Consider the following 57100-nt stretch of genomic DNA (forward strand, 5'->3'; position numbering starts at 1 on the left):
GCTCGGTCGCGGCCGTCCCGGGAAGGGCGACCACCACGGCGTCGACGCGGCCGGCGACGTCGGCCAGCGCGGCGGGTCGCACCACCTCGTCGACGTCGGGGACGGCGCGTTCGTGCCGGGAGGTCCCGATCACGTGGGCGCCGAACGCCTTCAGCAGCCGGGCGACCTCCGCCCCGATCCCGCCCAGGCCGAGCACGAGCACGGTCTGCTCGGCCAGCTGACCCATCCCCCACCGTCCGGGCCAGTCGCGATCCCGCTGGTCGGCCTGCAGGCGCGGCAGGCCCTTCGCCCCGGCGAGCAGGCCGAAAAGGGCGAACTCGGCGAGGGGGCCGCCATGCACCCCGGCGGAGGTCGTGAAGGCGACGCGCTCCAACTCCTCCGCGGTGAGCTTCGCGGCCTTGACCGTGCCTCCTCCTCCGGCCGCCATCGTGTGCATCCAACGGAGGCCGGGATTCGCACGGACCGCGCGGGCGATCTGAGCCGGATCGAGATCGGGCACGCCGTAGACGGCGTCCGCCGCGTCGATCATGGCGTCGAAGCGTTCCTGTTGAACGGGCGTGCGCCGGAAGCCGGGGTCGCCGCCGAAATCGGCCGGGTGGCGCATCGGCGGCAGCAGGTCCGGCTCGAAGTCCAGGCGGATGCGCGGCTCGCGCTCCACCAGGAGGTCGGCATGCTCGGGCTTCAGGGGCGTCGCCACGGCGACGCGGAGCTCGGTGGTGGTCACCTTCGTCCTCACTGTCTGCGGGTAGAGTCCGGTAGACGGAGACAGTCTACCAAGGATTCACTCTACTGAACCGCGTTCACTATACTGACCATATGACGAGCCAACGACAGCCTCGCTCCACCGTCGGCGTCCTCGGGCTGGGCAACATGGGCCGCCCGATGACGCTCAACCTGCTCCGCAGCGGCATCGCATCCGTGGTGGTGCACGGACGCACGCGCGCCGCCCTCGACGATGCCGGGGCCGCGGGCGCGGTCGTCGCTCCGACCGCCCGTGACCTCGCCGCACAGAGCGACATCGTGCTCTCGATGCTCCCCGACCTCCCGCAGCTGCGCTCGGTGCTGGACGGTCCGGACGGCCTCCTGGCCGGCGTCGACCACCCGCTGCTGCTGATCGTGGGCTCCACCTCCGCGCCCGACGGGATCCGTGACCTCGCCGCCGAGCTGGACGCCCGGACCGACGGCCTCGTCCGCGTGCTCGACGCCCCGGTCAGCGGAGGGACGGACGGCGCAGAGGCCGGCTCGCTCGCCATCATGGTCGGCGGCGACCCGGACGATTTCGCCCGCGCCGAGCCCATCCTGTCCACGATGGGCACGCCCGTTCTGCTCGGCCCGCTCGGCTCTGGCGAGGTCGCCAAGGCCTGCAACCAGATGATCGTCGCCTCCACCATCGTCGCCCTCAGCGAGGCGACGGTCATCGCCGAGCGCGCGGGCCTGGACGTAACGCGACTGCTCGACCTGCTCGGCGGCGGCTACGCTGGAAGCCGTCTGCTCGAGTCGCGCAAACAGCGTCTGGCCGAGAAGGACTACTCGGTCTCCGGGCCGGCGAAGTTCATGGTGAAAGACCTCGGCTTCGCCCGCGCGGAGGCGGAGCGCACCGCGACGGCCACTCCCCAGCTCACGACGCTGCAGGACTTCTTCCGCCGACTGGTGGAGGCCGGTCTCGGCGACGACGACATCACGGTCGCCCAGGGCTTCATCGCCGCCTCCTCCCCCGCCACCGACCACACCCTCCCCTGACCCCTCGACGCGGCACCCGCCGCAGCAGATCACCGAGCACGAAGGAGCACCACGTGTCACAGGAAGCAACCGCCAACATCGGAGTCGTCGGACTGGCGGTGATGGGGTCGAACCTTGCCCGCAACCTCGCCTCCCGCGAGGGCAACACGGTCGCCGTCTACAACCGCACCTACGCGCGCACCGAAGAGCTGATCGGCGCCCACCCGGAGGCCGGGTTCGTCGCCTCCGAGTCCATCGACGACTTCGTGGCGTCGCTGGCGAAGCCGCGCACCGCCATCATCATGGTCCAGGCCGGGAAGGGCACCGACGCGGTCATCGATCAGCTCGCCGAGCGGTTCGAGCCGGGTGACATCATCGTCGACGGCGGCAACGCGAACTTCCAGGACACGATCGCCCGCGAGAAGCGCATCTCCGAGACCGGCATCCACTTCGTCGGGGCGGGCATCTCCGGCGGTGAGGAGGGCGCGCTCAAGGGCCCGTCGATCATGCCGGGAGGCTCGGCCGAGTCGTACGAGACCCTCGGCCCGATCCTGTCGTCGATCGCCGCGGTCGCCGAGGGCGAGCCCTGTGTGACCCACGTCGGCACCGACGGCGCCGGCCACTTCGTGAAGATGATCCACAACGGCATCGAGTATGCGGACATGCAGCTCATCGCCGAGGCGTACGACCTGCTCCGCACCGTCGGCGGCCTCGAGCCCGCCGCGATCGCCGACGTGTTCTCGGAGTGGAACCAGGGCTATCTGGAGTCGTATCTGATCGAGATCACGGCGGAGGTGCTGCGCCAGGTCGACGCGGAGACCGGCAAGCCGTTCGTCGACATCGTCCTCGACCAGGCCGGGTCGAAGGGCACGGGCGTGTGGACCGTGCAGAACGCGCTCGACCTCGGTGTGCCGGTCGGCGGCATCGCGGAGGCCGTCTTCGCCCGCGCCGTCTCCTCCAAGCCGGACCAGCGCGCCGCCGTGCAGGCGACCATCCGGTCCCGCCCCGAGGTGCAGAAGGCGTCCGACGTGGCCGCATTCGCGGACGACGTCTCCAAAGCGCTCTACGCGTCCAAGGTCGTCGCCTACGCCCAGGGCTTCGACGCCATCATCGCCGGCGCCGAGAAGTACGGCTGGACCATCAACAAGGACAAGATCGCCAAGATCTGGCGTGGCGGCTGCATCATCCGCGCCCAGTTCCTCAACCGCATCGCCGACGCGTACGACGAGAACCCCGACATCGCCACCCTGCTCGAGGCGCCGTACTTCGCGGACGCGGTCCGCGAGGGCGAGGCCGCGTGGCGCCGCATCGTCGCCACGGCCGCGCTCTCGGGCGTGCCGGTCCCCGGGTTCGGCTCCGCGCTGTCCTACTACGACTCGCTCGCCTCCACGCGCCTCCCGGCCGCGCTGGTGCAGGGACAGCGGGACTTCTTCGGCGCCCACACCTACAAGCGCGTCGACAAGGACGGCACCTTCCACACGCTGTGGTCGGGCGACCGCACCGAGATCGAGACCGAGGGCTCCTCGCACTAGGCTCACAGCCCCCGCGTACACAGAAAGTGCTCCGAATCCGCCCGATTCGGAGCACTTTCTGTGTACTCGGGGGCCGCGACGGGTGAGACTCGGAGGGTGACGTACGAGGAGCATCCTGAGCTGGCGGCGTACGAGCCCATCGACCGGTCGCCGCGCGCCCGGCGCGTGATCGTGATCCGCGTCGTCGTGGTGCTCGCGCTCGGCGGGCTGCTGCTGCCCGGCATCCTGCTGACCATCGGGATGCAGACGTCCACGGCCGAGTACACCTGCGGCGTCTACGTGCGCCACTACCAGCCCGACGCGACGGGATCCTCCGCCCGCTTCGAGCTGGTCGCCCCCGCAGGGCCGGGCTGGCAGTGCTACGCGCTCAACACCGAGGGCGACGCGACGTTCGTCGCGCCGCTCGGCCTCATCCCGTCGGCGCCGCACTCCCTCCCCTGAGCGTCGCCGACCCGGCGACACCCTCGGATCAGGCGACACCCTCGGATCAGGCCGCGCTCGACGGGGTCGAGTGCGCGGTCGATTCTGCGCGTGCGTCCGGGGCTACGCGGCCCCGTCGAACATCGACGTCACCGAGCCATCGGTGAAGACCTGCTCGATCGCGTCCGCGAGAAGCGGGGCGATCGGCAGGACCGTGAGCTTGTCCCAGCGCTTGTGCTCGGGCAGCGGCAGGGTGTCGGTGACGACGACCGAGTCGATGACGTCCGACTGCAGCAGCTCGACCGCGGGGTCGCTGAACACAGCGTGCGTCGCCGCGACGACGACGCCGGTGGCGCCGTTGGCCTTGAGCGCCTCCGCCGCCTTGACGATGGTGCGGCCCGTGTCGATCAGATCGTCCACCAGGAGGCAGACGCGGCCCTCCACGTCACCCACGATCTCGTGCACCGACACCTGGTTCGGGACGAGCGGGTCGCGGCGCTTGTGGATGATGGCGAGCGGGACGCCCAGCTTGTCGCTCCAGTTGTCGGCCACGCGGACGCGGCCCATGTCGGGCGACACGACCGTGAGGGTCGCCGGGTCGAGCTCGCGGCGCATGTGCTCGAGGAGCACCGGCATGGCGAAGAGGTGGTCGACGGGGCCGTCGAAGAAGCCCTGGATCTGAGCGGCGTGGAGGTCGACCGACATGATGCGGTCGGCGCCCGCCGCCTTGAACAGGTCGGCGACCAGGCGGGCCGAGATCGGCTCGCGGCCGCGGCCCTTCTTATCCTGTCGGGCATAGGGGTAGAACGGCGCGACGACGGTGATGCGCTTGGCCGACGCCCGCTTGAGCGCGTCGACCATGATCAGCTGCTCCATCAGCCACTCGTTGATCGGCGAGGTGTGCGACTGGATGACGAAGGCGTCCGACCCGCGGACGCTCTCGTCGAACCGGGCATAGATCTCGCCGTTCGCGAAGGTTCGCGCGTCGGTCGGGACCAGCTCGCTGCCGAGGCAGTCGGCGATCTCCCGGGCCAGCTGGGGGTGCGCCCGCCCCGAGATGAGGACGAGGCGCTTCTGGCCGTTCGCGGTGATCCCAGACACTTATTCTCCGCTCTCTTCCGCAGCTCGGGCGGCGTCCGTGCCCGGTCGCTTCTGCGCGACCCAGCCTTCGATGTTGCGTTGCGGGGCGACGGTGATGGCCAGCGAGCCGGCCGGGACATCCTTGCGGACGACGGTTCCCGCTCCCGTGTACGCTCCGTCACCCATCCTAACCGGCGCGACGAACACGGTGTTGCTGGCTGCGCGCACGTGCGAGCCGATCTCGGTGCGGTGCTTGTGCACGCCGTCGTAGTTCGCCGTGATGACGCCGGCGCCGAGGTTCGACTTCTCGCCGACCTCGGCGTCGCCGACGTAGTTGAAGTGCGCCAGCTTGGTGCCCGCGCCGATGGTGGCGTTCTTCGTCTCGACGAAGGTGCCGATCTTGCCGTCCGCGCCGAGGACGGTTCCCGGTCGCAGGTAGGCGAACGGGCCGACGGTCGCCCCGGCGCCGATCACGGCGAGCGTCGCGTCGGTGCGCGTGACCGTCGCGCCGGCGCCGACCTCGCAGTCCAGGAGGGTCGTGTCCGGTCCGATCGTGGCACCCGTCTCGACGAGGGTCGCGCCGCGCAGCTGCGTGCCGGGCAGGATCGTGACGTCGGGGGCCAGCTTCGTCTTGACGTCGATCCACGTGGTGGCCGGGTCCTGCACGGTGACGCCGGCGAGCTGCCAGGTGCGCACGATGAGGGCGTTGAGCTTCGCCGCCATCTCGCTGAGCTGGGCGCGGTCGTTGATGCCCTCGACGAGCCACGAGTCGGCCACGGGGAGGGCGTCGACGTCGAAACCCGCCTCGCGGAGGAGGCCGATGACATCCGTCAGGTATTTCTCGCCCTGCGCGTTGTCGGTGGTGACCGCCGCGAGCATGTCGCGCAGTGCCGCCGCCCCGAAGAGGTAGATGCCGGCGTTGATCTCGCCGATGGCGCGCTCCTCCGCCGTGGCGTCCTTGTGCTCGACGATGCGGTCGAGCGTGCCGGCGGCGTTGCGCACGATGCGGCCGTACCCGGTGGCATCGGCGGGGAAGCTGGAGAGGATGGTCGCCGCCGAGCCGCTCCCGCGGTGGTCGGCGATGAGCCCGCGCAGGGTCTCGGCGTCGAGCAGCGGGACGTCGCCGTTGACGACCAGCACGTCTCCGGCGAAGTCGGCCGGAAGCGCCGCGACGGCCTGCTCGACGGCGCGGCCCGTGCCCGGGATCTCGTCCTGGTCGACGATCACGGCTTCCGGCAGGTCGGCCTCGATGACCGCGGCCAGACGGTCGCGCTCGTGCCGCACCACCGCGACGACGTGCGCCGCGTCGAGCTCGCGCGTCGTGGCGAGCACATGCCCCACGATCGGGATGCCTCCGAGCTCGTGCAGGAGCTTCGGGGTGGCGGACTTCATCCGCGTCCCCTGCCCCGCCGCGAGAACGACGATGGCGAGATTCTGGTCGGTCATGTCCCTCCAAGGGTCGATGCGGCGGGATGCCGCTCCGCCTCCAGGACTCGAACCTGGACCTCACAGCTCCAAAGGCTGTCGTGCTGCCATTACACCAAGGCGGACCGCGCGGGAGACGCGCAGATGACAGTCTGCCAGACGCGTCCCGTGCATCAGGTGGGCACAGCGCGCGACGAGACAGGCCGAGCGGTGAATACGATGGAGGGATGGGTGACGCACGCGACGATGGACCGCGCGACGAGGTGGACCGCATCGTCGGTGCATGGCTGCGCGAGCGCCCCGACCTCGACTTCTCCCCGCTGCAGGTGCTCTCCCGCGTCGACCGCCTCTCCCGGCACCTCGACCGCGCCCGCCGCGCGGCCTTCGACCGCTCCGACCTCGACTCCTGGGAGTTCGACGTGCTCTCGGCGCTCCGACGCGCCGGAGCCCCCTACCAGCTCAGCCCGAAATCCCTCCTGCAGCAGACCCTCGTCTCCTCCGGCACCATGACCAACCGGATCGACCGCCTCGTGGCCCGCGGCCTGGTCGAGCGTCGCACCGATCCGAACGACGGCCGTGGCATCCTGGTGCAGATGTCCGCCCAGGGCCTCGCGCGCGTCGACGCCGCGATCACCCGGCTCGTGGACGCGGAGGCCGATCTGCTCGAGGCGCTCTCGCCCTCCGACCAGGAGCGGCTGGCGTCCCTCCTGCGCAAGCTGAGCCTCGGCTTCGACGCCTGACCCTCGCCCATGTGGACCGAATGTGGCGTAAGCGCGCCTCCAACTCGACATTCGGTCCACATCCGCGGAGGGGCGCACGCAGCCGGCTCGTGCCCCACTCCCAGGAGACCGTTATCCCGCTCTCATAAACTCGCTGGCGATGAGACTCTCCCGATTGAAGCGCCTGCCGTCGCGGGTGAAACGCGCCGCCCGGTTCGAGATCCACGCGCACTGGCGCCGCCAGCCGCTGGTCGCCGGGAGCGTCTTCTACGAGTCCTTCTCGGGCAACGGGATGCTCGACAACCCGGAGGCCGTCTTCCGGGCGCTGCTCGCCGCTCCCGATCTGCAGCATCTCACCCACGTGTGGGCGCTCTCCGACTTCGACCAGTACCGGTCGGCGATCGACGAGTTCTCGGGAGACCCCCGGGTGACGTTCGTGCGCTACGGCTCGGCCTCGTACTACCGGGCGCTCGCGACCAGCCAGTACCTGGTCAACAATGCGACCTTCCCTCCCGACTTCTCGAAGCGCGACGGCCAGGTGTACCTCAACACCTGGCACGGCACGCCCCTGAAGCGGATGGGATACGACATCGAGGACGGCGCGCTCGGCGCCGCGAACATCCTCCGCAACTTCGTCCAGGCCGACTATCTGCTCTCCGCGAACCCGTTCATGACCGAGCAGATGTACGAGACGGCGTACAAGCTGAGAGGCATCTACCGCGGGACCCTCGTCGAGGAAGGCTACCCGCGCATCGACCGGCAGTTCCTCGACGACGCGGGGCGCGCCGCCGTGCGCACCCGTCTCACGGCGGCGGGCATCCCGCTCGGCGACCGCGCGGTCGTGCTCTACGCGCCCACGTGGAAGGGCACGACCTTCGGGCGGCCGACCGACGACCTCGACGAGATGCTGGAGCACATCCACCGCATCGAGGAGCAGCTCGACACCAGCCGGTACGTCGTGCTCCTCAAGACCCACCAGTCCGTGCACGCGCTCGCGGCCCACCGCCCCGAGCTGAAGCGGCTGCTCGTCCCGAACGAGATCCCCACCAATCTGGTGCTCGGCGCCTCGGACCTGCTGATCTCCGACTACTCGAGCATCTTCTTCGACTTCCTCCGGACCGGCCGCCCGATCGTGTTCTTCACCCCGGACCTCGCCGACTACGCCGGCACCCGCGGACTCTACTTCGAGCCAGACGAGTGGCCCGGTCCGGTGTACGAGTCGGCGCGGGAGGTCGGCGAGGCGATCGCCCGCATCGCCGCCGACGGCGATCGCGTGCCGGAGGCGGACCGCGAGCGCTACGACTCCATGCAGCGCCGATTCACTCCGTATGAGGACGGTCACGCCGCCGACAGGGTCGTCGACATCGTGTTCCGCGGCGCGCGCGACGGCTACCGGCTGCGCGACGACCTCGCGGACGACGGCCGTCGGAAGATCCTGCTCTACCTGGGCGGGATGCGCCCCAACGGCATCACGACCTCGGCCCTCAACCTCCTGAACAACCTCGATCACGACCAGTACGACGTGTCGGCGTTCTTCGCGCAGAGCCGATCGCGGCCGACGATCGCCAAGCAGCAGCAGATCCACCCGGCGGTGCGCCAGTTCCCGCGCGTCGGCGGCATGAACGGGGCGAAGCTGCTGCACCTGGCACGGCACCTGCATTTCCGCCGCGGCCGCATCGCGGAGCACGCGGACGTGCCGGCGCAGAACCGCCTCTGGGACGACGAGTGGTACCGCTGCTTCGGTGAGAGCCGCTTCGACTATGTGGTCGACTTCTCCGGCTACGGACCGTTCTGGGCCGCCCTGCTGCTGCACTCCCCCGACGCCCAGCGCGCCATCTGGCTGCACAACGACCTCGCCTCCGACGCGCACCGCGAGGTCAACGGCGAGAAGAAGATGCTGCACAGCCTCACGCAGATCTTCACCCTCTACGGGCAGTACGACCACCTCGTCTCCGTCTCGCCCACCCTCTCCGACATCAACCGGGAGGCCCTCGCCGAGTACGCCGCCCCCGAGAAGTTCCTCTCGGCGCTCAACACGGTCGATGCCGAGCACATCCTCGAGAACGCACGGGCCGACCTCCACAAGGTGGCCTTCGACGAGGAGACCGGGATCGTTCCCGAGTGGGCGGAGGCGCTCCTCGCGGACGACGACGTGACCACGTTCGTCAACGTGGGACGGCTCTCGCCGGAGAAGAACCAGGCGCGGCTGGTGCGCGCGTTCGCCACCGTGCACGCCGAGAATCCGAAGACGCGTCTCGTGATCGTCGGCTCCGGTCCGCTCGCCGACGACCTCCGGGCCCTGATCGCCGAGCTCGGCCTCGAGCACGCCGCCTTCTTGACCGGCATGCAGCGCAACCCGCACGCCATCATGGCCGCCGCCGACTGCTTCGTGCTCTCCAGCGACTACGAGGGCCAGCCGATGGTCATCCTGGAAGCCCTCGTGCTCGACCTGCCGATCGTGACGGTCGAGTTCGCCTCCGCGAAGAACGCCCTCCCGGCGGGCAGCGGGCTGGTCGTCCCGCAGACCGACGACGGCGTGGCCGACGGGATGCGCGCCTTCCTCGCCGGCACGGTGCCGGCCGGCCGCTTCGACTCCGCCGCCTACAACCGCAAGGCCGTCGGCGAGTTCTACCGCGCCATCGGCGCGACCCGGGCGCTGGCCGAGAAGCCGTAGCCCGGCGGCGCGCTCACGCCCGCGCCGCGACCGCCACCGTGTCGACGCCCCGCGGCAGCTCCCCGTACAGCGACCCGCGCTCGGGGCCGAGTCGGGCGGCGACGAACGCGTCGGCGACGGCCGGCGGCGCGTGACGGATGAGCAGCGACGCCTGCAGTGCGACGGCGAGCGCGGAGACGGTCGAGCGAGCGGACGACTCGTCGGCCGTGTCGAGCGCGATGCGGAGTCGGTCGTGGTGGGCGTCGTACTCCGGGTGCGTCCCGCGCGCGGCGGCCAGCTCGGCGTCGAACGCCTCGCGGCTCGCGGGTTCGCGCGCGAGCGCCCGGAGCACGTCGAGGGCGATCACGTTGCCCGAGCCCTCCCAGATCGCCATCACGGGCTGCTCCCGGTAGCGGCGCGCGAGCGGGAAGGCCTCCGTGTAGCCGTTGCCGCCGAGGCACTCGAGGGCTTCGTAGGCATGGCCGGGGCCGCGCTTGCAGACCCAGTACTTGGTGACAGCGGTCGCCAGGCGCCGGAACGCGACGTCTTCGTCCGGTGCGTCGGCGTCGTGGGCTCGCGCCAACCGGAGGGAGACGGCGGTCGCCGCCTCGGACTCCAGCGCGAGGTCGGCGAGCACGGCGGTCATCGCAGGCTGGTCGACGAGGCGCGCTCCGAAGGCCGAGCGATGGCGCACGTGCCAGGCGGCCTCGGCGACGGCCTGCCGCATGCCGGCCGCGCTGCCCAGGATGCAGTCGAGCCGCGTGCGGTTGACCATCTCCAGGATGGTGCGCACTCCGCGCCCCTCCTCGCCGAGGAGGAAGCCGATGGTCCCGTCGAACTCCACCTCGCTCGACGCGTTGGAGCGATTGCCCAGCTTGTCCTTGAGGCGCTGGATGAGGAAGACGTTGCGCGTCCCGTCGCCCAGCACCCGGGGCACGACGAAGCAGCTCAGCCCGCCGGCGGTCTGCGCCAGCACCAGGAACGCGTCCGACATCGGCGCCGAGCAGAACCACTTGTGGCCGGTGATCAGCCAGCGGCCGTCGCCGGCGGCGAGCGCACGCGTCGTGTTGGCGCGCACGTCGGAGCCGCCCTGCTTCTCGGTCATCGCCATGCCGAACAGCGCCGACGTCTTGCCCGCTGCGAGACGCCCGTCGTAGTCACGGCTCAGGAGGCGCGGCACCCACTCGGCGGCGAGCACGTCGTCCGCGGCCAGCGCGGGGACGGCGGCGTGCGACATCGAGACCGGGCAGGCGTGCCCCGGCTCCACTTGCGCGAAGAGCAGGAAAGTGGCGGCGCGGGCGACGTTCGCGCCCGGCCGCGGCTCGGCCCACGCCGACGTGTGCGCGCCGGCGGCGACCGCAGAGCGGATGATCCGGTGGTAGCTCTCGTCGTACTCCACCTCGTCGAGGCGGTTGCCCCAGCGATCGAAGCCGCGCAACTGCGGCTCGCGCGTGTTCGCCCGCTCGGCGTCGGCCTGGAACGCGGCCGACCCGACCAGACGCCCGGACTCGCCGAGCGCGGGCACGGCCCAGCCGGCGTCGTAGCGGTGCACCGCCTCCTGCAGCGGGAGGTTCGCGGCGAACTCGTCGAGGTCGGTGCGCGGCGGAGGCTGGTTCACGACGGTGTGGGTGCCCATGCGGTGGGAGTCTACCCGGGGCCCCGGGACGGGTGGAGGCTACCGTGGACGGTGTGCGCATCCCGGATCTCCTCACCGACCGTCTGCTGCTGCGGCGCTGGCGGGACGGGGACGCGACGTTCGCTTTCGAGCTGTACTCGCGCTGGGAGGTTCAGCGGTTCCTCGGCCGCACCCCGCGGGTCATGGCCGACCTGCGGGAGGCCGAGGCGCTCGTGCGCCGGCTGCGCCGCCGTGAGGACCGGTTCCGCGCCTACCGTGTCGTCGAGCTCGCCGCGACCGGCGAGCCGCTCGGAACGGTGATGCTCCAGCCGTTGCCCGCCTCCGGCGCGAGCGAACCGCTGCGCCCCAGCGGCGACACCGAGATCGGCTGGCACTTCCATCCTGCGCACTGGGGCCGCGGATACGCGACGGAGGCGGCGGGGTCGCTGCTGGCCGCGGCGCTCGACGACGGGTGCCCGCGCGTCCTCGCGGTGACGTATCCGGACAACCGGGCGTCGCAGCGCGTGTGCGAGCGGATCGGGATGACGAGCCTCGGCGTCAGCGACGCCTACTACAACACGGCGATGGAGCTGTTCGAGCGGACCGCGTGAGCTCCCGTCCTCTGTACCCTTGAAGGGACATGGCACATCTTCTCGGGGCCGAGGCCCTGCACCTCGAATTTCCGACCCGAGTGGTCTTCGACTCCGTCTCTCTCGGCGTGAACGAGGGCGACCGCATCGGCATCGTCGGCCGCAACGGCGACGGCAAGTCCAGCCTGCTCGGGATGCTCGCGGGGCTCCGCGAGCCCGACTCGGGGCGCGTCACCGTCCGCAGCGGCGTCCGCATCGGCGTGCTGGACCAGGCGGACACCCTGGACGACGAGGACACCGTCGGTCACGCCGTCGTCGGCGACGCCGCCGAGCACGAGTGGGCGGGCGACGCCCGGGTGCGCGACGTGATCGCCGGGCTGGTCGCCGACCTCGACTGGGAGGCCCGCCTCGACACGCTCTCGGGCGGCCAGCGCCGCCGTGTCGCCCTGGCCCGCCTCCTCGCCGGGGACTGGGACGTGCTCGCGCTCGATGAGCCGACGAACCACCTCGATGTGGAGGCCATCACCTGGCTCGCCGAGCACCTCAAGCGCCGTTGGTCGGCCACCGCGGGCGGCCTGCTGGTCGTGACGCACGACCGCTGGTTCCTGGACGAGGTCTGCACGCTCACCTGGGAGGTGCACGACCGCGTGGTCGAGCCGTTCGAGGGCGGCTACGCGGCGTACATCCTGCAGCGCGTCGAGCGCGACCGGCAGGCCGCCGCGATCGAGCAGCGCCGCCAGAACCTCGCGCGCAAGGAGCTGGCGTGGCTCCGCCGCGGCGCGCCGGCCCGCACCTCCAAGCCGAAGTTCCGCATCGACGCCGCCAACGCGCTCATCTCCGACGTCCCGGAGATCCGCGATCGTGTCGCGCTCCAGTCGCTCGCCGTCTCGCGCCTCGGCAAAGACGTCGTCGACCTGCTCGACGTCTCCGTCTCCTACGGCGAGCGCCCCGTGCTACGCGACGTGGAGTGGCGCATCGCCCCGGGCGAGCGCACCGGCATCCTCGGCGTCAACGGCGCCGGCAAGTCGACGCTGCTCGATCTCGTCTCGGGGACGCTCGAGCCGACCTCCGGTCGGGTCAAGCGCGGCAAGACCGTGCGCGTGGCGACGCTGACCCAGCGCCTGGACGAGTTGGAGGAGCACCTCGACGACCCGGTCCGCGTCGTCATCGGCCGCCTCCGCACCGAGTACACGATCGGCAGCGGTTCCAAGGCGCAGGCGCTCACGCCCGCCCAGTTGCTGGAGCGGCTCGGCTTCTCGTCGGCCCAGCTCTCCACCCCGGTGAAGGACCTGTCGGGCGGCCAGAAGCGCCGCCTCCAGCTGCTGCTCATCCTGCTCGACCAGCCCAATGTGCTCATCCTCGACGAGCCCACCAACGACCTCGACACGGACATGCTCGCGGCCATGGAGGATCTGCTCGACTCGTGGGCCGGGACCCTGATCGTCGTGTCCCACGACCGGTACTTCATCGAGCGCGTGACCGATCAGCAGTTCGCCATCCTGAGCGGGCACCTGCGGCACCTCCCCGGCGGCGTGGACGAATACCTGCGGCTGCGCACGCTGGAGGAGAAGCGCGGAGCGACGGCCGCCGCGCCGGCGTCGGACTCGACAGCATCGGGCTCGACAGCGTCCACCGCCTCCGCCCCCGCAGCCCCGACGCTCGCCGGGGCGGACCTGCGCGCGGCCCAGAAGGAGGTCGCGGCCCTCGAACGCCGCCTCGGCAAGCTCCAGGAGCAGATCGGCGCCGCCCGCACCGCCCTCGCCGACCACGACCAGTCCGACTACGTCGGCCTCGCCACCGAGATGGAGGCGATCACCGCGAAGGAGCGCGAGGTCGAGGAGCTGGAGACCCGCTGGTTCGAGCTGACGGAGGCGCTGGGCTGAGTCCGACCCGGCTCGCATTCACGCTCCTGCCGTCATGACTGCAGACCGGTGATCATCGCGACGAGGTCGTTGTGCGACACGTCCGCGACGTCGCGGGTGGCGACCTGCGTGCCTCGGCGCAGCACGGTCACCCGATCGGCGACCCGGAAGACCTGTTCCATGTTGTGGCTCACGATCAGGACGGCCGCGCCACGCTCCTTCAGCTTGAGGATGAGCTCCTCCACCTTGGCGGTCTCCGCGACGCCGAGAGCGGCCGTCGGCTCGTCCATCAGCACCAGGCTGCTGGCCCAGTGCGTCGCGCGCGCGATCGCGATGCCCTGGCGCTGGCCTCCGGAGAGGTCGCTCAGGGTGGCGCGCGCCGACGGGATCCGGACGTCGAGCTCGTCGACGAGGGTCTGCGTCTCGGCCGCCATCCTCCGGCGGTCGAGGACGCCGAACGGTGCGCGGCGCAACTCCCGCCCCAGGAACATGTTCATGTAGACCGGCTGGAGGTCGACCAGCGCGAGGTCCTGGTAGACGACCTCCACACCCTTCGCGCGGGCGTCGGACGGGTCGCGGAACGCCGTACGCTCGCCGTTGAGATGGATCTCGCCCGCCGTGGGCTGGTACAGGCCGGAGATGATCTTCACGAGCGTGGACTTCCCCGCGCCGTTGTCGCCGACCAGGGCGACGATCTGACCGGCCTCGATCTCGAGGTCGAACCTCTTGATCGCGACGATTCCGCCGAAGTGCTTGGTGATCCCATCCAGCCGGAGGGGTGTCCGTGCGGTCATGCTGTCCTCCCGGTTGCGGCGAGGGCGTCGCCGATGGTGAGTGGTGCGGATCCGTCGGCCGACCAGATGCCGGCGACGACGGGATGTCCGGTCGAGAGGCCGGCGATACCCGCCGTGAGCCCCCTGGTCACGAAGACCTGCGGACGGAAGCCGAAGAGCGCGGTGTCGCCGGGCTCCACCGCGCGACCGTCGATCGGCACGGTGGCGTAGTAGTCGATCGCGTCCGCCGCCGGCATGTCCACCCGCAGCTCCGGGGCGTCGATCGGATCGACGCCGTCTCCGACGAGGAGGGCGTTCGTGGAGCCGCCGCTCAGCACCGGGTCGACGTAGAGGCCGCCGCCGAACACGTAGGCATCGCCCTGGTGAACGTGCGAGACCTCGGAGACGTAGGCGATCGCCGGATCCTCGATCAGATCCTCCGCCGCGTGCAACGGCGTCGTGCCGGTGAGCCCGTGACCCGGCTCGACCTGGGTGGCGCCGGCGCCCGCGAGCGATGCGAGGATGCTGGCCGACGTGGTTCCGGGCGCGTTGACCTGGACGTCGGTGCGGCCCGCCGCCTGCAACGCTTCGAGCGCGCGCGTGAGCGTCCCGAGGTTGGGGGTGGGGCGCGCGGTGCGGGTCTCAGCGTCGAACAGGGTGGCGGGGAACGTGGTGATGCCCGCGAAGCGCAGCCCGGGCACCGCGTCGAGCCGGTCGGCGACGGCGACGATGTCCTCGGCGGCGAAACCGCCTTCGTGGCCGCGGTAGAAGCGATCGCCGGGCGCGACGATCCGCGCGAGCACGTCCTGCTCACGTCCGGCGGCCACCGCCGCAGCGCCCGCCTCGGCGGCCTTTCGGTCGCTGAAGACGGTCCAGTAGAGCGGCTGGAGGCGCGCGGCCTCTGCGGCACGGTGCCGCGGAATCTGGACCAGGTGGCCCAGATGCCCGGTGCGCAGGCCTCCGGCGGCTGCGGCGACGGCGCATTCGAGGTCCACGCCCACCGCGTGGTCGATGCCGCCCGCCGCGATCGCCCGGGATGCGTCCGGATTGCGCCCGATCTGCTTGGTCATGGCGAATGGAGTGAGGCCGAGCCGGGACGCTTCGGCCGCGAGGGCCGCGCTGTTGCGCGCGACGGCATCGAGGTCGATCACATACGTGTTCGGGGGGATGTCGCCGGAGCGATGGAAGCGGGCCGCGGCCCGCAGGAGGTCCGGGTTGCGGCGTCGGAGGAGGTCGAGGAACATCCGGTCGGTCCTAACTGCTCTTCTTGGCGCGGAGGGAGAGGGACACCGCGATGAGGATGATGACGCCGCGAACGATCATCTGCTGCGCCACCGTGAGGCCGCCGAGGAGGAGGCCGTAGTTGATCATGCTCATGAACAGGCTTCCCACGAGGGCGCCGATCATCGACCCTCTTCCGCCCGTGAGCGCGGTGCCGCCGACGATCACCGCTGCGAGCACGCTCATCAGGTCGGATCCGCCGAGCGTGTACGTGGCGCCGGCGAGACGTCCGGCGTAGAGCAGCCCGGCGAGCCCGGCTGTCGCCCCCGAGATCACGAAGACGATCATCGTGATGCGCGTGGTGCGGATGCCGCTGACCGACGCCGCAGCCGCCTTGTTGCCCACCGCGAGCACGTGGGCGCCGAACCGGCGCTGCCGGAGCACATGCCACCCGAGTGCGACGACCACCGCCGTCCACCACACCAGGATCGGCACACCGAGCAGGGTCCCCGCACCGAAGATCCAGGTGAAGACGGGGTCGGTGACCGGGACGGACTGCAGGTTGGTCGCCTGCTGCGCGAGTCCGGCGACCAGCCCCATCGTGGCCAGCGTCACGAGGAACGACGGCAGCCGGACGAGAGTGACGAAGGCGCCGTTCACCAGTCCGATCAGCGCGCCGACGGCGAGCCCGGCGAGAGCGGACAGCCACCACTGGTGCGTCGCCTGCAGCGTCACCGCTGCGGTCAGGGCCGCCAACGCGACGGTCGATCCGATGGAGAGGTCGATCTGACCGAGACTGAGGACGAAGACCGCACCGACCGCCATGACGGTGATCGGCGTGGCCTGCGTCACGATGTTGACCAGGGTGGTCATGTTCAGGAAGTTCGCGCCCTGGGTGATGGCGAAGTAGACGAAGACGACGACGAATCCGATGTAGACGACGTACTGGCGCCAGTCGGAATGGCGCAGCCGCTCGCCGAGGGTCGCTCTCCCGTCCTGGTGGGGGATGACGGTCATGATGCTTCTCTTTCTGTTCTGGTCGCGGTGTCGATGGCGAGCCGGATGGCCCCGAGCACGGGAGCCGACGGTCCGAGGGTGCTCAGGCGCACCCGTACGGAGGCGCGCCCCAGCCGGACGAGCCACGCGCGGAGCGGGGCGAGGAGTTCTACGCGGCCCCCGATCCCGCCGCCGAGCACGAACAGTCCGGGATCCACGACCGCTTCGAGGGAGACGAGGGCGTAGGCGAGCCAACGCGCCTCCTCGTCGAGGGCGCTCACCGCGGCGGGATCTCCCGCGGCCGCGCGGTCGAACACCTCGTGGGCGCTCACCGGTCCGGTCTCCCCCGCCGCCTCGGCGTAGCGCCGCGCGAGGGCGTCGCCTGCCAGCCGCTCTTCGAGCGCCCCTCGACGGTGGTTGGCCGGATCGAGCGGGTCGGCGCCGATCGGCAGGTAGCCGACCTCGCCTGCGCCACCCGCGGCGCCGCTCCAGAGCCGGCCGTCGAGCACGAGGCCGACGCCGATCCCGGTGCCGACCGCGACGAAGGCGAAGCTGGGCTCGCTCCTGCCGACGCCGTCGGAGAGCTCGCCGAGGGCGGCGATGTTCACATCGTTCTCGATCACGACCCGGTGGCCGAGCCTGGTCTCCAGCTCACCCACCAGACCGACGCCGTCCAGACCGCTGAGGTTGGGGGCGAGACTGAACGATCCCTGATCGTCGTCCGGCACACCGGCGCCGCCGATCGCGGTCGCGACGACACGGCCGCCGGCGGTGCGCTCCATTCGACCGATCAGCTCGGCGAGCTGCGCGAGGAGTCCGGGACCGCGCCTCGTCGCCTCGACGACCTCGTGGAGGAGGGCGCCATCCATCGCGGCCACCCCCGCCCGGACCTTCGTCCCGCCGAGGTCGATGCCGACGACCAGCGGCCGGGCCGCGGCGCTCATGCCATCCTCAGGACGTCGGCGGGGTTTCCCGCGGTCAGACGATCGATGGCGCGCTCGGACACGCCCCGTTCCCGCAGCATCGGCAGGAACACCGCACCGAGGTACGAGTAACCGTGCACACCGTGCGTGCCGGGATTCATCCAGACCTCGGCTCCCGTGAGATCCTGCGCCAGCAGGATCCGCTCCTCCAGCCCGTCCTCGACGAGAGCGGCGACGAGGTCGGCACGCCCGGAGTCCGAACGATGGAACGAACGCTTCTCGTACTCGCCGTCCTCGCGCGACCCGGGCGGGCCGAGGAAGAAGTCCCAGTCCTCCTTGCCGATCGTGTCGATCGCCACTCGCGCGCCGGCATCGATCACGCGGCGAGGAAGCTCGCCGCCCAGTTGCGTGTCCACGTGCCCCACGACGACGCGATCGAGGTCGACGCCCTCCTCGCGGAGGATGTCGAGCTGCTCGAGCGCCTCCGTGCCGTGCGTCGTATGCGTCATGACGGCGAGTCCCGTCTCGCGCTGCGCGCGGGCGACGGCACGCAGGCACTTCTCCTCGTGCGGCGTGATCTCGCCGAGGCTGGTCGCCTGCTCGCCGAACACCCCGGCCCGGACGCCGGAGCCGCCGATGCCCGTCGTCGCGTCCGAGACGAGTCGCTCGGTGAGCTCGCGGACATCGGCGCCTCTCGCCCAGTCCGGCGCGTAGGACTCGAGGTACAGCGCCGTTCCGGAGACGATGTGCAGCCCGGTGCGCGACGCGATCTCGACCAGCAGCGAGACGTTGTCTCCGTCCGCGTCACGGCCGACGACGTTGTAGGGGCTGAGGTCGACGACAGTCCGGAAGCCCAGGGCGGGCAGGCCGGCCAGGGCGTCGACGGCGCGTTCGACGGCGTCGTCCCTGGTGGCGCCGGTCAGCCAGGGACCCGGGACCAGGGACAGCAGATGTTCGTGGGGCATGACCCGGCCGAGCTGGTCGGCGGGGACGGGGCCGAGGACGGTCGTGACGTACGTCATCGGTCTCTCTTCCTGTGGTGCGGGATCTCGAAATGCAGGTGACGGCGAGGGCGGGCGGCCGACGGGGGCGATCGACCGCCCGCCGGTCGGTCAGCCGCCGGTCACCGACGACGGCGGCTTGGTGCCGTAGTCGGCCTCCCACCCCGACATGAGATCCTTCTTGGTGACCTTCGTCGGGTCGGAGGCGACGAGCTCGGGGGCCTTCTTGTCGAGGACGCCGTAGGCGCCGGCCAGAGCGAGGCCCTTGCCGATGCCGAGCGAACCGTTGCCGACCATCCCGGCGACCGTGTCGCCCGAGACCATCGCGGCGCCCAGCGTGGTGTCGAGGTCGTTGGTGACGACCTTGATATCCGTGCGGCCCGATGCCTTGATCGCGGCCACCACTCCCTGGGCCGCGGTGGCCCACGACACGTAGATCCCCTTGAGGTTGGGGTGCTTGGCGATCATCGCGGCGGCGATGCTCTGGGTCGCGGTCTCATCGGCGAATCCCTCGTCGTCGACGATCTTCACATCGGGGTACTCGTAGGCCATCCAGTCCTTGAAGGACTTGTCACGCTGGTTGGTGAACCAGAAGTTGGCGTTGTACGAGAGGTAGCCGATCTCCCCCTTCTTGCCGAGCGCGTCTCCGAGGATCTCCGCGTTGTCGCGTCCGGCCTTGGCCAGGTCTTCGGTGACGATCGACACGAAGTCGGTCCCTGCCTTGTAGCCGGCGGGCGGCGTCGTCATGATGACGAGCTTGATCCCCGCGTCGACGACGGGTTTGAAGGCCGTGGCCGCCGAAGTCGGGTCCACGGCGATCGCGACGATGATGCTCGGGTGCAGGGCGAGGACGGTCTGCACGTTGTTGGCCTGGGTCGCGGCGTTGAAGCCGGCCTGTGTGCTGGCGACGACCTTGATGCCGAGCTTCTCGAACTCCTGCCTCGCACCCTTCTCGACCGCGGTGACGAAGTCGGACGATGTGTGCCAGACGAAGGCGGCCGTGAACGTGCCGGCCTTGACTTTCGCCTCTTCGTCCGCGGTGAGGGCGAGATCGGAGAGGGGGCCCGGCTTCTCACCGTTCGGACCGACGAACTCCAGGCTGGGTTTGGCCGCAGGTGAGGAGGACGCTGCCGGGGCGTCTCCGGCTGAGCAGCCGCTGAGGGCGAGGACGACGGCGACGGCTCCGACGAGCGCGGCGCGCAATCCGGGGCGTCGGATAGAGCGTGCTGTGTGCATGGGTTACCTTCCGGGAGCGGGTTGTGGACTCCTGTCGCGGTGATGTCCCCCGGGTGCACGCACCCTGTCACCGTTGACTCGTTGAACCATTTTGATTTCAACGAGCAATCAAAGTCAAGCGCGAGATTGTGTCGAATGCGTTTCGGGCGCGTGAAAACCGGATTTCTGCGCCAACCCGCGCAGGGTTCCGCTACATTTGTGTTCACGTTGACACGAATAGGAGGGCGCGATGGTGCAGGACACTCGGCAGCTCAATCGTGAGGCCGTCCTGACCGCACTGTTCGCCGCCCGCCCCGCAAGCCGGAAGGTCATCGCCGAGCGTTCCGGTATCTCTCCCGCCACCGTGACCCGTGCCGTGGAGCAGCTCCTCGCCGAGGGCGTCGTCGAAGAGACGAGCGAGATCATCTCGGAGTCCCGCGGCCGACGCGCCGTCGAGCTCGACATCGTCGCCGACCGGCGATTGGCGATGGGCGTCGATTTCGGCGCGACGAACACCCGCATACTCGTCGTCGACCTGCTCGGGCGGCCGATCGCCCGGCGATCGGTGCCGACACCCGCCCACGAAGACGGCCAGCTCCTCGCCGAATGGCTGGCGGACGAGGCCCGGGCGACGGCCGGAGACGTGTGGAAGCGCATCGCTTTCGTCTGCCTGGGGATGCCCGGCGCGGTGGGGCGGCAGCGCACCGTGTCCAACGCCCCCAACCTCCCGCAGGTCGAATCGCCCGGCTTCCTCGATGCCGTGGAGGAGGCTTTCGGTCGGCCGATGGGCTTCGACAACGACGCGAACTACGCCCTCCTCGGCGAGCTGCACTACGGAGCCGCCACCGATTCCCCCAACGCCGCCATGCTGACGATCGGGTACGGACTCGGAGCGGGACTCGCCATCGACGGCCACATCCTGCAAGGCGAGCGGGGGCTGATCGGGGAGTTCGGCCAGCTCCCGATCGGCCCGCTCGGCGCCCGGCTCGAGCACATGGTCACGGGAAGCGGGATCATGCGGCGCGCCGCGGAGGCGGGCGTCGCGCTGTCGGAGCCCGCGGCGCTCTTCGCTCCCGATGCGCCCCCCGCCCTGCTCGGCCTGCGAGCGCAATTCGACCAGGCGCTCACGATCGTCCTCGCCGCCGTGACGGTCGCGAGCGACCCGCAGACGATCGTGCTGGGCGGCGGGATCGCGACGTCGCTGACGCCTGCCCTCGACCGGTACCGGATCGCACTCGAGCAGAGCCTGCGGGTGTCGCCTGCGATCGTGACCGCCCGGCTCGGTTCCTACTCCGGCGCAGTGGGAGCAGCCGTCGCCGCGCTCCACCAGGTCTATGCCGCTCTCGGTGTCCACCCGGACGTCATCGTGCGGTTGCCCGGCGGAGACGCGATCGCCGAAGACCTCCCCGTCTGACGGCACCCGCGTGAGGGCACCCCGTTCGCGGTGCGAGCCTCCCCTGGACGGGTGCTCTCGGCGTGTCGCGCGGTGTGGGAGGATTCAAGGGATCGGCTGACCCGCCCAGACCCGTCCGCGGCAGCCGTCCCGAAACGGGGGGGCTCACGTGACCAGCGACGACCGGCCGACGGCCGACAGGCCGCTCTTCGGCCGCGATCGCGCGCGCGAGACCGTCCTGCTCGTCGCCCACCGGGCGATCGACCGCGGCGGCGCCGTACTCGTCACCGGGGAGGCCGGGCTCGGAAAGACCACTCTGCTGACCGACATCGCCGAACGGCTCGACGACTGGACGGTGCTGCGCGTCCACGCGGACTCATTCGAATCCGACCTCGCCTATGCCACGGTCGAGACCCTGGTGCGCGGGCTCAACACCCTCAGCGGCGCGCGCATCCGACCTCCCGCGCCCGGCGATGATCCGCTGACCGTCGGCCGCCTGCTGCTCGACGCCATCGATGGCGTCGCCGGACCCGTGTGCCTGATCGTCGACGACTCGCAGTGGGTGGACGAGCCGTCGGCACGCGCCCTCCGCTTCGTCGTCCGCCGCCTCACCGACCAGGGCTTCCTGTTCGCCGCCGCCACCCGCCCGCAGCCGAACAGTGTCGTGTCGCTGTTCGACGACGTAGCCGCGGTGACCGTCAACCACGCGCGCGTCGAGCTCACCCCCCTCACGGTCGGCGACACCCAGGACCTCGCCCAGCACATCCTGGGCCACGCGATCTCCCGCCGCACCGCCACCCGCCTCACCGAGGCGACGCAGGGCTCTCCCCTGCTGCTGAGCGTGCTGCTCGGCCAGCTTCGCGACACGTTCGCCCAGGCGCTGCATCCTGCCGGGTGGGACATCCCCGTCGCCGCGATCACGCCGATCTCCACCGCGATCTCGTCGGCGCTCGAAGGCGCCGACCCTGCGGCGCGGACCGCTGCGGAGATCGTCGCCGTGCTGCGGGACCCGCTGCCGTTGCCGGTCGTCGGGACGATCGCCGAGCGGCTGGGCGTCACGGCCGACGTGCCCGGCGCGGTGTCCCGCGGGCTGGTCCTCGCCGCGCCGCGCGACGGAGTGGTGTGGGTCGAGCCGGCCCACGCCATCCTGGCCGACGCTCTGGCGTCCGAGCTGACCCTCGACCGTCGCGTGGCCATGCACCGCGTCGCCGCCGAGGTGCTCACCGGCCACCGCGCGCTGCGGCATCGGGTGGAGGCCGCGGACCGCACGGACCCGACCCTCGTCGACGAGCTCCTCACGGCCGCGCTGGACGCGGCGGAGCTGGGGCGCGCCGAGCAGGCCCTCAGCTATGCGCGCTCCGCGGTCCACCTCGCCACCGGGGCGGAGCGCGACCGCGCCCTCCTCGAGATCGGCCTGCTGGCGATGCGTTTCCGGATGCACGAGCGCGTGCTCGACCTGCGCGATGCCATCGAGGCGATCGCCCCCTCCTCCGTGCGCGACGCCGTGCTGCTGGAGCTGCGCACGCTCTCGCGCGACGCACCCGGGGCGCTCGCGCTCGGACTGGCGCTGGAGGCGTCACCTGCCACCACGCCCGACGAGCGCGCCATCCGCACACACGTCGCCGAGGCCCTACCGAAGGTCTACATGGCCATGGGCGACTTCGCCTCCGTGCTCGACCACCTGGACCGCGCCCGCGAGCTGATCGCCGACTGCCCGGCCCCCGCAGACGTCGCCGATCCGGCCCTGCGCTGGATGGCGCACCCCGAGGAGCATCTGGTGCGCCTCCTGGGCTGGGCGCTCAACTCCGCGGCGCACGCTCGACGCCCCGACCTCTATGGCCCGCTGACCCTGGAGCTGGACGATCTGCTGTCCCGCCACGAGTCCCCCGCTGCCGTCGACGCGCTCGTCTCGCGCTCCCGCGTCTCGGTGCTGGGCGGCGACATCGAGCGCGCGCGCGTCGATCTGGCCTCTGCGAACGACCTGGTGCGCCGCTTCCCGTCCAGCTGGACCGCCGGGTTCGCGCGCACCATCTACGCGCACATCCTCTTCCTCGTCGGCGAGTGGGAGGAGTCGGTCACCCTGGCCGACACCGCCGTCGCCCTCGCACTCGACGAGACCGACCTCTCCTGCTGGCCCATCGCGCTGTGGACATCGGCCCTGGTCCGCGCCGGCCGCGGGGAGTCGGACGCCGTGGAGGAGCGTCTGCGCGCCGCCGCCCAGGCGGACCCGCGCATCACCGGCTCGTACGACGGCGACCTGCCGTTCCTCGCCCGCGCCGAGCTCGCGCGCGCACTGGGCCGCCCCGAGGAGCAGCTCGCCGCGACGCAGGACGCCGAAGAGGCCGCGACGCGCGCCTCGACGCTCGGCTGGCTCACCTACCGGGTCGACGCACTCGCCGCGCTCGGGCGGGCGGAGGAGGCGCGGTTCGCCTACGAGCGCTGCGCGGAGCCGGGCCTGTGGCGCCCGTACTACGGCTCCCTCCGCTGGCTGGAAGGCCGCGCGCTGGAGGCCGAGGGCAGCACGGAAGACGCCGTCGCCGCCTACCTCGCGGGCGTCGACGATCCGGCCTGCAGCTCGTTCCCGTTCCCGCGCGCGGTGGCCGCGCTCGACGCCGCCCGCCTCCTGGTCGGCCAGGGCGCCGACGCCGACCAGGCGACCCGGCTGCTGAGCGATGCCGCCGCGACCTTCCGGCGGCTGGGCGCATCCGGGTACCTCGCCCGGTGCGCGCACCTCCTCGACACCCTGCAGACCGCGGCCCCGGCCGCCGATGCCGCGGCTGACCCGCTGGCCGCACTCACCACCCGCGAGCGCCAGGTGGCGCACGCCCTCGCCGCCGGCATGACCAACAAGGAGATCGCCGAGCGGCTGTACGTCTCGGTGACGACCGTCAACTTCCACGTGCGCAACATCCTCGCCAAGCTCGGGCTGCGTTCCCGGCGCGACCTGCGCGCCCTCGGCATCGCCCGCCGCCGCCCCGCGCGCGGAGGCGCCGCGCACCCGGTCAGCAGGTGACCGTTCGCTCCTCGGTCCGCCGACACGGAGGCCGCCCGCGCGGGCGCAGGATGATGCCCGGCGCCGTCAGTCGCCCAGGATGCGCGCGCCGTGGACCGGGCCGGTGGCCCGCACGGCCGTGATCCGCGCGGCGCTCAGTGCGATCTGCAGGTCGAGCGCCGAGTCGAGGTCGGCCGCGAGGAACGCGACCGTCGGACCGGAGCCCGACACCATGCCGGCGAGCGCGCCGTTCAGCTCGCCGAGCTCGAGCACGTCGGCGATCGGCGGGGCGAGGTGGATGGCCGGAGCCTGCAGGTCGTTGGCCAGCGCCTCCGCCAGCATGGCGGGGTCGCCCGCTCGCAGGGCCTGCAGCACGTGCGCGTCCACGCTCGGCGAGAGCTGGGCTGGGGCGATGTCGGCTGCGTGCCGTTCCCGGTGACGGTCGAGCTCCCGGTAGACCGCGGGTGTGCTGAGCTCCGACTCCGGCAGGGCCAGCACCCAGTGGAAGGTGCCCGTCGCGAGCGCCGGGCTGAGCTGGTCGCCGCGGCCGGTGCCGATGGCCGTGCCGCCGACGAGCGCGAACGGGACATCCGCGCCGAGTCGCGCCGCGAGGGCGAGCAGCTCGTCGCGCCCGACGTCCGTGCCCCAGAGGGCGTCGCACGCCACCAGCGTCGCGGCAGCGTCGGCGGACCCTCCGCCCATCCCCCCGGCGATCGGCACCCGCTTGTCGATGCGAAGCCGCACGCCGCCGGTGTACCCGGTGCGCTTGGCAAGGAGACGGGCCGCCTTGATCGCGAGGTTGGAGCCGTCGATCTTCAGGCCGCTCGTGTCGATGGGGCCGCCGAAGCTGACCGAGAAGTCGTCGGCGGGGTAGGCGCGCACGTCCTCGTACAGCGAGACGGCCTGGTAGGCGGTCGCCACGTCGTGGTAGCCGTCGTCCATGACGGCGCCGACGCGCATGAAGACGTTGATCTTGCCGGGAGCACGCACATGCACGGCGTCCCCGCTCCATCCGGCTTCGCGCTCGACCATGCTTCCAACCTACAGGGGCGCGCGGGCGGCCGGTCGCACCCGTCCGGGTGGCGGCGTCACACGCGCGCGGCGCCGAGCCGGGCGAAATCGTCGAACGACAGCTGCTCGCCCCGGAGCGAGGGCGAGAGACCCGCCGCCTCGAGGGCGTCGGCCGCCGTCGTCGGATCCCCGTAGACCGGCGCCAGCGACTGGCGCAGGGTCTTGCGACGCTGCTGGAAGGCGGCGTCCACGAGCTCGAAGGTGCGCGTGCGCAGCGCCTCGTCGCCGGGCGGGGTCGCGTGCCGCTCGAATGCGACGAGCACCGAGTCGACGTTCGGCACCGGCCAGAAGATCTGCCGGCTCACGTTGCCCGCGGTGCGCCAGGTGCCGTACCAGGCGGCCTTGACGCTCGGCGAGCCGTAGACCTTCGATCCGGGCTGCGCGGCGATGCGGTGGCCGACCTCCGCCTGCACCATGACGACCCCCGAGCGGAGCGACGGGAAGTGCTCCAGCAGGTGCAGGAGCACCGGAACGGAAACGTTGTACGGGAGGTTCGCGACCAGCCGGTCGGGCTGCGCCGGAAGCTCCGTGACGGCGAGGGCGTCTCGGTGCACGACGGTGAGCCGCTCCGCCGCCTCCGGCGCCATCTGCGCCACCGTCGTCGGCAGCTGCGCGGCGAGGCGGCCGTCGATCTCGACGGCGACGACACGGGCGCCGGTCTCGAGCAGGCCGAGGGTCAGGGAGCCGAGGCCGGGGCCGACCTCGACCACGACATCCCCCGCCTCGACCTCGCCGACCCGCACGATGCGGCGCACGGTGTTCGCATCGATGACGAAGTTCTGGCCGAGCTTCTTCGTCGGCGTGACGTCGAGCAGCTCGGCCAGGTCACGGATCTCGGCCGGCCCGAGCAGGCGCAGCTCGCTCACGCGATGCGTCCGATGGGCGACGTCGGCGGCGCGGAGACGGGCTCGCTGTCCCAGCGGCCGTAGACCAGCTCGGTGTTGGAGTTGATCTGGGCGGCGAGGGTGGAGGCGTCGGTGTCGATGGTCTCCGCCATGGCGCGCAGCGTGAGCGGGATCAGGTACGGCGCGTTCGGCCGCCCGCGGTACGGCGTGGGCGTGAGGAACGGCGCGTCGGTCTCGACCATGATCAGGTCGCGCGGGGCCGAGCGCAGGGCCTCCCGCAGCGTCGGAGCGTTCTTGAACGTGACGGTGCCCGCGAACGACATGTACCAGCCGTTGTCTGCGCAGATGCGCGCCAGGTCGGCATCGCCGGAGAAGCAGTGGAACACGGTGCGCTCCGGTGCGCCGACGCGCTTGAGGGTCGCGACGACGTCGGCGTGGGCGTCGCGGTCGTGGATCTGCAACGCGATCCCGTGGCGCTTGGCGATCTCGATGTGGGCCTCGAAAGAGCGCAGCTGCGCGTCGCGGCGAGGCCCCTCCTCCGTGCGGAAGAAGTCGAGGCCGGTCTCGCCGACGGCGCGGACGCGGGGACGCCCGGCCAGCTCGTCGATCACCGAGAGGGCATCGTCGAGCTCGCCGCGCTCGGCGTAGTCGGGGGCGTCGTTCGGGTGCAAGGCCACCGCCGCGAGCATCCGCGGCTCCACCGCCGCCATCTCGGCGGACCAACGCGAGGTCTCGATGTCGTTGCCCACCTGCACGACGCCGCGCACACCGACACTCGAGGCGCGATCGAGCTGCTCGCGGTAGTCCAGCGCCACGTCGCCGTCGGCGATCTCGAGATGGGTGTGATTGTCGTAGACGGGGACGACGAGCGCCTCCGGCAACGGCGGGTAGGCCAGGTCGCGGCCGTCGGTGACGTGCCGCTGCCGGATGAACGCCGGGTCGCTCATACGCCCGGCACCGCGTCCGCGTCGATCCGGGGGAACAGCGCCTCGAGGGCCGTCACGGCCGTGCCGGCCGGCAGCTGCCCCCACTCGCCGGCGCGTCGCAGCGGCTGGGCCGCGAGCGCGCCGAGGCCGCCCTCGGCGCCCAGGGCCGTCCAGAGCTTCGCGGTCGCCTGCGGGACGACCGGGGAGAGCAGCACCGCGAGGGCGCGGAGGCCGTCGGCTGCGGTGTAGAGCACCGTGGCCAGACGCTCGCGCTGGGCGTCGTCCTTGGCGAGGCTCCACGGTTCCTGCGCGGTGATGTAGCCGTTCAGCTCGTCCACCACCGTCCAGATCGCCGTCAGGGCGTCGTGGATCGCGAGCCGGCCGATCGCCGCGTCCGCCTTCGCGGTGGCCTCGGCGACGGTGCGCCGCACCTGGAGGTCGGCGTCCGCGTACTCCCCGGCCGCGGGCACCACGCCCTCGAAGTATCGGGAGACCATGGCGACCACGCGCGAGGCGAGGTTGCCGAAACCGTTGGCGAGCTCCGCCTGGTAGCGCGCCGAGAGGTCCTCCCAGCTGAACGAGCCGTCCTGCCCGAAGTTGATCGCGCGCATGAAGTAGTAGCGGAACGCGTCGGAGCCGAAGGTGTCGGTGATCTGCGTCGGCGCGATGCCGGTGAGCTTCGACTTCGACATCTTCTCGCCGCCCACGAGCAGCCAGCCGTGGCCGAAGACGCGGTGCGGCACGTCGAGCCCGGCGGCCATCAGCATCGCCGGCCAGATGACGGCGTGGAAGCGCAGGATGTCCTTGCCGACCAGGTGCGTCGCGGGCCAGCGACGGTCGAACGTCGCCTCGTCCTGGCCGTAGCCCACCGCCGTCACGTAGTTCAGCAGCGCGTCGAACCACACGTACACGACGTGCGACTCGTCCCACGGCACCTTGATGCCCCAGTCGAAGCTCGAGCGGGAGATGGACAGATCGCTGAGGCCCTGCCGCACGAAGCTCACGACCTCGTTGCGCGCGGACTCCGGCTGCACGAACTCCGGCCGCTCCTCGTACAGCGCGAGCAGCTTGTCCGCGAACTGGCTCATGCGGAAGAAGTAGTTCTTCTCCTGCAGCAGCTCCAGCGGCTTCGAGTGGATCGCACAGACCTTCTGGCCCTCGTACTCCCCCGTGCCGTCCACGATCTCGCTCTGCGGCTTGAATTCCTCGCAGCCCACGCAGTACAGCGCCTCGTACTCGCCCGCGTAGATGAAGCCGTCATCATAGAGCTTCTGCAGGAACTTCTGCACGTTGGTCTCGTGGCGCTCGTCCGTCGTGCGGATGAAGTCGTCGTTCGCGATGTCGATCGTCTTCAGCAGCGGCAGCCACTCGTTCGTCACCAGGCGGTCGGCCCACTCCTTCGGGGTCGTGCCGTTCGCGGTCGCGGTGCGCAGGATCTTCTGGCCGTGCTCGTCCGTGCCCGTCAGCAGCCAGGTGTCGTCGCCCGCCTGGCGGTGCCAGCGCGCGAGGACGTCCGCGGCGACCTCCGTGTAGGCGTGCCCGATGTGCGGGACATCGTTCACGTAGAAGATCGGCGTGGTGATGTAGAACGAAGAGCCGTCGGACATGCTGACTATCCTACGGGCGCGGGAGACGGAGGCCCGTTGTGTGTCGGCGATCAGAGCGGGCCGGCTCAGAGCCGACGTGGAGCCGAACCGACTGGAATGGCTCCGAATTGGACCGAACGGAGCAGAAATGACGCTCACCGCTGCCGACGTGGACGGCCTGCCGCACGTTCCGCTCAGCACCTTCAAGGCGAATCCCGCCCGCTACCTCGCGACGGGCGCCGCCATCACGACGCACGGTCGCGTCAGCGCCGCGTTCCTCCCGGTCGTCGACGACGCTGCGCACGAAACCGAGCCGACCCTCCAGACGACCAAGGCACAGCTGCGACTGCTCTCGCGGCTGGTCGATCGGAAGGCTGTGGCCGACGAACGGCGACGACTGAGCGTCTCGCGCGACGCTGACGCTGTTCCGGACCCGCGATGACCGTGCTGGGCATGCTCGACACGAGCATCCTGATCAGCGGACTCCCCGACGAGGTCATCGACGAGATCGACGCGTACCGCTCGTCGACGATCTGCCGGGGGGAACTCATCCAGGGGCTCGTCGCGTTCCGTTCCGATCCGCGCCGCGAGGCGGCGGCCGCTCAGCGCCAGGAGCTCGTCCGGATCCTCGATGAGCTGCCCGGTTTCTGGCTGCACTTCGACCGGGCCGCGTCGGACAGCTACGGCGCCCTCACGGCGGAGCCGCGCGGCGCCGGGCGGCTGAAAGACGCCCTGATCGCGGCCCACTCCCAGTCGGCCGGGCTTCCCCTCCTGACGGAGGACACGGGCTTCACGCGCTATCCGGAGGTCGACATCCGGCTGCTCCCCCAACGCGGCTGATCGACACCGCCGTTCACCGCCAGTCCCAGCTCAGCAGATCGCGCAGAGCGCGCACGGCGTCCGGCGAGAGACCACCGGACTCGGCAGCGACGGCGGCGGCCTGCGTGTCCGCCCACGTCGCGAGGTCGCCTGCGGTGTCGTCGGGTCGGATCGTGTCGAGGCGGCGGATGACCTCCTCGACGCGGGCCAGGAGGTCGGCGTCCTGCACGCGCTCGGGATGCCGGCCGGGGAGGGACGAACCCGGGGCCCGGATGTAGGCGACGATGGCCGCGCTGAGGGTGGCGGGTGGTACGCCGCTATCGCTGGAGGACAGGGAGGTGCGTCCTCACGGTCGTGTTTCCAGCGCGGATTCCGACAGAAGACATGGCTATCCCGCCGCTCACGACCTCGGCTCCGCACGAAGCACGGTCCCCTGGATCTCGCCCGGAGCGATCGACGTGATCTGCCAGTCGATTCCGCGTCCGAGGAGCAGCACGCCTGCTCCGCGCTCGCCCGGCGCGGGCGGCGTGTAGAGGGCGGGAGTGCCCTTCGTGACGCGGAGGATCAGTCTCGTGGGCGCGTCGATCCGTGTTTCGCCGGTGAGGAACGTCGACGTCAGGTAGGTGGGCTCGTGCACCACAGCCCCGACCGCGGCTCCGGCAGGCAGGATCGCGGGGTCGTAGGCGAGCACGACCAGGACGTCTTCGGGAGCGGGACGCACATGCGTGGCCTCATCGAGAGCGGCGATGCGCGCCTGGATCTCGGGAGTCGGACGGGCCTGACCCCGGAGGACGGCGTCGATCCGCTCGCGCGTGGGTGCACCCCGCCGCTGCGATTCGTCCGGAAGACGGCGCTCGGACCCGCGCACGTTCTGCGGACGTGTGCGGCCCGGGTCGAGGCGCTCGACGAGGGCGTCGGTGCTGGCGAACCGCTCTGTCTGCGCTGATACCCGGCCCGAGCCCTCCGGCCCTTCCGTTCCGAGCATCGCTCTGAGAGTGTCGTGCGCCGGTATCCGACGCGCTCCCGCGAGGGCGATCCGGTCGCGCCAGTAGCGGGATCCGCCGTTGAAGTAATCGGCGTCGGCCGCACGAGTGAAGAGCTTGAGGACGTTCTCAGAGGCATCCACAGAGGTGGCGATGTATCCGACCAGGTCCGCTCCGACACACACGGGAGCGGCGTCGACCGGATTGTCCGTCCGCCTGCCGTACTCTGGGTCACCCGAGACGACTGTCGGTGCGAGGTCGAAGTCTTTCCAGCTCACCGACAGCCCCCTTTCACTCTCTCTGATCCTGACGCGCGGTCAAGGATCGCTTGCAGCCGGCGCTCTTGATCCGCGGCGCTACGCAGTGCCCGTTCCGACTGCGCGTCGTCGTACTGAGGCGAGTAGGTCAAGGACGGCTCGAGGTTGTCCCACGCCCAATCACACGCGGCATCCTCATTCGCGAACACACGAAGAGTGCCGTCCTCGTTCGTCACCGGTTCAGCACTCTCCCGAAGGTCACCGGCCGTAGCGGTCACCGTGCCATCACGATGCGGAATCAACGCAACGAGCGTCGGACTCGGCCGACCGTCCGGCACCCAGGAAATCGCATACGGCAGAAACGATTCTCCTCCCCGGGCCGTCGCAGCCACGCGCTTCCGGAGCTCCGGATAATTCATCGTCTGACCGTTCTCTCGCGCCCTCCAGAAGTCCGGAGGGCCGCACGTACTCGACTTCGAGCGTCCGTCGCGCGTCTCCTCCACTCGAGGTGCTCATGGAGATCTGAGAGCGCGAGCCTGATCGTGACTCTTCTCGACGCCGCGAGCTCAGTCATGACCGGTGGGACGACTCCTGTCGAGGAGGGCTTGAGCTCGCTGCAATTGTGCCTGAGCGCTCCGCAACGCTTCCTCCGTCTGTTCAGCGGTGTACTTCGGTGAGGAGGACAGCGAAGGCTCAAGGTAGCCCCAAGCCCATTCGCACGCTTCGTCCTCGGTCGCGAACACACGGATGCTCCCATCGTCATTCGTCACCGGCTCAACCTTTTCGCGGAGATCACCGACTGTGGCAGTGACCGTACCGTTGCCCTGCGGAATCAGTGCGACGAGTGTAGGACTCGGTCTCCCGCCAGCGACCCAATCGATCGCGTAAGGGAGGAAAGAACGTCCGACTTTCGGCAGCGCGGCCAGCCGCTCTTCCAGTTCCGTGTACTTCATTGGCGTTCGTCCTTCTCGCTCACGGTCGATTCACCGAACCCGTATATATCCATCGTGAATCCATTTCGCGATCCCTCCCGGGAAATGGAACTGCAACCCACCGCCCGCCTGCTGAAAGTCACCGGCAATCCACCCGGCGCGCACGTCTGGCGGTAGTTGTTTCACGACTTCTATTTCGTAGTGCTCGAACGTCGGCGCGAGCCTGTCAGGCGGCAGGCTCTGAGAGGGAAAAGCGGTTCCGGGCGGAGACGCGAACTCGCCCGTGTCCTTTTCGGGTCGAAGCGGTGAAAGTCGGTCGATGACATCGCCAGGCTGTAGGAACTCGTCGGCAGGAACGATGGGTCTACCCGTGTCGAATCCATCGTGGGAAGGCCAGCGCCAATCGGCAAACCCCTTGTCGGTGAAGCTCTTGAGGTGGGTATCGATGAATTCCGTTCCGCTCAGGTCTCCGAACGGCTTGTAACCGGGGATGCCTGCATCATCCGCCCAATGCTGCATGTCGCTGATGAGCGCGTTGCGGCGTGGGTCGAGTCGCCGCACACCGGGAAGGCCGGCCACGCCCTCTTTCGCGTTGTGCGCGGCCCTCTTCGCGGCCTCCTTCCCACCCTTCAGCACCGACGCGAACAGCTCGTCCGCCTCGCGCAGCAGCCCGCGCAGCTCGTCGAGGAGCTTCGAGAGCGCCTTCACCGACCGCACGAGGGCGGTCATCTTGGAGCCGACCTTGGCGGTCCAGGAGGCGACGCGGGTGGAGACCTGTTCGACGATCCACGGGGTGGCGAGGCCGAGGGAGAGGACGGCCTCGGACGCCCAGGAGATCGCGGAGCCGACGAGTTGGGAGAGCACGTCGCGGACGATGTCGTGCACGACCTGCACGATGGTAGAGGCGATGCCGAGGCCGGTCGTCATGGCGCCCGCCCAGGTGGCGGCGCCATGGAGGTGCTGGGCCGAGTCCTGCTGGAATCGGCGGTAGGCGTCCATCGCCTCGCCGGCGAGCTCGTCGACGTCGCCGAGGATGCGCGTGAGCTCGTCGCCCGACGCCTGCAGCTGCTTCTGGATGTTGGTCCAGGTCTGCGCGAAGGCCTGCACCTCGCCGGCGTCTCCGGTGAGGTCGTTGAACCAGCCCTTGAGGGGCTCGAAGTGGTCGATCAGCCAGCCGAGGCCCGCGGCGATGAGGGAGCCGAGCGGGTCCGAGACGGTGGCGATGGTGTCGGCCGCGGCGGCGAACGCGGCCATGCCGCCTTCGACCCAGTCTCCGGATTCGATCGCCGAGGCCAGCTGGGTGCCGGAATCGAGGAGCCCGGCGCCGCTGAAAGGCGTCGCGGTGTCGACCGGGGCCGCAACGAGGGGGTTCGCGTTCACCGGCGTCACCCCAACCCCTTCTCGAGCGCGCGCACCGCCTGCACGATGTCGTCCTCGACCGCGGCTGCGTCGGCCGCGACCCCGCGGACCTCCCTGGCACTGCGCGTGACCATGCCCTCGGCGGCGGAGATGGCGGACGCTGCCATCGTCGCCGCGAGCGTCGCCGGGGCGACCAAGAAGGAGCAGATCACACCGAACGCGCCGCCGCCCATGTTCGTGGCGGCGGCCGCCTGCCGGGCGACGCCGATGTCGGCCGCGACCTGGTCCACACGGACCGCGTGCGCGTGGATGACCTCCGCATCCACGGCGATCCTCTTCCCCGCCATGTTCCCCCCGACCGTCGTCTCAGTACTGGATCCGTGTGCCGTCGCCCGGACCCTCCGGACCGTCCGGGCGCGCCCGCTCGACCTCGTCGCGGAGGTGGGCCACGATGCCCGACTCCTCGCCGAACGCCTCGCTCGCTGCGGCCACCGCCTGTGCGCCCGCCTGACGCTGCGCGGCGTTCGCCGTCTCGACGATGAGCCGGCCGAGATCGCGTGCCGAGAGCCGGTACGCCGCCTCGGTGAGGTCGACACCGAGGAGGCGCCCTCCCGCGTCCACGGTGACGGTCAGCTCGCGCCGCGGCGACGTCGCCTGCCCGCGGAGGGCCTCGATCTGCTGCCGGACCTCGCTCGCGCGCCTCGCACGCTCCTGGGCCTCGGCGATCTGCTCTTCGATCCGCGCGACGGCGAGGTCGGCGTCCGCATCGGCTGAGAAGAAGTCGGTCACCGGGACAGCATAGCCAAACGGACGTCCGGCGCTAGCGGGTCTCCCTGCCCTTGTGCTCCAGCGCCGCCTGATACAGGTCGCGGCGACCGAGACCGGTGGCCTCGGCGACCTCGGCCGCGGCCTCCTTGAGGCGCGTGCCGGAGGCGACGAGGGCGAGCACCTGCTCCAGCGCGCTCTCGGGGTCCACGACGCGTGCCGGAGCGCCGGCGACCACGATCGCGATCTCGCCGCGCACGCCGTCGGCCGCCCAGTCGGCGAGTTCGGCGGCGGTGCCGCGGCGGACCTCTTCGAACAGCTTCGTCAGCTCACGGCACACGACGACACGGCGCTCGGCGCCCAGCTCCTCCGCCATCGCGGCGAGGGAGGCAGCGAGCCGGTTGGGCGACTCGAAGAAGACCATGGTGCGGGGCTCCGCCGCGAGAGCGCGCAGCGCGGAGGAGCGCTCCCCCGGCTTGCGCGGGAGGAAGCCCTCGAAGGTGAAGCGGTCCGTGGGCAGGCCCGAGACGGCGAGAGCGGTCAGCACCGCCGACGGTCCGGGCAGGGCGGTGACCGTCACCCCGGCAGCGGCGGCCGCCTCGACGAGGTGGAAACCGGGATCGCTGACGGTCGGCATCCCGGCGTCGGAGAGCACGACGACGTCCTGCTCGCGGGCGAGGTCGACCAGTTCGGCGGCCCTGTCGCGCTCGTTGTGGTCGTGCAGGGCGATCAGCCGCGGCCGGTTGGCGATACCGAGGCCGGCGAGCAGACGCTGCGCGACGCGGGTGTCCTCGGCGGCGACGACGGGTGCCTCGCCGAGCACCTCGACCAGACGCGCGGAGGCGTCGCCGAGGTTGCCGATGGGAGTCGCGGCCAGAATGATCATGCCCTCAGTCTGTCAGGCGCCCTCACGGCTCCGCGCCCGCGGCGTCCCCGTACGATTGCCTGGTGAGCTCCCACCCCGTGACCGATCCCGCCCCCGCGCACGTCGCGCCCGGCGAGACCGGCAGCCGCCTCGACGACTGGTGGGCCCGCGTCCTGCGCACGCCCACGCGCCTGCGCATCTGGTACTGGGGGGCGCCGATCGGCGTGACTCTCCTGGCCGCGGTGCTGCGGCTGTGGGACCTCGGCTCGCCGCACGCGCTGGTGTTCGACGAGACCTTCTATGTCAAAGACGCGTGGTCGCTGTTCCATCTGGGATACGAGGGCAGCTGGCCGGCGAAGGCCGACGAGCAGTTCAACTCGGGGAAGACCGACATCTTCTTGTCGTCGCCGTCGTTCGTCGCCCATCCCCCGCTGGGCAAGTGGATCATCGCGCTGGGGATGGCGGCGACGGGAGCGGGCAACGCGTTCGGCTGGCGCGTCGCGACCGCCGTGGTCGGCATCCTGGCGGTGCTGCTGGTATTCCTCCTCGCCCGGGCGCTGTTCCGTTCGACGATCATCGCGGCGATCGCCGGGTTCCTGCTGGCGATCGACGGGCACGCGATCGTGATGAGCCGGGTCGCCCTGCTGGACAACATGGTCATGTTCTTCGGCCTCCTCGCGTTCGGCTGCATCCTGCTCGATCGGAGCTGGCACGCGCGGCGGCTGGCAGCCTCCGTGATGGCGGCTCGATCGGCCGGACGCTCGCCGGAGTGGGGACCGGTGCTGTGGTGGCGGCCGTGGCTGATCGCCGCGGGCATCCTGTGCGGGCTGTGCGCGGGCGTCAAGTGGAGCGGCTTCTACTTCCTCGCCTTCTTCGCCGTCTACACCGTCGTCGTGGACGCGGTGGCGCGCCGCCGGGAGGGGCTCGCCTTCTACGTCAGCGGGGCGACGCTCAAGCAGGCTCCCGCCACGTTCGTGCTGATGGTGCCGATCGCCTTCCTCGTGTACATCGCGACGTGGACGGGCTGGATCGTGACCGACGGCGGCTACTACCGCCACTGGGCGGAGTCGACGCACATGCAGTGGACCGGCCTGCTGAGCTCCGTGCCGCTGTGGCTGCAGAACCTCTGGCACTACCAGACGGAGATGTACAACTACAGCATCAACCTGCACGTGCCGCACCCCTACCAGTCCAACCCGCTGACGTGGCTGTTCATGATCCGTCCGACGAGCATGTACTACGTCGGCACGACGCAGGGGCAGGGCGGCTGCGACGTCTCGAGCTGCTCCGCGGCGATCACCTCGCTCGGCAATCCGCTCATCTGGTGGGCGGGCGCGGCCGCTCTGTTCTACCTGCTCTACCGGCTCGTGCGGTACCGCGAGTGGCAGGTCGGCCTCATCCTGACCGGGCTCGCCGCGGGCTACCTGCCCTGGATGCTCTACATCAACCGCACGATCTTCCAGTTCTACTCGATCGCGTTCGAGCCCTACCTGATCCTGGGGCTGGCGGCGACGATCGCGATCGTCCTCGGCTCGCGCACGGACGCGCGCCCCCGGCGGCGACGCGGGATCGCGTGGGTGGCGGTGTTCCTCGCGGCGGCGGCCCTGCTGAGCGTGTACTTCTGGCCGATCTGGACGGGCGAGCAGATCCCGTTCTGGTTCTGGCAGATGCACATGTGGCTGCCGAGCTGGGTGTAGCCGAGACGGCACGGCCGTTCCGTACGGCCTGGGCCGTGTCGGCAGCCGGGTGTAGACCGGGCGTATGACCGACGCAGAGCTGCCCGGCGACGACCGCCTGGACCACCTCGACCTCGTCCCGCTGCCCGGGAGCGAGCGGCCCGAGCGCGCGGGATTCCGTGCCCACGGCGCCCTGGACCCCGACGCGCCCGTGTCGGCGACGCTGGTGCTGCGCCGCCGGGCGGAGCTGCCGGAGAGCGCGCTCGCCCACCCCCTCACCCGCGACGAGCTCGCCGAGCAGTACGGCGCCGCGCCCGCCGACATCTCCCTCGTCACCGAGACGCTCGGCGCACTCGGCGTCACGATCGAGGAGGCGGACGCGGGACGGCGCACCGTCCGCGTGAGCGGGCCGGCGCGGGTGCTCGCGCGCATCTTCGGGACCGACCTGGCGCGGTCCGCTCCGGAATCCGCGACCGCGACCGCGGAGGATGCCCCGTACCGCCAGCGCAGCGGCTCCCTCAGCCTCCCCCGCGCGCTCGACGGCGTCGTCACCGCCGTGCTCGGGCTCGACGACCGCCCCCAGGCCCGCGCCCAGTTCCGCGTCGCACGACCGGCGGCCGTGTCGGTCAGCTACACACCGCCCGAGCTCGGCAGGGTCTACGCCTTCCCCGACGGCACCGACGGCACGGGGCAGACCATCGCCATCGTGGAGCTCGGCGGCGGCTACGAGCAGGCGGACCTCGACACCTACTTCGCCGGTCTCGGGCTCGCGACCCCGTCCGTCACCGCGGTGGGCGTCGACGGCGGATCCAACGCGCCGGGGGCGGATCCGAACGGCGCCGACGGGGAGGTCCTGCTCGACATCGAAGTGGCCGGCGCCCTCGCTCCCGGCGCCGCCCTGCTCGTCTACTTCGCCCCGAACACCGACGCCGGCTTCCTCGACGCCGTCACCACCGCCGCACACGCGGAGCCCACCCCCGCCGCCATCAGTATCAGCTGGGGCCAGGCGGAGGACCAGTGGACGGCGCAGGCGCGCACCGCTCTCGACCAGGCGTTGCGGGATGCGGCCGCACTCGGCGCGACGACGACCGTCGCGGCCGGGGACGACGGCAGCGGCGACCGCGTCGGCGACGGCCGTGCCCACGTCGACTTCCCGGCCTCCTCCCCGCATGCCCTCGCCTGCGGCGGCACGCGGCTCGAAGCGAACGGGACGACCGGTGCCGTGTCGAGCGAGACCGTCTGGAACAACGGTCCGGGCGGCGGCGCGACGGGCGGCGGGGTGAGCGCGGTGTTCGCCCTGCCCGCCTGGCAGGACGGCGTCGGTGTCCCGACAGCGCCGACGGCGGCCGGCGGACGCGGCGTGCCCGATGTGGCCGCCGTCGCCGACCCGCAGACGGGCTATCGGGTGCGGGTGGACGGCACGGACACCGTCATCGGCGGCACCAGCGCCGTCGCTCCGCTGTGGGCGGCGCTCGTCGCACGCCTCGTGCAGAGCACAGGCCGGCCTCTCGGACTCGCTCAACCCGCACTGTACGACGCGATCCGTGCGGGGCAGGTGGCGGACGGTTTCCGCGACATCACCAGCGGATCCAACGGCGCCTTCGCCGCGTCCGCAGGCTGGGACGCCTGCACGGGGCTCGGCGTGCCCGACGGCACGACACTGCTGAGGACGCACGCCACCCATCGACCTCCGCTTCGCACCTAGATTCGCACTCCCCTGAACGGGGTGTCTGGCGCGGGGTGGAACGCCGAGTACTCTCCTGGTCGTGACTCTCGCACACAGGCGCTCCCCGCGCGCCCGGCGTTCGGCGCGCCCTCTCGCCGCACTGCTCGCCGCCTCCGTGCTCACGGCGGGCGGTCTGCTGGTCTCGGCCGCCCCCGCCGCGGCCGCCTCCGGCTTCACCGTCTCGGGGACCATCTCGTACGCGGTCCCCGGTTCGACCGCGCCGACGACGCGGGTACGGCTCTACCCGGTCACGGGGTCCCAGCCTTCCACCGCCGGCGCCTACACGACGACGTCGACGGGAGGCGCCTGGTCCGTGTCCGGCGTCGCCGCCGGGCGCTACCGCATCCTCTTCGAGGCGACCTCCTCCGACGCCCGCGCCAACGCGCCGGTCTGGTACGGGGGCACGCCGTTCGAGGACTCCGCCACGGTCGTCAAGGTGTCCGGCACCGTCAGCGGCCTGACCGTCGCCCAACCGGCCTCCGGTTCGATCAGCGGCACCGTGACCGGACCGGTCGACGCGACCGCCCTCCGCGCCTACCTGCTGAACCCCGACACCGGTCTCTTCGAGCGTGCCGTGGGCATCGGCTCCGCCGACACCAGCGGCACGGGGGACTACACGATCCGCGGCCTCGCCGCCGGCGACTACATCGTGCGGTTCGCCGACCGCACCAGCGATACCCCCGCCTTCTCGACCCAGTACGCCGGCGGCGCCGACAGCCTGTGGCAGTCGACGACGGTCACCGTCGCCGCCGGCCAGGCCGTGACCGGTGTCGACGGCGCCGTGTCCGGTTGGGGCTGGTACTCGGGCCGGATATCCGGCGGCGACCGCTTCGAGACCTCGGCTCAGGTGTCGTCCGCCATCTACCCGGCGGGCACCACCGCCGGCACGGGGCCGATCGTGCACGTCGCGAGCGGCGTCGACTTCCCGGACGCGCTCAGCGCGAGCGCCGCCTCCGCCGCCGATGGGGGCCCGCTCCTGCTCACCCTCCCGGGGAGCGTCCCCGCGACGATCCTCACCGAGCTCGCCCGGCTCAAGCCGAAGGCGATCGTGGTCGTCGGCGGCACGAACTCCGTCACCGATGGCGCCTACCGCCAGCTCGCAGCGCTGACGCCGTCGATCCGGCGTGTCTCGGGCTCGGACCGCTACGAGACCTCGCGGGCCGTGATGGCGGATGCGTTCGGCTCCGGCTCCGTGACGAGCGTGTTCGTCGCGACCGGCGCGAACTTCCCCGACGCCCTGGTGGCCGGCTCTGCCGCCGGCTACCAGTACGGTCCCCTCCTGCTGGTCAACGGCGCCGCTGCGCATCTCGACGCGGCCAGCTCCGCCGCGATCTCGGCGCTCTCGCCGAGGCGCATCTACATCGTCGGCGGTCTCAACAGCGTGTCGGCCGGCATCCAGGCCGACCTCCAACGGCTCGGGGCGCCCCAGGTCCTGCGCCTGGCGGGCAGCGACCGGTTCGGGACGGCTCAGGCCGTCAACGCAGCGGTCTTCCCGTTCGCGGACGAGGCCTTCGTCGCCAGCGCCTTCGGCTTCCCTGACGCGCTGTCGATCTCCGCGGCCGCCGGGATGCTCGGTTCGCCGCTCCTTCTCGCACCGGCGTCCTGCATCCCCTCGGGCGAGGTGGCCGACGCCACGCTACGCGGCGTCTCGACCTACTGGGCCGTCGGGGGGACGAGCGTGCTGTCTCCGGGCATCACCCGGCTGCAGACCTGCGGAGCGGGCACGGGGACGACCTCGGCGCCCGGCACGCTGCCGGACGTCGCTCCGGCTCCGGGCGACGCCGGCGCCCTCACTGCTCCACGAGCTTGAGGCCGACGACGCAGCCGACGAGGCCCAGGATCAGCAGCACCTTGGCGAGTGAGAAGCCTTCGCCGCCGAAGACCGAGGCGTAGAGGACGGTGAGGGCGGCTCCGATGCCGACCCAGACGGCGTAGGCGGTTCCGGTCGAGATCTCGCGCATGGCGAAGGCGAGCCCGCCCATCGAGGCGACGAGGGCGACACCGAACACGGCGGTGGGCCAGAACCGGGTGAATCCCTCGGACTTGCCGAGGGCGGTGGCCCAGACGGCCTCGAGCACACCGGAGAGGATGAGGACGATCCACGACATGACGACGGTCTCCCTGGCCAGTCTTGTCGCTCACCGGGTACTGATCCGTCGTCCGGGATCGCGCGCACGGCGATCTAGCACAAGCGTACCACTATGGCGATGACAAGCTTCCGTTTCGCACTGTTACGCGTGTTACGGGGCTCGGCGGTCCGCACCGGGATGGTCCGCTAGCGTGAGCGCATGGCTGATCGCGAATATGGCTTCCGCACGCGTGCGATCCACGCGGGCAACATCCCCGACCCGGTGACGGGAGCCCGCGCGCTGCCGATCTACCAGACCAGCGCGTTCGTCTTCGACGACACCGCCGACGCGGCCGCGCGGTTCGCCCTGCAGAAGTACGGCAACATCTACTCGCGCCTGGCGAACCCGACGGTCGCCTCGTTCGAGGAGCGCATCGCGAGCCTCGAAGGCGGGCTCGGCGCCGTCGCCACCTCGTCCGGGCTCAGCGCGCAGTACATCACCTTCGCCTCGCTCGCCGGCGCAGGCGACCACATCGTCGCCTCGGCCAATCTGTACGGCGGGTCCATCACCCAGCTCGACGTCACGCTGCGCCGGTTCGGCGTCGAGACGACGTTCATCCAGAGCTCCGACCCCGCGGACTACGCGGCGGCGATCACCGACAGGACCAAGGTGGTGTTCGCGGAGACGATCGCCAACCCCTCGGGCGAGATCGCCGACATCGAAGGCCTCGCCGACGTCGCGCACGCCGCCGGGGTGCCCCTCGCCATCGACTCCACGATCGCCACCCCCTACCTCAACCGGCCGATCGAGTGGGGCGCCGACATCGTCATCCACTCGGCCACCAAGTTCCTCGGCGGGCACGGGACGACCCTCGGCGGCGTGGTCGTCGAGAGCGGCCGGTTCGACTGGCACTCCGAGCGGTTCCCGCTCTTCTCCGAGCCCGTCGCGTCGTACGGTGGCCTGCAGTGGTCGGGCAATTTCGGCGAGTACGCGTTCCTCACCCGCCTCCGCGCCGAGCAGCTGCGCGACATCGGTCCGGTGCTCGCGCCGCACTCGGCCTTCCTGCTCGCCCAGGGCGTCGAGACTCTCCCGTACCGCATCCAGGCGCACGTCGACAATGCGCGGAAGGTCGCCGAGTGGCTCGACGCCGACCCGCGCATCGAGAAGGTGTATTGGGCGGGACTCCCGGATCATCCGCACCACGCCCGTGCCCAGAAGTACCTGCCCGGCGGCGCGGGCAGCGTGTTCAGCTTCGTCGTCGCCGGCGGTCGCGCCGTCGGCCAGAAGCTCATCGAGTCCGTGAACCTGGCCAGCCATCTCGCCAACATCGGCGACGCCAAGACCCTGGTCATCCACCCCGCCTCCACCACCCACGCACAGCTGACCGAGCAGCAGCTGCTCGACGCGGGTGTGCTCCCGGGCGTCGTGCGCATCAGCGTCGGCATCGAGGATGCCGACGACATCATCTACGATCTGGACCAGGCCCTCACCGCGGCCGTGAAGGAGGCGTGACCGTGACCGACACCGCCGCGATCCAGGACACCACCGAGATCCCCGGCACCACCGAAGTCCAGCTCGTCAACGGGCTCAGCTGCGCGCTGCCCGCCGACTCTCCGCTCGCGAAGCTGCTGAAGTCGCAGCGCACGTGGGTCGGCCCCGACGCCAAGGAGCGCCTGAGGATCCTGCGGTCGGCGAAGTCGGTCGCCATCGTCGGCGCCTCCCCCAACCCGGCCCGCTCCAGCTACTTCGTGGGCACCTACCTGCAGCAGTCGAGCGACTTCCGCGTCTACTTCGTCAATCCGAACGCCGAGACCATCCTCGGCCAGCCGGCGTATCCCGACCTCGCCTCCCTGCCGGAGGTGCCCGACATCGTGGACGTGTTCCGCAAGCCGAGCGACATCCCGGCCGTCATCGACGAGGCGATCGCCGTCGGCGCCCCGACCGTGTGGGTGCAGCTGGGCATCTGGAACCAGGAGGCCGCCGAGTACGGCGAGTCGAAGGGCCTCACCGTCGTCATGGACCGCTGCATCAAGATCGAGCACGCCCGCTTCCACGGCGGCCTGCACCTCCTCGGCTTCGACACCGGCCAGATCACCGCCCGCAAGACCATCCGCTGAGGCGCGCGCGCCGCCTCCGCACCGCCGCCGAGGCGCCCCATAGTCGGCCGCCTGGACGCGAGACGGCCGATTGTCGGCCGCCTCGGCACCGGGACATCACGCCCGCGCGATGATGTGGAACACGTGCCAGTGCTTCGGGCCCTCGAACGACATGCCGCGGCGGTCGTCCTCCGCGAGGTGGAGGACCTCCATGCCGGTCAGCATGCCGGTGACCCCGGCGCGGTCGTGGAAGTTCATGCGGGGGCGGCCGAACCAGGTGTCGTGGGGGCCGAAGAGCTCGCCGGCGAAGAGGCCGCCGGGCCGGAGCGCGTCGCGGATGTCGGCCCAGACGTACGGGAATCGGTCCGCCTCGCAGAACGGCAGCGCGAATCCCGCGTAGACGAAGTCGGCCGCCGGGAGGTCGCCGAGCGACTCGAACGGAGCCGAGCGCACCTCGAGGCGGGTCTGCTCCTCGGGCGTGAGCCCGGCGCGCACGCGCTCGTCCACACCGGGGTCGGAGTCGATCGCCAGCACCCGCCAGCCGCGGGTCACCAGGTGCCGCGCCTCGACCCCGTCTCCGCAGCCCAGGTCGATCGCCGTACCCGGCTCTCCCGGCCATGCTTCGAGCGCGCTCGCGAAAGTCGGGCGCACGCCGCGGCCGCCCTGCTGCTCGTAGAACTGCGACCAGTCGAACGCCATGGGGCCGAGCCTACGCGCGTGCGCACCCGTGTCGCGCCCTCGGCTGGCTAAACTCGGCGGGTGGAGTCCGCGCCTTCGTCCCCCCGCGTCGCCGTCCTCGGCCCCGTGCTGGTGGAGGATCGCAGCGGCGCGCTGACCGAGCCGTCCGGCCCACGGAGCAAGCGGTTCGTCGTCGCGCTCGCGCTCGCGAACGGGCCCCTCTCGGTGTCGTCGCTCGTCGCGGACCTCTGGGACGACGCTCCGCCGCGGCAGGAGCGGGCGGCGCTGCAGACCCTCGTCTCACGGCTGCGCACCGCCAGTGCGGACGGCCTCGTCGATTCGACCCCCGGCGGGTACGCCTTGGCGAGCGCCGCCGAGACGGACCTGGGGCTGGCGCGGCGTCGTGCTGCCGCGTCCCGCGGGCTCCTGGCGGGAGGCGACGCCGCAGCGGCCGTCCGGGAGGCGACCGCGGCCCTCCTCCTCTGGCGGGGCGAACCCGGCGCCGAGCTCGGTGACGCACCGCTCGCCGACGATCTCGCCCGTGCGGCGCAGACGCTGCGGGACGAACTGCTGCTCGTCCGCTCCCGCGCCCACCTCGCCGCGGGAGACCCCGACGCCGCCCTGGACGACCTGCGGATCCTGGTCGAGACGCACCCCCTCGACGAGTCGCTGCAGCGCGAGCGGATGACCGCCCTGGCGGCGGCCGGCCGCCGCAGCGAAGCCCTCCTCGTCTTCGCCGACCTCAAGGAGGCCCTGCTCGACCGTCTCGGCACGCGTCCCGGTCAGGAACTCGTGGCCCTCAACGCGCGGTTGCTCGCCGAGGACGACGCACCGGACCCGGCTCCGCCCGCGCGCGTGCGCATCGGGTTGCGCAGCGCGCCGAACGCACTGCTCGGACGCGAGTACGACGTGGACGCGCTGGAGGACCTGATCGCGACCTCCCGGCTGGTGACGATCCTCGGGCCGGGCGGTCTGGGCAAGACCCGGCTGGCGCAGGAGATCGGCCGGCGGGCGATCCACCTCCCCGCCGTCGTCTTCGTGGAGCTCGCAAGCGTGCGCAGCAGCCAGGACATCGAGCTGGCCTTCGCCTCCACGCTCGGTATCCGGGAGGCGCACAGCGCGCGTCCCGGCGACCCCGGCGCCCTCGTGGACCTGCACTCCCGCATCCTCGGCCAGCTCGCGGAGCGCGAGACGCTTCTCATCGTCGACAACTGCGAGCACATCGTCGACGACGCCGCCGCGTACATCGCCGATGTCCTCGACTCGACCTCGAACGTCCGCGTCCTCGCGACGAGCCGATCGCCTCTCGCCATCGGCGCGGAGCGCGTCTATCCGCTCGACTCCCTGGCGAGCGCCGACGACGGCCCGGCCGTCGAGCTGTTCGTGGAGCGCGCCCGGGCGGCACGGCCCGGTGTCGTGCTGCCCCGAGAGACGGTCGCCCGGCTCTGCGACCGCCTCGACGGGCTGCCGCTCGCCATCGAGCTCGCGGCCGCACGCACCCGTTCCCTCTCCGTCGACGAGATCGAGCGACGGCTCGGCAACCGGTTCGCCCTCCTGACCGGCGGCGATCGCACCGCGCCGGAGCGCCACCGCACGCTCTTCGCCGTGATCGACTGGAGCTGGAACCTCCTCGCATCGTCGGAGCAGGCCCTCCTGCGCCGGCTCTCGGCCTTCGCCGACGGTTTCAGTTCCGAGGCGGCGGAGGCCGTGGCCGGACCGAGCGCGCCCTCGGTGCTCGACGATCTCGACGCGCTCGTCACGCAGTCCCTGGTGACGGTGACGGAGGACGCCGCGACCGGTCTCCTGCGCTACCGGATGCTGGAGACGGTCCGCGAGTTCGGCGACCGCGAGCTGGAGGCCGCGGGCGAGGCGGAGGCCGTGCGCGACGGGATGGACGCGTGGGCCGTGTCGTTCGCGCGATCGGCGATGCGCTCGATGCACGGGCGCGCGCTGGTCGCGACCTTCGGCCGGGTGACCGCCGAGCAGGACAACCTCGTCGGTGTGCTCCGCTCGGCGATCGACGGCGGTCGACCGGAGACGGTGGCGGCGGTCTTCGCCCTGCTCTCCTACTACTGGTCGCTGCGGAGCGCGCACTCCGAGGTCCTCGGTTTCGGGCCGTCGGTGCTGGGCGTCCTCGCGGACTGGGAGGCGGAGGGCGACGCGCGCGACGACGCTGCGGCATGCTTCACCATCATCGGCGGCACCTTCCTCTACGTCGATCTGCGCACGTCCGCCCGCGCCATCGCGCGGCTGCGGCGGCTGCGCCGGGTGGGCCCGTTCGCCGACCCGCGGCTGCGCGCGATGACGAACCTCATCCTGGTGGCGGGCAAACCGGAGCCGGGGATGCGGATGCTCGTCGAGTACGCCGCGTCCGGCGATCCCGAGCTCGCCGTCCTGGGCAACCTGCTCCTGGCGCAGCTGAACGAGAACGCGGGCGAGCTGCAGGAGGGCCTGGTGCGGGCCTCGCGTGCCTACGCCCTGGGACAGGAGGTCGGAGACGCCTGGTCGACCGCCTCCGCGGCACAGGCGCTGGCGCAGCTGCACAGTCAGCTGGCGCACCCCGAGGAGGCGCTCCTCTGGGCTCAGCGCGCGCACGACGGGCTCGCGCCGCTGCAGGCCGCCGGCGATCTCCGCCAGCTCGACTGGCTGATCGCGATCAACTCCGTCACCGTCGGCGACACCGTCCGCGGCCGGGCGCTGCTGGAGCAGTACCTGAGCGTCGAGGTCGACCGCACCGGATTCGACTACGTCGACTACTACGGCATCGGCTACGGCGGCATGGCCGAGATCGCGCTCGCGGAGGGCGATCTCGCCGAGGGCATCCGGCGCTACGCGGAGGCGGTGGGCGTCTTCGTCGACGACGGCGTCGCTCAGCGCGAGACCCTCACCAATCCGTGGCTGACGATGCTCGGGGCGGCGCAGCTCGTGGTCCGGCTGCGCGCCCACGCCGCGAGCCCCGACGAGATCGCGCCCGGCAGTGTGCCGTGGAGCGAGACGGACGAGCTGGCACGACGGCTGCGGGTGCGCGTGCTCGTGTACACGCGCCTCAACACCTGGTACATCGACAAGCCCGTCCTCGGCAGCGGCCTGCTCGCCTACGCCGCGTGGATGCTCGACCCGCACACGGCGCACGACCGCGGCGACGCGTGGGTGCGCATCGGGCTCGAACTGGTCGGGATAGCGACCCGGCTGAACTCGCGGCAGGACATGGCCAGCATGCAGCGCGCACGGCTGGCGAAGCCTGTGATGGCCGCCTGGGGCGCCGACCGGCTGGCGGCGGCGATCGACGCCGCCGCAGCGCTGAGCCTCGACGAGGCCTCCTCGCGCGGCCTCGCACTGCTCACGACGGCCAAGCCGACCCGGTAGCGCACACCGCAGAGCGGCCGCCGCTCCCCTCCGCAGGGAACGACGGCCGCCGTCTCGGATGCGCCCGGCTCAGGCCTTGCGCATGTAGGCCCGCACGGTGAGCGGGGCGAAGACCGCCACGATCACGGCGGCGCCGAGCAGCGCCCACCATCCGTCGGCCGGGAAGGTGCCGTTGTTGGCGAGGTCGCGGACCGCGGTGACCAGGTGCGAGACCGGGTTGACGTTCACGAAGGTCTGCAGCCAGTCCGGCAGGGTGCTCGCCTGCACGAAGGCGTTCGAGAAGAACGTCAGCGGGAACAGCACGAGGAACGAGATCCCCTGCACCGACCCCGCCGTGCGGGCGATCACGCCGAAGAACGCGAAGATCCAGCTGATCGCCCAGGCGCAGACGATCACGAGCAGGCCGGCCAGGACGACGAAGCCGAACCCGGCCGCCGGACGCCAGCCCATGACGAACCCGGTGAGGAAGGTGATCGTGGTCGCGATCGCGTAGCGCAGGGTGTCCGCCAGCAGGGCGCCGGAGAGCGGGGCGATGCGGGCGATCGGCATCGACTTGAAGCGGTCGAACACGCCCTTGTCCATGTCCTCGCGGAGCTGGACGCCGGTGACCACGGAGGTCGTGATCACCGTCTGGGCGAGGATGCCCGGGATGAGGTAGGGCAGGTATGCCGTGACCCCTCCAGCGAGCGCGCCGCCGAACAGCAGGGCGAACATGATCGTGAAGATGATCGGCTGCAGCGTCACATCGAAGAGCTGCTCCGGCGTCCGCTTGATCTTCAGCAGGCCGCGCCGGGCCATGGTCAGCGTGTTCGCCAGGGTCTGGCCCAGGCTGACGTGGTTCTTGAGGTTCCGCTCGGACGGCGGAGTGATGGTGGCGATGGCGCTCATGCCCGGACTCGTTCGGTGACAGCGGCCGTGTCGGTCGCGGCGGACTCGTCGCCCGCGTTCTCGTCTTCGACGCCGTGGCCGGTGAGGGTCAGGAAGACCTCGTCGAGCGTCGGCTTCTGCACGGACATCTCCGCGAGATGGATTCCCGCCTCGCGGAACGTGATGAACAGGTCGGTGACCGCGTCGGCGTCCCGCATCGGGGCCGTCAGGCGGGCGCCCTCCGGGGAGACGACGGCGTCGACGCCCAGCACGGTCGCGATGGCGCGGCGGGCGTCCTCGACATCCGCGGCGTCGGCGAGGCGCAGCTGCAGCGAGGACTCGCCGACCGACGCCTTGAGTTCGTCGCTGGTGCCCTCCGCGACGACCCGGCCACGGTCGATGACCGCGATCCGGTCGGCCAGCTGGTCGGCCTCGTCGAGGTACTGGGTGGTGAGGAGCACGGTGGAGCCCGTCGCCACGAGCCGGCGGATGGTGTCCCACATCTGGGCGCGGGTGCGCGGGTCGAGCCCCGTGGTCGGCTCATCGAGGAAGATCAGCGGAGGCTGCGCGATCAGGCTGGCGGCGAGGTCGAGTCGGCGCCGCATACCGCCGGAGAACTTCTTGAGCGGACGCTTAGCCGCGTCGGTGAGCCCGAACTCCTCCAGGAGCTCGGCGGTCTTGGCCTTGGCCTCCCGGCCGCTCAGCCCGAGCAGCCGGGCGAAGATCATGAGGTTCTCGTTGGCGGACAGCGTCTCGTCGACGGACGCGAACTGCGCCGTGACTCCGAGGAGCTGGCGGACGATCTGCTGCTCCTTGCGGATGTCGTGCCCGAAGATGGTCGCATCGCCCGCGTCGGGCTTCAGCAGGGTGGCGAGCATGGAGATGGTGGTGGTCTTGCCGGCGCCGTTCGGGCCCAGCACACCGTAGACGGTTCCGGCGCGGACGGTCAGGTCGACGCCGTCGACCGCGCGGTTGTCGCCGAAGACCTTGACGAGCCCGTGGGCCTCGACGGCCCATTCGGTGCTGCGAGTCATGGTGGTCCTTCCTTTCGGGTCGGTTGATGTCTCGATGGTGACGCGGACCGCTTGCACCGGGCTTACGCGGCTCTTACACCGGGTGACAGCGTCGGACGGCGGGGCCGGAAGCGCCCGGCGCGCGGACGAGCGCAGGCTCGGTGCACCCCACACACGCGCACGATCGCTGCGCCGATCCGGGTCCCCACGCCGATTCCGTGCGCCCACCCGGACGTAGACTGAGGAAGTGACAGCGTACGTCTCGGCCTTCGACCTGTTCTCGATCGGTATCGGTCCCTCGAGCTCGCACACCGTCGGACCCCTCCGGGCCGCCCGCGCCTTCGCGGTCCGCCTGGCGGAGGACGGGCTGCTCGACCGGATCGACCAGGTGACCTGCACCCTCTACGGCTCACTCGGCTCCACCGGAATCGGTCACGGTACGCCGGACGCGGTCGTGGCGGGTCTGCGCGGGCTCGAGCCGGAGAGCTGCCGGCCGGAGGACGTCCGCGGCGCGTGGAGCGGCCATGTCGACGGCGACACGATCGCGCTCGCCGGATCGCGGGCGATCCCCTTCTCGCGCGACGACATCGACTTCGAGCCGCGCACCCGGCTCCCCGGCCACCCCAACGCGCTGACCCTGCGTGCCTGGGGCCGCGCGGCCGACGGGTCGCGCGATCCGCTCCCGCTGCGGGAGGAGACCTTCTACTCGATCGGCGGCGGCTTCATCCGGCGGGACGGCGAGGAGGCCGACCTCGCGGCGCGGGCCTCCCACCCGCTCCCCTACGACACCGCTGCGGAGCTGCTCGCGATCTGCGAGCGGCTCGACATCCCGATCTGCGAGGTCGCGCGCCGCAACGAGGCCGCGCTGCACGGCGAGGACCGCACGAGCGAGCGGCTCGACCTGATCTGGGAGGCGATGGCCGAGTGCGTCGCGAACGGCCTGGCGGGCTCGGGGACCTTGCCGGGGGGCCTGCAGGTGCCGCGTCGGGCCGCCGCCATGCGCGAGCACCTGGAACGCGTGCAGGACGACCCGGGGCGGGCGACGGCGCTCGAGTGGCTGCACGCGTTCGCCCTCGCCGTCAACGAGGAGAACGCGTCCGGCGGTCGCGTCGTCACCGCGCCGACGAACGGCGCGGCGGGCATCGTGCCCGCCGTGGCCCACTACTACCTGCGTTTCGTTCCGGGTGCGACGCTCGACGGCATCCGCCGCTACCTGCTCACCGCGACGGCGATCGGCTCGCTGTTCAAGGCGAACGCCTCCATCTCGGGCGCCGAGGGAGGCTGTCAGGCGGAGGTCGGCTCGGCGTGCGCGATGGCGGCCGGTGCGCTGTGCGCCGTGCTCGGCGGCACGCCGCGCCAGGTGGAGAATGCGGCCGAGATCGCGATGGAGCACCACCTGGGCCTCACCTGCGACCCGGTGAGCGGTCTCGTGCAGATTCCGTGCATCGAGCGCAACGCGATCGCCTCCTCCACCGCCGTCTCCGCCGCACGTCTCGCCCTGCACGGCGACGGGTCGCACCTCGTCTCGCTGGACACCGTCATCGAGACCATGCGGCAGACGGGCATCGACATGTCGACCAAGTACAAGGAGACCAGCGAGGGCGGACTCGCCGTCAACGTCATCGAGTGCTGACGCATCCGCCCCCGCGCGGTTACGCTGCGTTTCGGGGCCCCTCGCCGGTGTCGGCGGCCGCGCCTAGCGTGGAACCGTGAGCACGCCATCCGCATCCGACGCCCCTCCGACGGCCATCGGCGCCGCCCTCGCCGGGCCGCTGGTCTCGACCCAGTGGTTGTGCGACCACCTCGGATCGGAGGGTCTCGTCGTCCTCGACGCCACCGTCGTCCCCGCCGCGGGGGCGGACGGCAGACCGACCTTCGTGAGCGGCCTGGACCAGTACCTCGTCGACGGACACATCCCCGGGGCCGTGTTCGCCGAGCTGCTCGGCACGTTCAGCGACCCGGACGGCGCGTACCCGTTCACGCGGCCGCACGCCGCACAGTTCGCGGCCGCCGCCGAGTCCGTCGGCATCGGCACCGGCACGACCGTGATCGTCTACGACGCCGCCGGCGGCCAGTGGGCCTCCCGGCTCTGGTGGCTGCTCCGTTCGTTCGGCCATGCCCGCGTCGCCGTCCTGGACGGCGGCGCCGTCGCCTGGCGCGCCGAGGGCCGGCCGGTCGCACGCGGCCATGTCGAGCCGCCCAGCGCAGGCCCGTTCACCGCCGTCGAGCAGTCCGGATTCTGGGCCGACAAAGGCACGATCGCCGAGATCATCGCGGGCGAGCGCGCCGCGACCCTGCTGTGCGGCCTGCCCGCGCGCGACTTCTCCGCGCAGCACATCCCGGGCAGCCTGAGCGTTCCGGCCGGCCGGCTGGTCGCGCGCGACACCAACACCTTCCTGCCGCCCGCGGACCTGCGCGCCGCGTTCGCGGACGCCCTCGCGTCGCCCGATCCGATCGTCGCGTACTGCCGCAGCGGCATCGCGGCGACCACCGACGCCCTCGCCTTGGCCGTGATCGGACGGAGCGACGTCGCGGTCTACGACGGCTCGCTCAGCGAGTGGGCTGCGGACCCGCAGGCGCCTCTGACGTCGGTCGCGTAGCCTCCTCCACCAGCTCCAGGATGTGCCGGTACGGCTGACCGGTGGCGCGCGACATCCCCAGCTCGCAGGTGCGATTGGCCGACGCGTAGGCGGTGACCGTACCCGCTGCGGCTCCGGAGGCGAGGACCTCCACCTCCGCCGCCTCTCGTGCCGTGGCCGACGCCGTCAGCTCGGGGTGCAGGAGTCCCCGGTCGCCGGCGAAAGCGCAACAACCCGCGTCGATCGGCACCGTGACGTCGATCGCGACCGCCTCCGCCACGCGGCGCAGGGAGCCGTCGACCCCCAACCGCCCCGTCGAGCACGTCGGGTGGAGCACGAGCGACGGCAGGGCGTCCACCACCTCGAGGGCGGGGAGGAGCGCGTTCGCCGCGAAGTCGACGGAGTCGACGAAACGCAGCCGTGCGTAGTCGCCGCCTGCCGTGACCGCTGCATCGCGCAGCGCCTCCAGCCCCTCGGTGCAGGAGGCCGCGTCGCACACGACCGGGAGCTCGCCGTCGCACGACGCCGCGAGCAGCGCGGGGAGCACCCGCTCGGACATCCGCTCGTGGCCGCCGTGGAATCCCTTGGACTTCCACGGGGTGCCGCAGCACATCGACGAGATGCCGTCCGGGACGACGACCTCCACCCCGGCGCGGTCGCACAGGGCGAGGAACGCCGCGGTCGAACCCATTCCGCCGCCCTCGGCGCCGAACATGGTGCCGATGCAGGCCGCGAAGAACACCGCCTGCGGCTCGGCGGCGGGCCGCGGGACGCGCTTCCTGCCCCCGCGCGGGAGGCCGGCGTCGTAGCGCGGCACGGTGTCCGCTCCGAGCAGCGCGCGCCCGACGTCGGTCGCCGCGCGCACGAGCGGCACCGGAAGGGCGTCCGCGACCGTGAGTGCGACGCCGCCCGCCCGGCTCACCGGCCCCCAGGCCGCAGCGGCGGCGTCCCATGCCCCGGCCGCGACGCGGGAGTTCGACTCGCCTCGCAGCCGACGCACGAGGTCGCCCGTGTTGATGTTGACCGGGCACGCCGCCTGGCACATCCCGTCCACCGCGCAGGTCTGCACGCCCGCGTACTCGTAGTCGTCGCGCAGTTCGGCGGCGAGGACGTCATCACCGGCGAGCTCTGCAGCGCGCAGCTCGCGACGCAGCACGATGCGCTGACGCGGCGTGAGCGTGATGTCGCGGGAAGGGCAGGCCGGCTCGCAGTACCCGCACTCGACGCAGCGGTCCACCTCCTCCTCGACGGGCGGCGCCGTCTTCAGGTCGCGGAGGTAGGAGTCGGGGTCGTCGCTCAGCAGCACGCCGGGATTCAGGACGCTGTGCGGGTCGAACAGCCGCTTGACCTCCTGCATCACGGCGTAGAGCTCGTCGCCGTACTGCCGACGCACGAACGGCGCCATGATGCGTCCGGTCCCGTGCTCCGCCTTGAGGGAGCCGCCGAGGCCCAGGATCAGCTCGACCATGTCGTCGGTGAAGGCGCGGTACCGGTCGACTCCGGCCTGGTCGCCGAGCCGCTCGCTCAGCATGAAGTGGATGTTGCCGTCCTTGGCGTGGCCGAAGATCACACTGTCCTCGTACCCGTGGGCGGCGAACAGCTCGCGGAGCCCCGCGCAGGCGGCGAGCAGCGTCGGCACAGGGACGACCACATCCTCCAGCAGCGCGGTCGTGCCCGGAGCTCGGGCTTCGGCGACCGTCGTGTAGAGCCCCTTGCGGATGTGCCAGAGCGCGGCGCGCTCGGCCGGGTCGGTGGTGAAGCGCATCGGGAGGCTGAGCGGCAGCGCGTCGAGCACGGCCGCAGCTTCCGCACGGGCGGCCTCGGCCTCCGCGGCGTCCGGGCCGTGGAACTCGACCAGGAACGCCGCGTGGTCGTCGATGGTGAGGTCCCGCAGTTCCGCGGGGGCGTCGTGCGCGCGCGCAGCGAGCCGGAGCGAGGTGGAGTCCATCAGCTCGACGGTCGCGGCGCCCGTCGCGACGATCGCGGGGAGCGCGGCGGTCGCCTGCTCGAGGGTCTCGAACACGGCCAACGCCGTCGTGGCGGCGGGATGGGCGACGACGGTGCGGAAAACGGCCTCGGCGACGAAGCCGAGGGTCCCCTCGCTGCCGACGATCAGGTGGGTCAGGATGTCGGCCGCCGTGTCGAAGTCGAGGAACGCGTTGATGCCGTAGCCCATGGTGTTCTTCATCGCGAAGAAGCGCTCGATCGACGCGACGGAGGCCGGGTCGGAGCGCACCCGGTCGCGCAGCGCCAGCAGCCCGGCGTGCAGAGCGGGCTCGGTGGCGCGCAGCAGGTCGTCGGCCTCGGGGGCGGCGGTGTCGAGGATGGTGCCGCTCGGGAGCACGACCACCAACGACTCCAGCGTCCGGTACGTGTTCTGCTCGATGCCGCAGGCCATGCCGCTGGAGTTGTTGGCGACGACACCGCCGATGGTGCAGGCGATCTCGCTCGCCGGGTCCGGTCCGAGCTTGCGGCCGTGCCGGGCGAGCCGGGCGTTCACCTGCCGCACCGTCATACCGGGCTGCACCCGCACGCGTCGTCCGCCGTCGAGCACCTCGGCCGCGCGGAAGGAGTGTCGGGTGTCGGCGAGCACGCCGGCGGTCACGCCCTGACCCGAGAGGCTCGTGCCTCCCGAGCGGAAGGTGACGGGCAGTCCCCGCTCGCGCGCGGAGACGAGCAGGTCCGCGACCTCGCGTGCGGATCCGGGACGCGCCACCTCGGCGGGGACGAGCAAGTAGTGGGAGGCGTCGTGCGCGGTGGCGTGGCGGTCGATGGCCTTCGTCGAGACGGTCACGGTCAGGCTCCTGCGGGGTGGGCCGGGGTGGCCGGCGCGGTCGGGGTGGATGTGTCGGCGGCGCGACCGCCGCCGGGCGGATCGGCGGCCACGATCGTGAGGTACGGCGGATGCCCTCCTGAGGGGAGGTCGCCCGCGCCCGCGAGCAGCAGGGCGCCGTCGAGCGGGCGGACGGCGGGCGTCACCAGCTCGACGTCCGGAACCCTGTTCTCGAGCCGCTCGCGCAGCGGGTCGAGCAGGAGCGCCCCCACGCCGGTCACGCCGCCGATCACGGCGAGCCGTCGGCGCACCGGCGCGGCCAGGAGGGCCTCCGCCGTCGCCGCCAGCGCCTCCGCGGCCTCCCGCCAGATGGCGAGGGCGATCGGATCGCCGTCGCGCGCGGCATCGGCCACGGCGGGAGCGAACGAGGCGAGGACGCCCGCGCGGTCGTCCCGGGTGTAGAGCCGCGCGGGGAATCCGCCGACCGGTCCGAGGGCACGCGTTGCGGCATCGAGGAGGACCGGCGATCCACCGGGGCGGCCGTCGTGCTCGCGCACGGCGGCGCGAAGGCCGGCGAGCCCGATCCACGCGCCGCCGCCCTCATCGCCGAGCAGGTGCCCCCAGCCGTCGGCGCGGCGCCAGACGTCGTGGAAGTCCGTCGCGAGCCCGACGACGCCCGTCCCGACCGCCAGCACCGCTCCCCCGTCGAGCCCGAGGGCCGCGGCCGCCGCCGTGACGGCGTCGGAGGCGAGCAGGATCCGGGCGTGCGGCCAGCGGCGGCGCAGCTCGGCGAGCACCGTGTCCGGCGGGGTCAGCCCGAGCAGCCCGCTCATCCCGACCGAGACGGTCTCGGCGCGGGCGACGCGCTCGGCTGGCACTCCGGCCAGCAGGTCGTCGAGAAGGGGCGCGACGCGGATGCCCGCCGGCCCGACGCTCACACCCGGACCGGTGACCTGGTCCTCGCCCGTGAGCGACGCACGGGACCCCGTTCCGCCGATGTCGATCGCCAGCACCCGCACGGCCGCCTCCTTCGTCGCACCCGCCGATCCGAGCCGACCGGCAGGAAACACCATGACGCAAATTTACCTCGGGATCAATTCCGAGGAACATTGTTTACATTCGGCACATCGGCGACCGGTGGACAGGACCGGACGAACGTGGGCTCGCCGGAGCGGCTCCGATCCGCTGCCGTCGCTGCAGCTGACGTACGACGCCGTCCAGGCGCATCGGCACCCCCACGCGGAGGAGCGAACCGCCGCTGTGTCTTCGCTGTGCACACCGCTTCCCGCCCCCGCAGGACGTGCGACTGTCTTACGCTCGCATCATGAGCCTCATGGACATCCCCTTCACCACCATCGACGGCGCTCCCGCCTCGCTGGCCGATTACTCCGGCAAGGTCATCCTCATCGTCAACGTCGCTTCCCGCTGCGGACTGGCCCCGCAGTACGAGAAGCTCGAGCAGTTGCAGGAGACCTACGGCGATCGCGGCTTCACCGTGATCGGCTTCCCGAGCAACCAGTTCCTGCAGGAGCTGAGCTCGACCGATGCCATCAAGGAGTACTGCTCGACCACGTGGGGTGTGACCTTCCCGATGATGGAGAAGGTGCGGGTGAACGGGCGCTCCGCGCATCCCCTGTACGCGGAGCTGACGACGCACCCGGATCAAGCGGGCAAGGCCGGCAAGGTCAAGTGGAACTTCGAGAAGTTCGTCGTCACCCCGGACGGGGCCGTGCACCGGTTCCGTCCGACGACGGAGCCGGACGACCCGGCGATCGTGGCGCTGATCGAGGGCGCGCTGCCGGCCGCTGCGTGACGCCGCAGCGCCGGGCTCTCATGCCCGGCGGAACCAGCGACCGCCGACGCGCTCGGTGAGACGCCAGGACGTGGGCTCGGCGAGCGCGGCGATGCGCTCGACGGTGTGCTCGGCGATGCTCACCGCCTCGGCTGCGGTGTCGGCGACGAATCGCACGGTCAGGCGCGCCTCCCGCGCGACGATGTCGACGCTCGACGCCTCGACCACGGTGCGCTCCCCCGCAGCGGCGGCCGCCGCGGGCTCGACGGCCTGCGGCGAGACGCCCGGGCGCAACGCACCGACGGACACGATCACACGATAGGAAGGCACGGCTCCGAGCCTACGGGCGGAGCCGGGGGTACCCTCTCACGGGGGGAAAGGAGTGCGTCGATGCACACCAGGACGGATACGGGCCGGATCGATCTCTACGGCGTGAGCGGACTGAGCGAGGCGGAGCTCGATGAGCTCGCGGCCATGCTGGACCGCCGACGGCACGACGACATCGCCGAGTCGGAGCACATCGCGGAGACGCTGGGCGCGCTCCTGGCGTCGAGATCGGAGTCCACCGCCGATGACGAGCACGATCCGGAGGGGCCGACGCTCAGCTCCGAGTGGAGCAGGCTGCAGGCCGTGCGGGCGGACGCCGCCGCCGATCTGGCCGCGGTGGAAGCCGCCGGCGAGCGCCTCCGCCTCGGCACCTACGGCGTGTGCGCCACCTGCGTGCGCCCCATCGGCGTCGACCGGCTGCGCGCCCGGCCGACCGCCGAGCTCTGCATCTTCTGCGCGACCGCCGCCGAACGCTGAGCCGTCCCGGACATGCGGAACGGGCCGGTGCACGCGGCACCGACCCGTTCCCCCGGACCGGCCGGGGCGGAGCATCGATCAGAAGTTGAACTTGTCGATGTTGTCCTTGTTGAACACGTAGGGGTCGCCCAGCAGCACCGTGTTGTTGTCGCCGACGGTGAACTTGCCGAGCTTGCCCGCTTCGAAGGAGTCGCCCTTCTTGCCGGTGATCGTGCCATCGATCAGCGCCTTGGCGGTGAAGGCGGCCAGGTAGCCGAGATCCTCCGGGTTCCAGAGCGCGAACTCGTCGACGGTGCCGTCCTTCACGAACTCGCGCATCTGGTTCGGCGTGCCGAGGCCGGTCAGCTTGACCTTGCCCTTGGCGTCCGAGGTCGACAGGTAGCGGGCGGCCGCTGCAACGCCGACCGTGGTGGGCGAGATGATGCCCTTCAGGTTCGGGTGCGTCTGGAGCAGGGCGGCCGTCTTGTCGAACGACGTCTGGTCGTCGTCATTGCCGTAGACGGTGTCGACGAGCTTGACGTTCGGGTGGTTGTCCGCGAGGTCCTTCTTCATCAAGTCGATCCAGGCGTTCTGGTTCGTCGCGTTCGCGGCGGCCGAGAGGATGGCGACCTCGCCGCTGTCCCCGATCTCCTTCGTGATGATGTCCACCTGCACCTTGGCGATGCCCTCGGCGGTCGCCTGGTTGACGAAGACGTCGCGGTACTTGGCGTCGGTGTCGGAGTCGAAGGTGACGATCTTCACGCCGGCCGACTTCGCCTGCGTGAGCGCGCTGCCCAGCGCGGTCGGGTCGTTGGCCGAGAGGACGATCGCGCCGACCTGCTGCTGGGTCAGCGTGTTGATGTAGCTGACCTGCGCGTCCGCAGTCGCCGTCGAAGGCCCGACCTGGTTGTAGGTGCCGCCGAACGACTTGATCGCGGTCTCGCCACCCTTGTCCGACGTGTCGAAGTACGGGTTGCCGAGGTTCTTGGGCAGGAAGGTGATCTTGTAGTTCTTGTCGCCGCCGGAGGTGGAGCCCGAGCCGGAGCCGGACGAGCAGGCGGTGAGCGCGAGGGCGACCGCGACGACGCCGGCGCCGACGGTCAGGAGCCGGCGCGTGGCGCGGCGCTTGGTGGAGGGCAACATCA

The 57100-nt window shown here is 71.4% G+C and carries 50 protein-coding genes, 1 tRNA gene and 1 riboswitch (2 of these 52 only partly in view); of the genes, 21 read left to right on the forward strand and 30 right to left on the reverse strand.

The window, feature by feature from the left end; all coding sequences use genetic code 11:
- A protein-coding gene (locus IT072_RS14210; protein ID WP_223357511.1) for a D-2-hydroxyacid dehydrogenase crosses the window boundary here: on the reverse strand, positions 1–724 show its 5' portion. Its footprint begins 329 nt before the window's first position; the window shows 724 of its 1053 coding nt (coding positions 1–724); it begins with the start codon at positions 722–724; its stop codon lies beyond the left edge, outside the window.
- Between the two features lie 92 nt (positions 725–816).
- On the opposite strand from IT072_RS14210, the gene IT072_RS14215 reads away from it, so the two are divergent.
- The 3 genes from IT072_RS14215 to IT072_RS14225 all read left to right on the forward strand — a co-directional run bounded on the left by IT072_RS14215 (position 817) and on the right by IT072_RS14225 (position 3692).
- A complete protein-coding gene (locus IT072_RS14215; RefSeq protein ID WP_223357512.1) occupies positions 817–1740 on the forward strand; it encodes an NAD(P)-dependent oxidoreductase in 924 nt (307 codons plus the stop codon).
- A 101-nt stretch (positions 1741–1841) separates the two neighbouring features.
- Positions 1842–3251: an NADP-dependent phosphogluconate dehydrogenase gene (gene gndA / locus IT072_RS14220; RefSeq protein ID WP_442786810.1), complete on the forward strand. Its 1410-nt coding sequence runs from the start codon at positions 1842–1844 to the stop codon at positions 3249–3251.
- Between the two features lie 96 nt (positions 3252–3347).
- Entirely contained in the window at positions 3348–3692 is a 345-nt protein-coding gene (locus tag IT072_RS14225) for a hypothetical protein (RefSeq protein WP_223357514.1), read from the forward strand.
- Between the two features lie 102 nt (positions 3693–3794).
- On the opposite strand, the gene IT072_RS14230 is transcribed toward IT072_RS14225, so the two are convergent.
- The 3 genes from IT072_RS14230 to IT072_RS14240 form a co-directional block, all read right to left on the reverse strand.
- A complete protein-coding gene (locus IT072_RS14230) occupies positions 3795–4772 on the reverse strand; it encodes a ribose-phosphate diphosphokinase (RefSeq protein ID WP_223357515.1) in 978 nt (325 codons plus the stop codon).
- Positions 4773–6197 carry a bifunctional UDP-N-acetylglucosamine diphosphorylase/glucosamine-1-phosphate N-acetyltransferase GlmU gene (gene glmU, locus IT072_RS14235; protein ID WP_223357516.1) on the reverse strand — a complete coding sequence of 475 codons (1425 nt, stop codon included), beginning with the start codon at positions 6195–6197 and terminating at the stop codon, positions 4773–4775.
- Positions 6198–6229: 32 nt separating this feature from the next.
- Positions 6230–6301: transfer RNA gene (locus tag IT072_RS14240), tRNA-Gln, on the reverse strand.
- Positions 6302–6403: 102 nt separating this feature from the next.
- Here IT072_RS14240 and IT072_RS14245 point away from each other — a divergent pair.
- Positions 6404–6916, forward strand: a complete 513-nt coding sequence (locus tag IT072_RS14245; protein WP_223357517.1) for a MarR family winged helix-turn-helix transcriptional regulator — start codon at positions 6404–6406, stop codon at positions 6914–6916.
- Positions 6917–7055: 139 nt separating this feature from the next.
- Positions 7056–9569 (forward strand): glycosyltransferase, encoded by a 2514-nt coding sequence (locus tag IT072_RS14250; RefSeq protein ID WP_223357518.1) that lies wholly within the window; start codon positions 7056–7058, stop codon positions 9567–9569.
- A gap of 13 nt (positions 9570–9582) precedes the next feature.
- Here IT072_RS14250 and IT072_RS14255 read toward each other — a convergent pair whose 3' ends face one another.
- A complete protein-coding gene (locus IT072_RS14255; RefSeq protein ID WP_223357519.1) occupies positions 9583–11184 on the reverse strand; it encodes an acyl-CoA dehydrogenase family protein in 1602 nt (533 codons plus the stop codon).
- A gap of 53 nt (positions 11185–11237) precedes the next feature.
- Between IT072_RS14255 and IT072_RS14260 the strand changes: the two genes are divergently transcribed.
- Complete coding sequence (locus IT072_RS14260; RefSeq protein WP_223357520.1) at positions 11238–11774, forward strand: GNAT family N-acetyltransferase; 537 nt, start codon at positions 11238–11240, stop codon at positions 11772–11774.
- Between the two features lie 29 nt (positions 11775–11803).
- Entirely contained in the window at positions 11804–13636 is a 1833-nt protein-coding gene (locus tag IT072_RS14265) for an ABC-F family ATP-binding cassette domain-containing protein (RefSeq protein ID WP_223357521.1), read from the forward strand.
- 32 nt (positions 13637–13668) lie between these two features.
- On the opposite strand, the gene IT072_RS14270 is transcribed toward IT072_RS14265, so the two are convergent.
- The 6 genes from IT072_RS14270 to IT072_RS14295 all read right to left on the reverse strand — a co-directional run bounded on the left by IT072_RS14270 (position 13669) and on the right by IT072_RS14295 (position 19765).
- Positions 13669–14409: an ATP-binding cassette domain-containing protein gene (locus IT072_RS14270; RefSeq protein ID WP_223357522.1), complete on the reverse strand. Its 741-nt coding sequence runs from the start codon at positions 14407–14409 to the stop codon at positions 13669–13671.
- The gene (locus tag IT072_RS14275) at positions 14406–15632 is read right to left on the reverse strand and encodes an alanine racemase (protein WP_223357523.1); all 1227 of its coding nucleotides are present in this window, start codon (positions 15630–15632) and stop codon (positions 14406–14408) included. Before IT072_RS14275 ends, IT072_RS14270 begins: the two co-directional genes overlap by 4 nt.
- A gap of 10 nt (positions 15633–15642) precedes the next feature.
- On the reverse strand, positions 15643–16626 hold the full coding sequence (locus IT072_RS14280; RefSeq protein ID WP_223357524.1) for an ABC transporter permease: 984 nt from the start codon (positions 16624–16626) through the stop codon (positions 15643–15645).
- Positions 16623–17549, reverse strand: coding sequence for an ROK family protein (locus IT072_RS14285; RefSeq protein WP_223357525.1), 927 nt, complete (start codon positions 17547–17549; stop codon positions 16623–16625). Before IT072_RS14285 ends, IT072_RS14280 begins: the two co-directional genes overlap by 4 nt.
- Positions 17546–18550: a phosphotriesterase family protein gene (locus IT072_RS14290; protein ID WP_223357526.1), complete on the reverse strand. Its 1005-nt coding sequence runs from the start codon at positions 18548–18550 to the stop codon at positions 17546–17548. The genes IT072_RS14285 and IT072_RS14290 overlap by 4 nt, the downstream gene beginning before the upstream one ends.
- A gap of 90 nt (positions 18551–18640) precedes the next feature.
- Positions 18641–19765 carry a substrate-binding domain-containing protein gene (locus IT072_RS14295; protein ID WP_223357527.1) on the reverse strand — a complete coding sequence of 375 codons (1125 nt, stop codon included), beginning with the start codon at positions 19763–19765 and terminating at the stop codon, positions 18641–18643.
- Positions 19766–19994: 229 nt separating this feature from the next.
- Between IT072_RS14295 and IT072_RS14300 the strand changes: the two genes are divergently transcribed.
- Together IT072_RS14300 and IT072_RS14305 are read left to right on the forward strand one after the other, a co-directional pair.
- Positions 19995–21158 carry an ROK family transcriptional regulator gene (locus tag IT072_RS14300; RefSeq protein WP_223357528.1) on the forward strand — a complete coding sequence of 388 codons (1164 nt, stop codon included), beginning with the start codon at positions 19995–19997 and terminating at the stop codon, positions 21156–21158.
- Positions 21159–21306: 148 nt separating this feature from the next.
- Complete coding sequence (locus tag IT072_RS14305) at positions 21307–24150, forward strand: helix-turn-helix transcriptional regulator (RefSeq protein ID WP_223357529.1); 2844 nt, start codon at positions 21307–21309, stop codon at positions 24148–24150.
- 66 nt (positions 24151–24216) lie between these two features.
- On the opposite strand, the gene IT072_RS14310 is transcribed toward IT072_RS14305, so the two are convergent.
- From IT072_RS14310 to metG, 4 genes are read right to left on the reverse strand one after another with little or no spacing between them, the layout of a single operon-like run.
- Positions 24217–25161 carry a 4-(cytidine 5'-diphospho)-2-C-methyl-D-erythritol kinase gene (locus IT072_RS14310; RefSeq protein WP_223357530.1) on the reverse strand — a complete coding sequence of 315 codons (945 nt, stop codon included), beginning with the start codon at positions 25159–25161 and terminating at the stop codon, positions 24217–24219.
- A 56-nt stretch (positions 25162–25217) separates the two neighbouring features.
- Complete coding sequence (gene rsmA / locus IT072_RS14315; protein ID WP_223357531.1) at positions 25218–26066, reverse strand: 16S rRNA (adenine(1518)-N(6)/adenine(1519)-N(6))-dimethyltransferase RsmA; 849 nt, start codon at positions 26064–26066, stop codon at positions 25218–25220.
- Positions 26063–26992 carry a TatD family hydrolase gene (locus IT072_RS14320; RefSeq protein WP_223357532.1) on the reverse strand — a complete coding sequence of 310 codons (930 nt, stop codon included), beginning with the start codon at positions 26990–26992 and terminating at the stop codon, positions 26063–26065. Before IT072_RS14320 ends, rsmA begins: the two co-directional genes overlap by 4 nt.
- Positions 26989–28578, reverse strand: a complete 1590-nt coding sequence (metG, locus tag IT072_RS14325) for a methionine--tRNA ligase (RefSeq protein WP_223357533.1) — start codon at positions 28576–28578, stop codon at positions 26989–26991. The genes IT072_RS14320 and metG overlap by 4 nt, the downstream gene beginning before the upstream one ends.
- Positions 28579–28705: 127 nt before the next feature.
- On the opposite strand from metG, the gene IT072_RS14330 reads away from it, so the two are divergent.
- Positions 28706–28999, forward strand: a complete 294-nt coding sequence (locus tag IT072_RS14330) for a hypothetical protein (protein WP_223357534.1) — start codon at positions 28706–28708, stop codon at positions 28997–28999.
- On the forward strand, positions 28996–29397 hold the full coding sequence (locus tag IT072_RS14335; RefSeq protein ID WP_223357535.1) for a type II toxin-antitoxin system VapC family toxin: 402 nt from the start codon (positions 28996–28998) through the stop codon (positions 29395–29397). The genes IT072_RS14330 and IT072_RS14335 overlap by 4 nt, the downstream gene beginning before the upstream one ends.
- A gap of 13 nt (positions 29398–29410) precedes the next feature.
- Here the strand turns inward: IT072_RS14335 and IT072_RS14340 are convergent, their stop codons facing one another.
- The 7 genes from IT072_RS14340 to rsmI form a co-directional block, all read right to left on the reverse strand.
- The gene (locus IT072_RS14340; RefSeq protein ID WP_223357536.1) at positions 29411–29605 is read right to left on the reverse strand and encodes a hypothetical protein; all 195 of its coding nucleotides are present in this window, start codon (positions 29603–29605) and stop codon (positions 29411–29413) included.
- 171 nt (positions 29606–29776) lie between these two features.
- Positions 29777–30637, reverse strand: coding sequence for an ADP-ribosyltransferase (locus IT072_RS14345; RefSeq protein WP_223357537.1), 861 nt, complete (start codon positions 30635–30637; stop codon positions 29777–29779).
- 545 nt (positions 30638–31182) lie between these two features.
- Positions 31183–31569: a hypothetical protein gene (locus IT072_RS14350; RefSeq protein ID WP_223357538.1), complete on the reverse strand. Its 387-nt coding sequence runs from the start codon at positions 31567–31569 to the stop codon at positions 31183–31185.
- 30 nt (positions 31570–31599) lie between these two features.
- Positions 31600–32802, reverse strand: a complete 1203-nt coding sequence (locus tag IT072_RS14355) for a glycohydrolase toxin TNT-related protein (protein ID WP_223357539.1) — start codon at positions 32800–32802, stop codon at positions 31600–31602.
- A 131-nt stretch (positions 32803–32933) separates the two neighbouring features.
- Entirely contained in the window at positions 32934–33254 is a 321-nt protein-coding gene (locus IT072_RS14360) for a hypothetical protein (protein WP_223357540.1), read from the reverse strand.
- A gap of 19 nt (positions 33255–33273) precedes the next feature.
- Positions 33274–33696, reverse strand: coding sequence for a YbaB/EbfC family nucleoid-associated protein (locus IT072_RS14365; protein ID WP_223357541.1), 423 nt, complete (start codon positions 33694–33696; stop codon positions 33274–33276).
- A 31-nt stretch (positions 33697–33727) separates the two neighbouring features.
- Positions 33728–34558, reverse strand: a complete 831-nt coding sequence (gene rsmI, locus IT072_RS14370) for a 16S rRNA (cytidine(1402)-2'-O)-methyltransferase (protein WP_223357542.1) — start codon at positions 34556–34558, stop codon at positions 33728–33730.
- Between the two features lie 62 nt (positions 34559–34620).
- Between rsmI and IT072_RS14375 the strand changes: the two genes are divergently transcribed.
- The 3 genes from IT072_RS14375 (at position 34621) to IT072_RS14385 (ending at position 39749) form a co-directional block, all read left to right on the forward strand.
- Positions 34621–36234, forward strand: a complete 1614-nt coding sequence (locus tag IT072_RS14375; RefSeq protein WP_223357543.1) for a dolichyl-phosphate-mannose--protein mannosyltransferase — start codon at positions 34621–34623, stop codon at positions 36232–36234.
- A gap of 64 nt (positions 36235–36298) precedes the next feature.
- Positions 36299–37918 (forward strand): S53 family peptidase, encoded by a 1620-nt coding sequence (locus IT072_RS14380; RefSeq protein ID WP_223357544.1) that lies wholly within the window; start codon positions 36299–36301, stop codon positions 37916–37918.
- A gap of 61 nt (positions 37919–37979) precedes the next feature.
- Positions 37980–39749, forward strand: coding sequence for a cell wall-binding repeat-containing protein (locus IT072_RS14385; protein WP_223357545.1), 1770 nt, complete (start codon positions 37980–37982; stop codon positions 39747–39749).
- On the opposite strand, the gene IT072_RS14390 is transcribed toward IT072_RS14385, so the two are convergent.
- Entirely contained in the window at positions 39730–40047 is a 318-nt protein-coding gene (locus IT072_RS14390) for a DMT family transporter (RefSeq protein WP_223357546.1), read from the reverse strand. The two genes, IT072_RS14385 and IT072_RS14390, sit on opposite strands and share 20 nt — an antisense overlap.
- A gap of 12 nt (positions 40048–40059) precedes the next feature.
- A riboswitch (guanidine-III (ykkC-III) riboswitch) is annotated at positions 40060–40126 on the reverse strand.
- Between the two features lie 101 nt (positions 40127–40227).
- On the opposite strand from IT072_RS14390, the gene IT072_RS14395 reads away from it, so the two are divergent.
- On the forward strand, positions 40228–41520 hold the full coding sequence (locus IT072_RS14395; RefSeq protein WP_223357547.1) for an O-acetylhomoserine aminocarboxypropyltransferase/cysteine synthase family protein: 1293 nt from the start codon (positions 40228–40230) through the stop codon (positions 41518–41520).
- A 2-nt stretch (positions 41521–41522) separates the two neighbouring features.
- Entirely contained in the window at positions 41523–42125 is a 603-nt protein-coding gene (locus tag IT072_RS14400; protein ID WP_442786765.1) for a CoA-binding protein, read from the forward strand.
- A 96-nt stretch (positions 42126–42221) separates the two neighbouring features.
- Here IT072_RS14400 and IT072_RS14405 read toward each other — a convergent pair whose 3' ends face one another.
- Positions 42222–42803, reverse strand: a complete 582-nt coding sequence (locus IT072_RS14405; protein ID WP_223357548.1) for a class I SAM-dependent methyltransferase — start codon at positions 42801–42803, stop codon at positions 42222–42224.
- Positions 42804–42863: 60 nt separating this feature from the next.
- On the opposite strand from IT072_RS14405, the gene IT072_RS14410 reads away from it, so the two are divergent.
- Positions 42864–46148 carry an AfsR/SARP family transcriptional regulator gene (locus tag IT072_RS14410; protein ID WP_223357549.1) on the forward strand — a complete coding sequence of 1095 codons (3285 nt, stop codon included), beginning with the start codon at positions 42864–42866 and terminating at the stop codon, positions 46146–46148.
- A gap of 69 nt (positions 46149–46217) precedes the next feature.
- Here the strand turns inward: IT072_RS14410 and IT072_RS14415 are convergent, their stop codons facing one another.
- Positions 46218–47036: an ABC transporter permease gene (locus IT072_RS14415; RefSeq protein WP_223357550.1), complete on the reverse strand. Its 819-nt coding sequence runs from the start codon at positions 47034–47036 to the stop codon at positions 46218–46220.
- Entirely contained in the window at positions 47033–48049 is a 1017-nt protein-coding gene (locus tag IT072_RS14420; RefSeq protein ID WP_223357551.1) for an ATP-binding cassette domain-containing protein, read from the reverse strand. The genes IT072_RS14415 and IT072_RS14420 overlap by 4 nt, the downstream gene beginning before the upstream one ends.
- Before the next feature lie 226 nt (positions 48050–48275).
- Here IT072_RS14420 and IT072_RS14425 point away from each other — a divergent pair, with 226 nt between their 5' ends.
- Positions 48276–49661, forward strand: a complete 1386-nt coding sequence (locus IT072_RS14425) for an L-serine ammonia-lyase (RefSeq protein WP_223357552.1) — start codon at positions 48276–48278, stop codon at positions 49659–49661.
- Positions 49662–49737: 76 nt separating this feature from the next.
- Entirely contained in the window at positions 49738–50628 is an 891-nt protein-coding gene (locus IT072_RS14430; protein WP_223357553.1) for a sulfurtransferase, read from the forward strand.
- On the opposite strand, the gene IT072_RS14435 is transcribed toward IT072_RS14430, so the two are convergent.
- Together IT072_RS14435 and IT072_RS14440 are read right to left on the reverse strand one after the other, a co-directional pair.
- On the reverse strand, positions 50579–53401 hold the full coding sequence (locus IT072_RS14435; protein ID WP_223357554.1) for an FAD-binding and (Fe-S)-binding domain-containing protein: 2823 nt from the start codon (positions 53399–53401) through the stop codon (positions 50579–50581). The two genes, IT072_RS14430 and IT072_RS14435, sit on opposite strands and share 50 nt — an antisense overlap.
- A 2-nt stretch (positions 53402–53403) precedes the next feature.
- A complete protein-coding gene (locus IT072_RS14440) occupies positions 53404–54453 on the reverse strand; it encodes an N-acetylglucosamine kinase (RefSeq protein WP_223357555.1) in 1050 nt (349 codons plus the stop codon).
- Between the two features lie 251 nt (positions 54454–54704).
- On the opposite strand from IT072_RS14440, the gene IT072_RS14445 reads away from it, so the two are divergent.
- Positions 54705–55193, forward strand: a complete 489-nt coding sequence (locus IT072_RS14445) for a glutathione peroxidase (protein ID WP_223357556.1) — start codon at positions 54705–54707, stop codon at positions 55191–55193.
- Positions 55194–55211: 18 nt separating this feature from the next.
- On the opposite strand, the gene IT072_RS14450 is transcribed toward IT072_RS14445, so the two are convergent.
- Positions 55212–55502, reverse strand: a complete 291-nt coding sequence (locus tag IT072_RS14450; protein WP_223357557.1) for a hypothetical protein — start codon at positions 55500–55502, stop codon at positions 55212–55214.
- Positions 55503–55562: 60 nt separating this feature from the next.
- Between IT072_RS14450 and IT072_RS14455 the strand changes: the two genes are divergently transcribed.
- Positions 55563–55976, forward strand: a complete 414-nt coding sequence (locus IT072_RS14455; RefSeq protein WP_223357558.1) for a TraR/DksA family transcriptional regulator — start codon at positions 55563–55565, stop codon at positions 55974–55976.
- A gap of 78 nt (positions 55977–56054) precedes the next feature.
- Here IT072_RS14455 and rhaS read toward each other — a convergent pair whose 3' ends face one another.
- On the reverse strand, positions 56055–57100 hold the 3' portion of the coding sequence (rhaS, locus tag IT072_RS14460; protein WP_442786766.1) for a rhamnose ABC transporter substrate-binding protein. Its footprint extends 1 nt past the window's final position; 1046 of the gene's 1047 nt are visible here — the last part of the coding sequence; its start codon straddles the right edge of the window (only 2 of its three bases are visible, at positions 57099–57100); the stop codon is at positions 56055–56057.

Origin of the sequence: Leifsonia sp. ZF2019, from assembly GCF_019924635.1 — a bacterium.
Lineage (GTDB): Bacteria > Actinomycetota > Actinomycetes > Actinomycetales > Microbacteriaceae > Leifsonia.

Coding starts and splice junctions, on each gene's coding strand:
- IT072_RS14215 (WP_223357512.1), top strand. CDS start 817: ATGACGAGCCAACGACAGCCTCGCTCCACCGTCGGCGTCCTCGGGCTG.
- gndA (WP_442786810.1), top strand. CDS start 1,842: ATGGGGTCGAACCTTGCCCGCAACCTCGCCTCCCGCGAGGGCAACACG.
- glmU (WP_223357516.1), bottom strand. CDS start 6,197: ATGACCGACCAGAATCTCGCCATCGTCGTTCTCGCGGCGGGGCAGGGG.
- IT072_RS14245 (WP_223357517.1), top strand. CDS start 6,404: ATGGGTGACGCACGCGACGATGGACCGCGCGACGAGGTGGACCGCATC.
- IT072_RS14250 (WP_223357518.1), top strand. CDS start 7,056: ATGAGACTCTCCCGATTGAAGCGCCTGCCGTCGCGGGTGAAACGCGCC.
- IT072_RS14255 (WP_223357519.1), bottom strand. CDS start 11,184: ATGGGCACCCACACCGTCGTGAACCAGCCTCCGCCGCGCACCGACCTC.
- IT072_RS14265 (WP_223357521.1), top strand. CDS start 11,804: ATGGCACATCTTCTCGGGGCCGAGGCCCTGCACCTCGAATTTCCGACC.
- IT072_RS14270 (WP_223357522.1), bottom strand. CDS start 14,409: ATGACCGCACGGACACCCCTCCGGCTGGATGGGATCACCAAGCACTTC.
- IT072_RS14275 (WP_223357523.1), bottom strand. CDS start 15,632: ATGTTCCTCGACCTCCTCCGACGCCGCAACCCGGACCTCCTGCGGGCC.
- IT072_RS14280 (WP_223357524.1), bottom strand. CDS start 16,626: ATGACCGTCATCCCCCACCAGGACGGGAGAGCGACCCTCGGCGAGCGG.
- IT072_RS14285 (WP_223357525.1), bottom strand. CDS start 17,549: ATGAGCGCCGCGGCCCGGCCGCTGGTCGTCGGCATCGACCTCGGCGGG.
- IT072_RS14290 (WP_223357526.1), bottom strand. CDS start 18,550: ATGACGTACGTCACGACCGTCCTCGGCCCCGTCCCCGCCGACCAGCTC.
- IT072_RS14295 (WP_223357527.1), bottom strand. CDS start 19,765: ATGCACACAGCACGCTCTATCCGACGCCCCGGATTGCGCGCCGCGCTC.
- IT072_RS14300 (WP_223357528.1), top strand. CDS start 19,995: ATGGTGCAGGACACTCGGCAGCTCAATCGTGAGGCCGTCCTGACCGCA.
- IT072_RS14310 (WP_223357530.1), bottom strand. CDS start 25,161: ATGGTCGAGCGCGAAGCCGGATGGAGCGGGGACGCCGTGCATGTGCGT.
- IT072_RS14320 (WP_223357532.1), bottom strand. CDS start 26,992: ATGAGCGACCCGGCGTTCATCCGGCAGCGGCACGTCACCGACGGCCGC.
- metG (WP_223357533.1), bottom strand. CDS start 28,578: ATGTCCGACGGCTCTTCGTTCTACATCACCACGCCGATCTTCTACGTG.
- IT072_RS14330 (WP_223357534.1), top strand. CDS start 28,706: ATGACGCTCACCGCTGCCGACGTGGACGGCCTGCCGCACGTTCCGCTC.
- IT072_RS14335 (WP_223357535.1), top strand. CDS start 28,996: ATGACCGTGCTGGGCATGCTCGACACGAGCATCCTGATCAGCGGACTC.
- IT072_RS14350 (WP_223357538.1), bottom strand. CDS start 31,569: ATGAAGTACACGGAACTGGAAGAGCGGCTGGCCGCGCTGCCGAAAGTC.
- IT072_RS14355 (WP_223357539.1), bottom strand. CDS start 32,802: ATGGCCGCGTTCGCCGCCGCGGCCGACACCATCGCCACCGTCTCGGAC.
- IT072_RS14360 (WP_223357540.1), bottom strand. CDS start 33,254: ATGGCGGGGAAGAGGATCGCCGTGGATGCGGAGGTCATCCACGCGCAC.
- rsmI (WP_223357542.1), bottom strand. CDS start 34,558: ATGATCATTCTGGCCGCGACTCCCATCGGCAACCTCGGCGACGCCTCC.
- IT072_RS14380 (WP_223357544.1), top strand. CDS start 36,299: ATGACCGACGCAGAGCTGCCCGGCGACGACCGCCTGGACCACCTCGAC.
- IT072_RS14390 (WP_223357546.1), bottom strand. CDS start 40,047: ATGTCGTGGATCGTCCTCATCCTCTCCGGTGTGCTCGAGGCCGTCTGG.
- IT072_RS14395 (WP_223357547.1), top strand. CDS start 40,228: ATGGCTGATCGCGAATATGGCTTCCGCACGCGTGCGATCCACGCGGGC.
- IT072_RS14405 (WP_223357548.1), bottom strand. CDS start 42,803: ATGGCGTTCGACTGGTCGCAGTTCTACGAGCAGCAGGGCGGCCGCGGC.
- IT072_RS14415 (WP_223357550.1), bottom strand. CDS start 47,036: ATGAGCGCCATCGCCACCATCACTCCGCCGTCCGAGCGGAACCTCAAG.
- IT072_RS14420 (WP_223357551.1), bottom strand. CDS start 48,049: ATGACTCGCAGCACCGAATGGGCCGTCGAGGCCCACGGGCTCGTCAAG.
- IT072_RS14440 (WP_223357555.1), bottom strand. CDS start 54,453: ATGGTGTTTCCTGCCGGTCGGCTCGGATCGGCGGGTGCGACGAAGGAG.
- IT072_RS14445 (WP_223357556.1), top strand. CDS start 54,705: ATGAGCCTCATGGACATCCCCTTCACCACCATCGACGGCGCTCCCGCC.
- IT072_RS14455 (WP_223357558.1), top strand. CDS start 55,563: ATGCACACCAGGACGGATACGGGCCGGATCGATCTCTACGGCGTGAGC.